The following is a 57,671-nucleotide window of genomic DNA, read 5'->3' as shown; positions in this document are numbered from 1 at the left end:
GGATAAACCCCAGGGTGCGCGTGTGCCGACTGCGCAGGCCGGCCGCTTGCGGATTAGGCGTGAAGCCGTGCAGATCGACCACCGCGCGCACGCGCTCGACGGTCGCGCTGCTGATGCGTTGCTGTTCGGCCTTGCCGTTGATGACGTAGCTGGCGGTGGTGACGGAGACGCCGGCCAACCGCGCGATATCACTGAGTTTCAACCCGGTATTTCCTTGTTTTTCGAGCATGCCGCGACATTTTCGCCAATCCTACCCGATAAGGGCAGCCGACTTATTGCCTAGGCAGATCCGACCAGTTGGACTTCAAGGATGAGACATTATCGAGTAACGTGCCGATCAATCTAGATTAAACGTTTCAGCAAGCGTATTTTCTACGTTTTGGACGCCTTTGGCCGGTTCTGCCGTGAAACCGCCAAAACTGCCGCTGAAAAGCGCGGCAGAGCGCCTAAGCTGTGAACCATTCAAAACAATACCTGGCGTTGTACTGCGCCAAAAAGGAGATCGCATGCTCGAGCTCACTATAGAGCAGATATCCATGGGCCAGTCGGCCGTGGATAAACCCGCTGCCCTGCAATTGCTGGCCAGTCATCTGGTCGCCGACGGTCTGGTGGCCGACGGTTACCTCGCCGGCCTGCAGGCCCGGGAAGCCCAGGGCTCGACCTTTCTCGGTCAAGGCATTGCCATTCCCCACGGCACCCCGCAAACCCGCGATCAGGTATTCGCCACCGGCGTGCGCCTGATGCAGTTTCCCGACGGCGTCGACTGGGGCGATGGCCAGATCGTTTATCTGGCCATCGGCATTGCGGCAAAATCCGACGAACACCTGCGCCTGCTACAGCTGCTGACCCGCGCCCTCGGCGAGACCGATCTGGGCCAAGCCCTGCGTCGCGCCAGCTCCCCCGAGGCGCTGCTGAAACTGCTGCAAGGCGCGCCGCAGGAATTGGCGCTGGACGCGCAGATGATCGGTCTCGGCGTCTCGGCCGACGATTTCGAAGAATTGGTCTGGCGCGGCGCGCGTCTGCTGCGTCAGGCCGATTGTGTGAGCAACGGCTTTGCCGGTGTGTTGCAGCAAGTCGAAGCGCTGCCGCTGGGCGATGGCCTGTGGTGGCTGCACAGCGAGCAGACCGTGAAACGTCCGGGCCTGGCGTTCGTCACCCCGGACAAACCGATGCGTTACCTCGGCCAGCCGCTCAGCGGTCTGTTTTGTCTGGCCAGCCTGGGCGAAGCGCATCAGGCGTTGCTCGAGCGTTTGTGTGCGCTGCTGATCGAAGGTCGCGGTCATGAATTGGGTCGCGCCACCAGCAGCCGCAAAGTCCTTGAAGTGCTCGGCGGTGAACTGCCGGCCGACTGGCCAAGTGCGCGCATTGCCTTGGCCAACGCCCACGGTTTGCATGCGCGTCCGGCGAAGATTCTCGCGCAACTGGCGAAGAGTTTTGACGGCGAAATTCGTGTGCGCATCGTCGACAGCCAGGACAGCGCGGTGTCGGTCAAAAGTTTGAGCAAACTGCTCAGCCTCGGCGCCCGGCGTGGTCAGGTGCTGGAGTTGATCGCCGAGCCAGGCATCGCCGCCGATGCCTTGCCAGCACTGCTCGCCGCCATCGAAGAAGGCCTCGGCGAAGAAGTCGAGCCGCTGCCCGCGGTCAGTCAGCAGCGTGAAGTGATTGCCGATATTGCTGAGGTGCTGGTCGCCCCGGCATCAGGCAGCCTGCTGCAAGCGATTCCGGCAGCGCCGGGCATTGCCATCGGCCCGGCCCACGTTCAGGTTCAGCAACACATTGATTACCCGTTGCGCGGCGAGTCTGCCGCCATCGAGCGTGAGCGTCTCACGCAAGCGCTGAGCGACGTGCGCACAGACATTCAGGGCCTGATCGAACGCAGCAAGGCCAAGGCCATTCGCGAGATTTTCATTACTCATCAGGAAATGCTCGACGACCCGGATCTCACCGATGAAGTCGCTACTCGTCTCAAGCAAGGCGAGAGCGCCGAAGCGGCATGGATGGCGGTGATCGAAGCCGCCGCTAAACAACAGGAAGCGCTGCAGGACGCTTTGCTTGCCGAGCGTGCGGCGGATCTACGCGATATCGGGCGTCGGGTGCTGGCGCAATTGTGTGGCGTGCAAACCGCGAACGAGCCGGAGCAGCCGTACATTCTGGTGATGGACGAAGTTGGCCCGTCCGATGTCGCGCGTCTGGATCCGGTGCGCGTCGCGGGAATTCTCACCGCGCGCGGCGGTGCCACCGCACACAGCGCAATCGTTGCTCGTGCCCTCGGCATTCCGGCGCTGGTTGGCGCAGGAGCAGCGGTGTTGCTACTGGAACCGGGCACGCCGTTGCTGCTCGACGGTCAGCGCGGGCGCCTGCATGTCGACGCCGATGCCGCGACCCTCAAACGTGCCGCCGAAGAACGCGACACCCGCGAGCAACGCCTGAAAATTGCCGCCGAACAACGCCATCAACCGGCGCACACCACTGACGGCCATGCCGTTGAAGTATTCGCCAACATCGGCGAAAGCGCAGGCGTGACCAGCGCGGTGGAGCAGGGCGCCGAAGGCATCGGCCTGCTGCGCACCGAACTGATTTTCATGGCTCATCCGCAGGCGCCGGACGAGGCGACACAGGAAGCCGAATACCGTCGCGTGCTCGATGGTCTGGCCGGGCGCCCCCTGGTGGTGCGCACGCTGGACGTCGGCGGCGACAAACCGCTGCCGTATTGGCCGATCGCCAAGGAAGAAAACCCGTTCCTCGGCGTGCGCGGCATTCGCCTGACCTTGCAGCGTCCGCAGATCATGGAAGCGCAACTGCGCGCCTTGCTGCGCTCGGCTGACAACCGTCCGCTGCGGATCATGTTCCCCATGGTCGGCAGCGTCGAAGAATGGCGCCAGGCCCGCGACATGACCGAGCGTCTGCGCCTGGAGATTCCGGTCGCCGACCTGCAACTGGGGATCATGATCGAGGTGCCGTCCGCGGCACTGCTTGCGCCAGTGCTGGCCAAGGAAGTCGATTTCTTCAGCGTCGGCACCAACGACCTCACGCAATACACCCTGGCCATCGACCGTGGTCACCCGACGCTGTCTGCACAAGCGGACGGCTTGCACCCGGCGGTTCTGCAACTGATCGACATCACCGTGCGCGCCGCCCATGCGCATGGCAAATGGGTCGGTGTCTGCGGCGAACTGGCGGCTGATCCGCTGGCGGTGCCGGTGCTGGTCGGCCTCGGTGTTGACGAGCTCAGCGTGTCCGGTCGCAGCATTGCCGAAGTCAAGGCGCGCATCCGTGAACTCAGCCTGACCCAGGCGCAAACCCTTGCTCAACAGGCCTTGGCCGTGGGCAGCGCCAACGAAGTGCGCGCATTAGTGGAGGCCCTGTAATGGCCAAAATTCTCACCCTGACCCTCAACCCGGCGCTCGACCTCACCGTCGAGTTGCCGCAGCTGGAAGCCGGTCAGGTCAATCGCAGCGATGAGATGCATACCCACGCTGCGGGCAAAGGCGTCAACGTCGCTCAGGTGCTGGCGGATCTTGGCCATCAGGTCACCGTCAGCGGCTTTCTCGGCGAAGACAATCTGCAAGCGTTCGAAACCCTGTTCGCCAAGCGCGGCTTCGTCGACGCGTTCATCCGCGTGCCGGGCGAGACGCGCAGCAATATCAAGGTCGCCGAACAGGACGGGCGCATCACCGATATCAACGGCCCCGGCCCGGTGGTCGATGCAACGGCGCAGCAAGCGTTGCTCGACCGTCTGCTGCAAATCGCACCGGGGCACGATGCGGTGGTGGTCGCTGGCAGTCTGCCGCGCGGCGTCACTGCGCAGTGGCTGCGTGAGCTGATCGAAAAACTCAATGCGCTCGGCCTGAAAGTCGCCCTCGACTCCAGCGGCGAAGCGTTGCGTGCGGCATTGCAGGCCGGGCCTTGGCTGATCAAACCGAACACCGAAGAACTGGCCCATGCGCTCGGCTGCGAAGTGGTTTCGTCGATTGCCGAGGCGCAAGCGGCTGCACGCCTGCACGGGAAAGGCATCGAGCATGTGGTGATTTCCCACGGTGCCGACGGCGTGAACTGGTTCAGTGTCGGCTCGGCCCTGCACGCCACGCCGCCTAAGGTCAGCGTCGCCAGTACGGTCGGTGCCGGTGACTCGTTGCTGGCCGGCATGCTCCACGGTCTGCTCAGCGCCGATACGCCCGAGCAAACCCTGCGCACCGCCACCGCGATTGCGGCGATGGCGGTGACCCAGATCGGTTTCGGCATCAACGACGCCGCGCAACTGGCGCAGCTCGAACAGGGCGTGCGCGTGCGCCCCCTGACAGAACAATAAGAGGGTTTGTCATGAAGTTAGCCATTGTTACGGCTTGCCCGAACGGCATGGTCACCAGCGTCTTGTGCGCGCGTCTGCTTGATGCCGCGGCGCAGCGTCAGGGCTGGAGCACCAGCGTGGAGGTGGTCGATCCGGCGCACCCGGAACGCGAGTTGTCGGCGGCAACCATTGAAGCGGCGGAGTGGATTCTGCTGGTGACTACCGGCCCGGTCGACATGCATCGTTTTGTCGGTAAGCGGGTTTTTCAGATCGCCCCGGCGCAGGCATTGCAGGATGTCGAAACGGTGCTGCGTCGCGGCGCTGAAGAGGCCGAAGTCTACGTGGCCAGCGCAGTCGAGCCGGCTGCTGACACGCCACGTGCGCCGCGCATCGTCGCCATCACTGCCTGCCCGACCGGCGTCGCCCACACCTTCATGGCCGCCGAAGCGTTGCAGCAGACTGCCAAGCGCCTGGGCTATGAATTGCAGGTCGAAACCCAAGGCTCGGTCGGCGCGAAAACCCCGCTCAGCGCCACGGCCATCGCCGAGGCAGACGTGGTGCTGCTGGCGGCGGATATCGACGTCGCCACCGAGCGTTTCGCCGGCAAGAAGATCTATCGCTGCGGCACTGGCGTTGCGCTTAAGCAATCCGAAGCGACTCTGAAAAAAGCCCTGGCCGAAGGCGCTGTGGAAAGCGCGGCAAGCGACGCCAAGGCCCCCGCCAAGTCGGAGAAAACCGGCGTCTACAAACACTTGCTGACTGGCGTTTCGTACATGCTGCCGATGGTGGTGGCGGGTGGTTTGCTGATTGCGCTGTCCTTCGTTTTCGGCATCACCGCGTACAAGGAAGAAGGTACGCTGGCGGCGGCGCTGATGCAGATCGGCGGCGAAACCGCGTTCAAGCTGATGGTGCCGCTGCTCGCCGGTTACATTGCCTACTCGATTGCCGACCGCCCGGGCCTTGCGCCGGGGATGATCGGCGGCTTGCTCGCAGGCACCTTGGGCGCTGGATTCATCGGTGGGATCATTGCCGGTTTCATCGCCGGTTACGCCGCCAAAGCCATCGCCCGCTATGTGAAATTGCCGCAGAGCCTGGAAGCGCTGAAGCCGATTCTGATCATCCCGTTGCTGGCCAGTCTGGTCACCGGTCTGGTGATGATTTACGTGGTCGGCAAACCGGTCGCCGGCATGCTCGCCGCGCTTACGCAGTTCCTCGACAGCATGGGCACCACCAACGCGATTCTGCTCGGCGTGTTGCTCGGCGGCATGATGTGCGTCGACCTCGGTGGGCCGATCAACAAGGCTGCCTATGCGTTTTCGGTGGGGCTGCTGGCCTCGCAGAGTTACGCACCGATGGCCGCGACCATGGCCGCCGGCATGGTGCCGCCGATTGGCCTGGGCATTGCGACGTTCATTGCGCGGCGCAAGTTTGCCCAGACTGAACGCGAAGCCGGCAAAGCGGCTTTCGTGCTGGGCCTGTGCTTTATCTCTGAAGGGGCCATTCCGTTTGCCGCCAAAGACCCGCTGCGGGTGATCCCGGCGGCCATCGCCGGCGGCGCGCTGACCGGCGCGCTGTCGATGTACTTCGGCTGCAAGCTGATGGCGCCGCACGGTGGCTTGTTTGTGCTGGCGATCCCGAATGCAATCAACCATGCGATGCTTTATCTGCTGGCGATTGTGGCGGGGAGTCTGGTGACGGCAGTGGTGTATGCGCTGCTGAAACGGCCTGAGGCTGTCGAATTGGCGCTGGAGCCCGCCAAGGCCTGACCGACGACACCCAATCCCTGTGGGAGCGGGCTTGCTCGCGAAAAGCGGAGTGTCAGATAAAAAAGTATCGCCTGACACGACGCCTTCGCGAGCAAGCCCGCGCCCACATTCAATCGCATTTCCTCAGACGGACCGCGATCAGTGGTGGGAGCAAGCGAGCCCGCTGCCACATTGGAACTACGGGGTGTCGGGTGTCATGGCGAGTTCATATAGGCGTGCTTAAGTTTTCCCTTTTGCAGGGGGAACACCATGAGCGATTTCAACCTCGGCCGGCGTCGCGTCATGCAAGCGGTCGGTGCCGGACTCTTGTTGCCAGGGCTGGCGCCGGCGGTGATTGCTTCGGTCAAGGATCGTCCGCAGCTCACCGACGGCGTGCAGTCCGGCGACCTGCTCGGCGACCGCGCGATGATCTGGAGCCGCAGCGATCGCCCGGCGCGCATGGTGGTCGAGTGGGACACTGGCAGCCTGTTCGGCAACCCGCGCAAATTCGTCTCGCCACTGGCCGATGCGCGCAGCGATTTCACCGCTCGCGTCGAACTCACCGGCCTGCCGGCGAACCAGGCGATTTTCTATCGTGTGCACTTCGAAGATGCCCAGAGCGGCGTCGCCAGCGAGCCGTGGTTCGGTCACCTGCGCAGCGTGCCGACGGCCAGGCGGGACATCCGTTTTGTCTGGAGCGGTGACACCGTCGGCCAGGGCTTCGGCATCAACCCGGATATCGGCGGCATGCGCATCTACGAAGCCATGCGCCTGCGCCTGCCCGACTTCTTTATCCACAGCGGCGACACCATCTACGCCGACGGCCCGGTGCCCGCGCAACTGACCACCGAAAGCGGGCGCATCTGGCGCAACCTCACCACGCAAGCCAAGAGCAAAGTCGCGCAGACCCTCGACGATTATCGCGGCAACTACCGCTACAACCTGATGGACGAAAACATCCGGCGCTTCAACGCCGAAGTGCCGCAAATCTGGCAGTGGGACGATCACGAAGTGGTCAACAACTGGTCGCCGGGCAAGCAGCTGGATGAGCGCTATCAGGAGAAAGATATCCACAAGCTGGTCGGTCGCGCGCGGCAGGCGTGGCTGGAATATGCGCCGATGCGTTTGCAAGCGGCGGACGGCGGCGGGCGCATTTATCGCAAGCTCAGTTACGGGCCGATGCTCGATGTATTTGTGCTGGATATGCGCAGTTATCGCGAGGCCAATGACGACAACCTTGGCGCGGCAAAACCGTTTCTCGGGCGCGAGCAACTGGACTGGCTCAAGGCTGAGTTGAAGGCGTCGAAGGCACAGTGGAAAGTCATCGCCGCCGACATGCCCATCGGCCTTGGCGTTCCGGATGGCGAAGTCAGTCCGGGCGTAGCGCGTTGGGAAGCGGTGGCTAACGGCGACCCCGGACCGGCGCAGGGACGCGAACTGGAAATCGCCGAATTGCTCGGCTTTCTGCGCGCTCAGCAGGTGCGTAATTTCGTGTTTCTGACGGCGGACGTGCATTACTGCGCGGCGCATCACTACCACCCGGATCGCGCGGCGTTTCAGGATTTCGAACCGTTCTGGGAATTCGTCGCCGGGCCGTTGAACGCCGGCAGTTTCGGGCCGAATCCGCTGGACAAGACGTTTGGGCCAGAAGTGGTTTTCGAGAAGGCACCGCCGGCGCAGAACACCTCGCCGTTTGCCGGTTTTCAGTTTTTTGGAGAGGTGAATATCGAAGGGCAGAGCGGCGAGATGAGCGTGGTGTTGCGGGATCTGGATGGCATAGCGGTTTTCGAACAGAAACTACAACCGGTCTGACTTCACCGGCAGTGCAACCCCTTGTGGGAGCGGGCTTGCTCGCGAAGGCGGTGGGTCAGACAAGTAAATATGTGCTGACACCACGCCTTCGCGAGCGAGCCCGCTCCCACAGGAGGCATGAGGTGGGTCAGTAAACGTCCCGGCGATAGCGGCCCTGTTCGATCAGACGTTCGACTTCGTCGCTGCCGACGATATCGTTGAGGGCCTGATCCACGCCTGAGGCCATGCCTTGAAGGCTGCCGCAGATATAGATGACGGCGCCATCAGCCAGCCATCGCTTCAGCTCATCGGCCGAATCCCGCAGGCGATCCTGCACATAAATCTTCTCGGCCTGATCCCGCGAGAAGGCCAGATCCAATCGCGCCAGATCACCGTTGACCAGCCATTCCTCCAGCTCGGCGCGGCAGAGGAAGTCGTGCTCGCGATTGCGCTCGCCGAACAGCAGCCACTGCCGTTGCTGACCATCGGCAATGCGTGCCTTGAGCAAACTGCGCAGGCCGGCGAGGCCGGTGCCGTTGCCCAGCAGGATCATCGGCACCGGCTCGTTTGGCAGATGGAAAGCGCTGTTGCGCCGTACCCGCAGGCCGATGCTGCCACCCACTGGCGCATGCTCGGTGAGCCAGCCGGAGCCGATGCCGAGGCTGCCGTCGTTGTGCTGTTCCTGGCGCACGATCAGTTCCAGCACGCCGTCAGCGGCAATCGAGGCGATCGAGTATTCGCGCATCGCCAGTGGCACCATGGCGTCGACCAGCGATTGCGCATGCAGGCCGACCAGATGCGCGCGGTGTTCGGGCAGCTGGCGTGAGGCGAGGGCGACTTCCAGCGGCTCGTCGATGCCGTTGACCTTTACTTGAGTTTCGCCACGAATGCCGAGGCCGTCGAGGAAATGTTCGATGGCCCACGGGCAGTTGCGCGGCAGCACTTCGACCAGATCACCGGCCAGCCAGCTGCGGGTGTCCGGGGCTTTGAGGCCGAGCAGGTAAACCGGCGCGCCGCTGCTGTCGGGGTTCATCAGTTCGCGACGGATCAGCGTCCAGTTGTCGTAGCTGGGTGCTTGCCAGGTTTCGCTCGGCGCCTGTCCGGTGAGCTGGCCGAGTTGGGTTTGCCAGTGACGCAGCGCGTAGGGATCACCGCTGTCGACTTCCACCGGGGCGAACAGCGTTTTGCCGCCGTGTTCGCCGAGCCATTGATGCAGGCGCTTGGCGAAGCCGCAGAAGTGCGCGTACTGCCGATCGCCGAGGCCGAGCACGGCGTAGTTGAGGCTGTCGAGTGTCGAGGCCTTGGCCAGCACTTTGCGTTCGAAACCTCGGGCGCTGTCGGGCGCTTCGCCGTCGCCGAAGGTGCTGACTACGAACAATGCGTTGTTCGACTCACGCAGATCCTGTTCGCTCAGATTGGCCAGCGGCTGCACGTTGACTGGCAGCCCGGCGGCCTGCAATTGTCCGGCGGTCTGCCACGCCAATTGTTCGGCGAAACCGCTCTGGCTGGCGAAGCCGACCAGCCATGCCGAAGCATCGGCTGACGGTTGCACGAGGCCTTGGCGGGCATCCTTGATCTGCTTTTTCTTGCGCCGCCGATCGAGGTACAGCAGCCAGCCGGTGATAAAAAACAGCGGCATGCACACCGCGGCAATCGTCACGATGATGCGCCCGACGAGGCCGAAGTAGCTGCCGACGTGCAGCGCATAAATGCTGGTCAGCAGTTGTGCCTTGAAGCTTTTGTCGGCATAGCGGTCGACGCGTTTGACCACGCCGGTGGCCGGATCGAGAGTGATCTGGTTTAGCGCACGGTCATGGGGCGAGCTGTCGAGCAGGTAGAACACCGTCGCCGGCTGGCCGGCAACCGCCGGCATGCGAATGTTGTACGCGGCCAGGCCCGGGCCGGCAGCGCTGTAGATGCTGCTCCACATCGCTGCGTAGTCGGCGGTCGGTGGCGGACCTTCCGGCGCCGGGCCGCGACCACCGCGTACGCGTTCGTTTTGCGGCGCGTCGGAAAGCAGCCGGGTCAGGCCCTTGTTGTACCACTCGTACGACCACGACAACCCGGTCAATGCCAACAGCAGATAGACCAACAGGCACCAGGTGCCGGCCACCGAGTGCAAATCCCAATTGAAGGCGCGCCCTTTCTTTTTCCAGTCCAGGGTCAGCCACACGCGCCAGCTGTTCCACTGGCGTGGCCAGCGCAGATAAAGGCCGGAGAGACAGAAGAACAACAGCATCAAAGTGCAGGCGCCGGTGATGTTGCGCCCGGTGTCGCCCATGGCGAGGAAGCGGTGCAGTTGCAGCATCAGGCCGAAGAAGTCCTGGCCGGTGGCGTTGCCCTTGAACTCGGCGGTGTACGGATCGAAGTAGCGCATCTCGCCTCGCCGTTCGCCCTTGGGCGGGGTGAAGAACACCCGTGCGGCGTGACCGCTGTCGGTCTCGACCCAGAGCATCGCGACTTTCTTGCCGGACGCGGCTTCGATGCGCTCCACCAGTTCCACTGGTGGCAACACCCCGGCAACCTGTTTTTCCACCTGCAACACGGACGGATTCAGCGCGCGCAGGATTTCGTCCTGAAACGAATAGGCCGCGCCGGTGATGCCCATCAGAGCCAGCACCAGCCCTGCGGTGATGCCAAAAAACCAGTGCAACTGGAACAGGGTTTTCTTCAACACGTCACTCGCCGTCCGTTCGGAAATTTGTCATCACGGCGCGCATTATGCCGTGGGTTATCAAGAAGCGTTTTGCGTAACACACAAAAGCCCCGTTCAATTGAATGAACGGGGCGGATTGTTCTTTGTAGGAGCTGCCGAAGGCTGCGATCTTTTGATTTTTTTGCAGAATCAAAAGCAAGATCAAAAGATCGCAGCGTGCCGCAGCTCCTACAGGGTCAGAAGTGGAAATTGGTGCTCAACAGCGCCGTCCGGCCCGCCGCCTGATTGGCGAAGTGGGTCGAGAAAGCTTTGTCGTAATAGGTTTCGTCGGTCAGGTTCTGCACGTTGAGTTGCAGATCCACATTCTTGGTCAGCTTGTAGGCCGCCATCGCGTCGTAACGTACATAGGAATCGACCATCGTGGTGTTGGCGACACTGCCGTAGACGTCGTCGACGTAGAACGCGCCACCACCGATCGTCAGCTTCGGCGTGACCTGATACGTGGTCCACAGGCTGGCGCTGTTTTTCGGTGTGTTCGGCAAGTCGTTGCCGTCGTTGGCGCGACCCAGCGGGCCACCGTCAACCTGTTCGCTGTCCATGAAGGCGTAACCGGCGAACACCTGCCACTTGTCGGTGATCTTGCCGCTGGCCGACAGTTCGAAGCCTTGCACGCGGGTCTTGCCGGCGTTCTCGTAGGAGCTGGTGTCGACCTGCACGCGCGCGTTTTCCTTCTCGGTGCGAAAGATGTCGGCGGTCAGCGACAGGCGATCATTGAGCAGATCCCACTTGGTGCCGATTTCGTAGTTCTTGGTGGTTTCCGGCTCCATGTCGCTGCTCAGCAGGTTGCCGCTGCGATCCGGCGTGCCGCCCAGCGGGTTGCCTTCCTGACCTTCGCCCAAGGTGTTGCCCGGCGGTGTCGCCGAGGTTGCATAAGAGGCGTAGATGCTGCCGTTTTCCGCTGGCTTGTAGACCACGCCGAACTGGCCGGTGACGAACTCGCTGGTGTCATCGCCCTTGGAAGTCGTGGTGCCAGCGGCGTTGTAGGTTTTGTAGTCGGTGTCGAAATGGTCGTAACGCAGGCCCATGTTCACCAGCCATTGCTCGGACAACTCCAGCGTGTCGAACACGTACAGCGCGTAGGTGTCGGCCTGGGTGTCAGTGCCGGCGTAGTTGCGCGAGATTGCGCCGTTCCACGGATCGTTCGGATTCGGGTTCGACAGCGAGGTGCAGTTGTAATTGCTCGGAGCCCCGAGCATGGCCGGCGTGCAGTTGCTGCTCGAAGGCACGTTGGTGGTGCGCGGCGTGGTGTCGGTGTTGACGTTGTACGAAGATTTTTCGCTCTGCTCGCGGGTGTATTCGACCCCGGTGGAGAAGCTGTTCTTGAAACCGGCCACGTAGAAGGTGCCGAACAGGTCGGTCTGGTTGGTGGTGGTTTCGGTGTTGCTGACCCGCGTGTTGGCGCGACGCCAGACGGTGCCGTTGTTGACGTTGCCCTTGCTGTCGTCCGGCTGGGTGAGAATGTAATCCTGCATGCTGCTGCCGTGACGCAGGGTGTTCTTGAGGGTCAACGAGTCGTTGAGGTCGTGCTCGATGGCGAAGGTCGCGGTGTCGGTGCGGCCCTTGCGGAAGTCGCGGTCCAGACCGTAGAAGTTGCTGTCATCGCCACCGGCGTACGGCTTGTCCGGATTGGACTTGGTGCGCGGGTTCGACAGGCTGTACGGGATGCCCGAGTCCGGTGTGTCGTTGCTTTCCAGATGGTAGTAGTCGAGGTTGACGCGGGTATCGGTGCCCAAGCCAAACGCCAAGGACGGGGCGATGCCCCAACGGTCGTAATCGACCTTGTCGCGCCCGGCAACGTTGCTCTCGTGGCTCATCAGGTTGAGACGGCCGGCCGCGCTGTCGCTGAACTGGTAGTTACCGTCGAGGGTGTAGCGCTGGGTCTGGTCGGAGCCGTAGGTGAAACCACCGTCAAACGAGTCGCCCAGATGAGCTTTCTTGCTGACCAGATTGATGCTGCCGCCGGCGGCGCCGCGACCGCCAATCGCCGAGTTCGGGCCTTTGCTGACTTCGATGTTTTCAACGGCGAAGATTTCGCGGCTCTGCGAACCGGTGTCGCGCACGCCGTCCAGGTAGGTGTCGCCCTGGGCGTCGAAGCCGCGAATGAACGGTCGATCGCCTTGGGGGTTGCCGCCTTCACCAGCACCGAAAGTGATGCCCGGCACGGTGCGCAAGGCGTCCTGCATGTTCAGCGCGCCGGTATCCTTGAGCACTTGTTGCGGGATGACGGTAACCGAGCGCGGCGTGTCGACCAGCGGCGCGGTGTACTTGGGCGAGGAGGCTTTTTCGACCTGATAGGAGGCCGAGTCCTGGGCTTCGCCCGTGATGGCGGTGGCGTCCAGGGAGATGGCATTGCCGGACGCTTTGCTGTCGGTTTTTTCCGCCGCGAAAACCATCTGCCCAGCGGAGCCGGCGGTGATCGCGACACCGATTGCCGAGGCGAGCAGACGTGGTGAACTGACCGGTAATTGTGCGTATTGACGTGCCATTTTTATTCCCCTCCCCAAGGATTTGAGGCGGCGGAATATAGGGTAAACGGGTATTCGTATCAATTGCGAAACATTGTTATTCGCATTGAATTTACATTCTTTACAATTTGCCCTTATGGTTTTTGCCCATTCATTCGTCTTGCGGGTTTTACACGCTCAATAAGAATCAATACCATTGCCGTCTTCTTGCCATCAGGTGACATCGCCATGCTGCTGCACATCCCCGGGCTGTTCGCAAAAGACGAAGTGCAGCGCATCCGCCAGGCCCTGGAGCAGGCGGATTGGGCCGATGGCAAAATCACCGCCGGCTTCCAGTCGGCCAAGGCCAAGCACAATCTGCAACTGCCCGAGGGTCACCCGCTGGCCAAGGAAATCGGCGCGGCGATGCTCGAGCGGCTGTGGAAAAATCCGCTGTTCATGTCCGCCGCGTTGCCGCACAAAGTCTTCCCACCGTTGCTGAACTGCTACACGGCTGGCGGCAGTTTCGACTTTCACATCGACAACGCCGTGCGCCAGCCCAAGGGCAGCATCGAGCGGGTGCGCACTGATTTGTCGGCAACGCTGTTTTTCAGCGAGCCGGAAGATTACGACGGCGGCGAGCTGGAGATTCAGGACACCTACGGCACCCAGCGAGTGAAGCTGCCCGCCGGCGATATGGTTCTCTACCCAGGCACGAGTTTGCACAAGGTCAACGCCGTCACTCGTGGCGCGCGTTATGCCTCGTTTTTCTGGACGCAAAGTCTGGTGCGAGAGGATAGTCAACGCGCGTTGCTGTTCGAAATGGACGGAGCGATTCAGCAACTAACGCAGGACGTTCCCGATCACCCCTCGCTGATCCGCCTCACTGGCACTTATCACAACCTGCTGCGGCGTTGGGTCGAGGTATGAGCTTGCGTCTGCGCCGCGAGGAAGTGCTCGACGTTGCTGATCTGGCAGCGATGCTCGAAGAAAGCCCGGGCCGTGCCGCACAGGCGATTCTGCTGGCGGCTGGTGAAGGCGAAGTCGAAGCGCAGGCGTTGCTCGGGCAGATTCTGCTCGACGGCCGAGGCATCGCCCAGGATCAACCGCTGGCGCTGCGCTGGTTCGGCATCGCCGCCGGGCGTGGGCATCTGATGGCGCGCAACATGCTCGGGCGTTGCCATGAGCATGGTTGGGGTTGTGCGGCGGATGCCTCGGTGGCGGCGCAGCATTATCGGGTCGCTGCCGAAGCGGGTCTGGATTGGTCGATGTACAACCTCGCCAATCTTCTCGCCACCGGTCGCGGCATCGCGCGAAACCAGGCGCAGGCCCTGGACTTGTATCGTCGCGCTGCTAGGTTGGGCCACGCTAAATCAATGAATCTGTTGGGTCGTTATCTGGAAGAAGGACAGCATTGTCCGCAGGATTTGCGGGCGGCACGTGAATGGTATCGCCGTGCCGCTGAGTCCGGGGATTTTCGCGGACAATTCAGTCACGCCGCCATGCTCGCCGAGGCGGGGCGGATTGACGATGCCCTTGGCTGGCTGGATAAAGCGCTGGTTGCAGGTAACGAAAAATTCCTGCGGGTCGCCGGTGAGTCGCTGATGAAAGCACGGCACCCGCGCCTTCGCGCAATGGGCGAGGCATACCGTCAGCGCTTATCCATATTAACCGGCATGTAACGGCATGTTTTTATTGTCAGTGAGTCTGGATCGTTTGATCATCTAATCTGCCTAAACGGCTGGTTAGTTGTCTCGTAGTGGTTGCTCACATTTAAGCGCTTGTTGATTTTTATCTGGTTGCCCTAAGGTGTCTTTGCGATACCGCTGTTCAATTAATTTAAAAGTTGAATGGTTGGTGTTGAAAATAACTTTCCTCAACTATTCGAAGAGACAAGGAGTTTCTTATGGGAATCACTGTGGCTAACAAGATTGTCGAGGCTGCTGTAAAAGCACCTCAGGTGTTTGTCGGTGCATCACTTGGCGAGGGTGATGAGTACACTCGAGACACCGGTATTCAATTGACCAAAGAGCAGATCATCAGTCTAAGAAAGTATGAAGTACTTGGTTTGTCTCTGCCGATTAGGTTGCAAGACGTTATTGCCTACTTGAATTATGGTGCAGGTGATGACGGCGGTGTGGGCCTGAAGCCGTTGGACTTTCTGCGTACGTTTACCACCACCTATGACCACGCCAAACGCTGGTCGCCATTGCGCGAGCAAATCATGCTCACGGGTACTGATCTGAAGATCTTCGCGGGCAGCATCATCCGCACCGGCTTGGGTATTGTCGAGATCTATGAAGACCTGAAAATCTCCGGTTATCTGGAAAAGTACGATATCAACACTCCGGAAGAGTATCTGAAGCTCAAACAACAGATCCCCAATCTTCCTGGCTTGGACTTGCCGGAAGGTGATATTCCAGAGATCAAGGACTACCTTAACGACTTGCTCGGCAAGGTCAGGTTTTGCCATCGGAAAGCCGAGCGGGTCCGCGAAGAACTGGACACGTTTGGTACCGATATGCGCGAAAAGGTCTTGCCGGAAATCAGGCTGCGATTGGAGTTCGTCTCGAAAAATACTTACCAGGCGGACATTCTGGTGCTGCAAGGCGTAATTGATCAGCGCTCGAAGGAGATTGATCAACTTAACAAGCAATATGATCAACTGGTCCAGGAAGCGATCAAGTCTGCAGCGATGCTGCATATTGGCGGTTTGATTCTCGGCATTTATCAGGGCGTGAAGGCCGAGCAGATTCGCAAGGAGCGAAACAGGCTTAAAGGCGAGCAACAAGCGGATAACCAGAAAATGGCCAGCAAGAATCAGACACTGAGTTCGTTGAACAGGGTGCGCGATGACTTGCAAAACCTGAGCTATGTAGCGATCGAAGCTGAAGTGGCGACGCAAAATCTGATGTTGGTGTGGAACGCGTTGAGTACTTACATCAGTGCATCCGTCAGCGATGTCGATCGCCTCGAAGAAGCAACCTCTTTGAGGAAATTCAAAAATCAGTTGCTCGGGGTAATTGATCCGTGGGAGCAGATCAAAGCCAGTGCCGATCAACTGCTGGGTGTATTCGCAGCGGCTGACAAAGAGTATGGAAGCAGTCTTCAAACATTCAGGAGCAGGACCGTCATGCTATCGCCAAAAAGTCACACAGCTTATCCGGAAGTCAACATGACGGCGTTGCGTAATTACGCTGGCGTGATTCAAGCAGAAAATACTACGGCGCAAATGCTGTTTGAGCAGTTCAATTATCTACCGGCAACAGTCAACAGCATGAATGAGCTATGCCTTACTGTTCAACGAGCAACATTCGATATTCGTAATCAGGCGCAGACGAATATCATTTATCTACAACGTGCGCAAACCAAGCTCAAGGGTTATCAGGCGGAGCTTCCCAGTCCAGACGATGAGCCAGAAATTCACGAAGATATGGAATTCGAACTCAAGGGCATTTTCAACAAGCTTTCGGAGCGATCTGAAGACCTGAAAGCCATCCGCAACGCAATGAGCATTGCTTATGATCGGGCCACTTCGCAGCAATGGGTGGCGACCCTGCAACAGGATCGTGATGCATCGCAAGCACTGAAAATCAACGCCGAAGAGAAACTGATCGACCTGGAAGCAGAGATGAAACTGGTTTCCGATGGAATCGATTTGATCGCCAAAGCCGGCGTGGAGAAGATTGGTGAGGAAGCACAGCTAACCCTGGACCGCCTGAAAGCCTTGGGTCTGGCGCCACCTCAAGTCCAGGTTGCACTATTGGCCATAGATACCTTGAAAAAAATCATCTCTGGTATCGGTGAGGCGATTTCCTTCCTGAACATGCAGGCGTTCTACAACAGGCTCAAGGATAGAGCGGCCGACTTGCGTATACAGGTGAGGAAATACCAAAACGACATCGTTCGGATCGACGGAAAAATTCAATTGGTCACTGTGCTGGATCAACTGGACGATGGACGCTGGAACTATGTGAATGAGTACTCGAATCTGGTGTTCGGTTTTGAGTCGTTCTGCCAAGACTTCAAGCAGAACAAGGCACAACACGTCGAGGATCGGGCGGCTACTGCAATCGCCCGTATTGACGACGTGCTCGCCTATCTGAAACAGATTCGATAATAAGGAGTCGGGGGCGGTGGGCTGCGTGCCCATCGCCTGTGAATAATATGAATTTACTTGCTCATGAGTTTTCTGCAGAGCAGCGGCGCGTTCTGGATCGCTACACAGCGTTGCTCGGCTCTGTTCACACGATGACGGTCAATATCCCCGTTGTATTCGAACGCCGCAGATCCGGCGGTCATGCGCTGGCAGTGTTGGCCAGTGACTCGCGTCTGAACAGTGTCCCTTTCAATGAGCGCTATTTGCAAGGCTTCTGGGAACGCACCGACGAGGTCAGGCAACAATGCAGTGCTTTCGTCCTGGAACTGGCTAAGTTTACAAGCGAGTCATTGCAAATCAGCAAAAACACCTCACGCAATACAGTCCTCAGCCAAGTGGATTTCAACTTGTACAGTTTGTCCCGGTCGCCGACCTGGATCCTGTTTCCGCCAACCGATGTGTCGGATCTGGTTCACGAACTGGTGCTTCGCCTGTACAGGTTAAGGGCGATGGTACGCCAGCTGAAATATACAATCGTCGACGTGCATGATGAGTCGTTCGGGTTCAAATCGGTATTTGCCAAGGCAATGGATCACCGCTCCTGCCAGTGTCATGCCCAACCGACAGTCGTTCAGGAGTTATTTCGCGAGAGGCGCACCCAACCGATATGGGACGAGGCGTACTCTTCATCTGATCCGCTGGTCCGGGCGGTGGAATACAAGGCGGGAGTTGTCGGCTTGTTCAACGCAGTGGCGTCCATCAGCATGCAAGTCGGCGTGTTTCTGGAGGAAACAGACGTGCGCATGGACTTGGCCATTTACGAACTGCTGACGGCAGAGCGTGTGTCGAAACTTAGCCAACTGAATGTCAAACTGGCCGCGACGAAAGAGCAAGCCGAAGAATTCATGGCAATGCTTAACCACCTTGAAAGGTGGCTGCGCCATTAAAAAAGGCCCTGTGAGGGCCTTTTATTCAGAGCATTGATTCACACGTAGTAGGACTTCAACGGCGGAAAGCCGTTGAACTCTACGGCGCTGTAACTGGTGGTATACGCACCGGTCGACAACCAGTAGAGACGATCACCAATCGCCAGGTTCAGCGGCAGACCGTACTTGTAGTTCTCATACATGATGTCGGCGCTGTCGCAGGTCGGGCCGGCGATGACCACTTCTTCCATCTCGCCTTTCTTCTCAGTCCAGATCGGGAACTTGATCGCTTCGTCCATGGTTTCGATCAGGCCGGAGAACTTGCCCACATCGGTATAAACCCAGCGCTCGACGGCAGTGCGCGACTTGCGTGCAACCAGCACGACTTCGCTGACCAGAATGCCGGCGTTGGCAATCAACGAACGGCCCGGCTCGAGGATGATTTCCGGCAGGTCATCACCGAAATCTTCCTTGAGGAAGCGGATGATTTCTTCAGCGTAGGTTTCCAGGCTGTTGGTGCGGGTGATGTAGTTGGCCGGGAAGCCGCCGCCCATGTTGATCAGCTTGAGGTGGATGCCGTCTTCTTCTTTCAGGCGCTCGAAAATCACTTTGACCTTGGCGATCGCCGCGTCCCAGACGCTGATATCGCGCTGCTGCGAACCGACGTGGAACGAGATGCCGTAAGGCACCAGACCGAGGTCGCGGGCGAGGATCAGCAGGTCCATGGCCATGTCGGTCTGGCAGCCGAATTTGCGCGACAACGGCCAGTCAGCGGTGGTCGAGCCTTCGGTCAAAATGCGTACGTAGACTTTCGAGCCCGGTGCAGCCTTGGCGATGTTGCGCAGGTCGGCTTCGGAGTCGGTGGAAAAAAGACGCACGCCCTTATCGTAGAAGTAGCGGATGTCCTTGGATTTCTTGATGGTGTTGCCGTAGCTGATACGGTCGGCGCTGACGCCGCGGTCCATGACCTTGTCCAGCTCGTAGATCGAGGCGATGTCGAAGCTCGAACCCTTATCCTTGAGCAGGTCGATGATCTCGACGGCCGGATTGGCCTTGACCGCGTAGTAGACCTTGGCGAATTCGAAACCGGCGCGCAGGTCATCATAGGCCTGGGCGATCATCGCGGTGTCGATCACCACGAACGGGGTTTCCTGTTTGTCGGCGAACGCCTTCATTTTGTCAAAAGTGGCGCGCGCGAAATAATCTTCGACCTTGATCGACATGCTGGAGAGCTCCTATCGGCAAACTTCATTAAACAATGGGTGCATGAACGCCCTCCGTATCCCCACTTTGGTTCGCCTACTTCCCAAGGCATGTCGCCGAAAGCAAAAAGGCCATGGGAGATGTGCAGCGTTCCCTTGGCCTTGCTGTCTCGTCGTCAGTACTTGAGCCGGATGGATCGTTTCCAGCATGGACGTTCGGCGCGAACTTTAGGGCGTGAGGGGCGCGAGATCAACAAAAAATGTCGCGTTTTTGCACGCTTCTGACGTGCGTAGCGTTCATCACTCCTTCTCCCCGACCGAGATGACGGACAGATGTTCCCGGCGAAATTTCGAGTGTTAAAGATACCTGCACGTTCGGGTCTTTTGTCAGCGAGATCCCTGGTAAGTATGATCTCGACAACATCGGCGACGTTGGCGGCGAGAGCGAGTTGTGAAGGGGATTTTGAGTTGTGAAGAAGGAGTATTGATAACGCATTTGGCAATGAGGCTGTTGAGATTCTTTGCCACCTTGTGAGCATCTACAAAATCACGCAGATCCTGTGGGAGCGGGCTTGCTCGCGAAGGCGTTTTCACAGTCGACATCACTGCTGACTGACCGATCGCCTTCGCGAGCAAGCCCGCTCCCACAGGTTGGGTACTTTTTAGGCGACCACAGTTTCAGCCGGCGAGACGATGTTGGTCTTCATTCCTCGCGAACGGCCCGAACTCAGGTACGCCGCAATCGACTCCTGCGTCACCTCGCCGAGGAACACCCGTTCGGCATCCATCACCGGCAGCCAGGCGCGGTTGAACTCGTACATGCGCGACAACAGGATGCGCAAGTGCTCGTCGTAAGCCGCCGTGGCGTTGAACTCGCGCAGGAACTGCGCGCAGGTGCCGGTCTGGCGATGCAGGTCGCGACGACGCACATAGCCCAGCGCCTTGTTCTCCGCGCAAGTCACCACGACATAACGGCGGTCATGTTCGTCCATCAATTCCAGCGCATCGGCTACGGGCGTTTCCGGGCTCACCGATGGCGCGTTGTCCGCCGCGTCTTCGGCTTTCACCAACAGCAGGCGCTTGAGCGTGCTGTCCTGACCGACGAAGTTGCTGACGAAATCATCCGCAGGGTGCGCGAGCAGGGTGTCCGGATGATCGATCTGCAGCAGTTTGCCGGCGCGGAAGATCGCAATCTTGTCGCCGAGCTTGATCGCCTCATCGATGTCATGGCTGACCATGATCACGGTTTTGTTCAGCGCGCGCTGCATCTCGAAGAATTCGTTCTGGATCATCTCGCGGTTGATCGGGTCGACCGCACCGAACGGTTCGTCCATCAGCAACAGCGGGGCGTCGGCTGCGAGTGCACGGATTACACCGATGCGCTGCTGCTGACCACCGGACAATTCACGCGGGTAGCGATGCAGATACTGCTTGGGCTCGAGCTTGATCATGCTCATCAGTTCGCGGGCGCGGTCGTGGCATTTCTGTTTGTCCCAGCCGAGCAGTTTCGGCACCACGACGATGTTCTCTTCGATCGTCATGTTGGGGAACAGACCGATTTGCTGGATCACATAACCGATGTTGCGGCGCAGGGTCACCTCGTCGAGGTCGGTGGTGTCTTCGCCATTGATCAGGATCTTGCCCGAGGTCGGTTTGATCAGGCGGTTGATCATTTTCAGTGTGGTGCTTTTGCCGCAACCCGATGGGCCGAGAAACACGCAGATCTCGCCTTCATTGACGGTCAGGCTTACCGAGTCCACGGCTTTGACATCTTTGCCGTTGCTTTGGAAGGTCTTGCTGAGGTTTTGAAGTTCGATCATTTCAAGAGTCCTTTTGGAGTCAGCGAGCGTTGCAGCCACTGCAGGAAGAGGTCGGCGAAGATCGCCAGAAGACTGACCAGCAGCGCGCCGACGATGAGCATCGACATGTCGCTGCGGCTGATGGAGGCGAGGATCAGCACACCGAGACCGCCAGCGCCGATGGTGGCGGCGATGGTCATCACGCCGATGTTCATCACCACGGCGGTGCGCACGCCAGCGAGGATCACTGGCACCGCGATGGGCAGTTCAACCATGCGCAGGCGCTGGCCGAAGGTCATGCCGATGCCGCGCGCGGCTTCGCGAATGCCCGGCTCGACGCCGGTGAGGGCGAGGTAGGTGTTGCGCATGATCGGCAGCAGTGAATACAAAAACACCGCAGTGATCGCCGGCAGCGGGCCAAGGCCCTGGCCGAACTTGGAATAGAACGGCAGCAGCAGGCCGAACAGGGCGATCGACGGCACAGTCAGCAGCACCGTGGCGCTGGCCTGCAACGGGCCGGCGAGGGCTGGAAAGCGCGTCATCAGAATGCCCAGCGGCACACCGATAACGATCGCCAGAGTCACGGCGATGCCGACCAAAGTGATGTGCTGCCAGGTCAGGTGCATCACCTGCTGCCAGTCGAGATGGGAAAAGGCGTTCAGAAATTCCATGACTTCTCCTCTCTTAATTCAGTGGGTGCTGGCGCAGGAAATCGGCGGCAACGGACGATGGGCTTTCATGATTGACGTCGACCCGCGCGTTGAGCTGGCGCATGGTTTCATCGTCGAACAGTTCGGCCAGCGGCTTGAGTTGCTCGGCCAGTTTCGGGTTGGCATCCAGCGTGGCCTGACGCACCACGGGCGCGGCGGTGTAGTCGGGGAAGTAATGCTTGTCGTCGGCCAGCAACTTCAGGCCGAAAGCGTTGAGGCGGCCGTCGGTGGTGTAGACCAGACCGGCAAATACCTGACCGTTGCGCAGCGCGGTGTAGACCAGGCCGGCGTCCATCTGGCGGATGTTCTTGCGGGTCAGGTTCATGTCGTAGAGCTTGACCATGCCGTCGAGACCGTCGGAACGGTTGGCGAATTCGGTGTCCAGCGCTACCAGATGGTTGCTCTTGGCTTCGGCGCGCAGCACGTCGTTGAGCTGACTGATGTTGCTGATCTGCGGGTACTCCTCGGCGATTTTTTTCGGCAGGGCGAGGGCGTAGGTGTTGCTGAACTTCGACGGCGTCAGCCAGATCAGGCCTTTCTTCGCATCGAGTTCTTTGACCCGGGCGTAGGACTGCGCGCTGTCGAGTTTTTCGGTGACATGGTTGTAGGCCACCAGCGATACGCCGGTGTACTCCCAGAGCATGTCCAGTTGTCCGCTTTCGTGGGCGCTGCGGGCGAGGTTGCTGCCCAGACCGCCGGTGATCTGCGCGTCGTAGCCTTTGCTGCGCAGGTATTGCGCGGTGATTTCGGCGAGCAGGGTCTGCTCGGTGAAGACCCGGGCGCCGAGGCGAATCACCGGTTTTTCAGCGGCTTGTGCGATTCCTGCGAACAGCAGGAAGCAGCCTAGGATCAAGCTGAGTCGTTTCATAAATATTCCTTCAAACGCCTTAAGACGGGCGCAAACCGCGTTCCAGCCAGAGACGGCTGGCAAGGGTGACCACGCCATCGAGCAACAACGCCAGCAGCGCGGTGCACGCGGCGCCGAGCAGCAGTTGCGGCTGATTGTTCAGGGCGATGCCGGGGAAGATCAGGCTGCCAAGGCTGTTGGCGCCGATCAGAAAGGCCAGTGGCGCGGTGCCGACGTTGATGGCCAGTGCGACACGCACGCCGCCGACAATGATCGGCACGGCGTTGGGCAATTCGACTTTCCACAGCACCTGGCGCGGCGTCATGCCGATGCCGACGGCGGCTTCTTTCAGCGAGCCCTGGACATTTTTCAGGCCTTCGTAGGTGTTGCGCACAATCGGCAACAGGGAGGCGAGGAACAGGGCGAAGATCGCCGGGCCGCTGCCGATGCCGAGGATGCCCAGCGCGATCGCGAGCACGGCCAACGGTGGCACGGTGTTGCCGATATTGAAGATCTGCATGAAGCGTTCGGCGCGGCCGACCATGTTCGGGCGGCTGAGGAAGATACCGGCGGGGATGCCCACGACGAGGGCGGCCAGCATGGAAGCGAGGACGAGAACCAGATGAGCTTGCAGGTAAAACAACAAATCGTCGCGGTAGTGTTCGATCGTGTTGATGCCGATCCAGTGGACCAGCAGGGCCAGGAGCGCGATCACCACCGCACCTCCCATCAGCCCTTTGCCATAGCGGATAGCCACAGGCGGACTCCTTTTTTTGTAGTCGGCGAGCGCTGCTCCGCGTGGCAAAACCATTCCTGGTTGCCGGAGTCAGCGTTCGCGAAAAGTAGCCGTTTTCCAGCACCGGCCAAGCGGTGTGAAAGCGAGCCATGAGCGCAGCCTCGTCAGGCTAACTTGCTGATTTTTCAGCCCCTGACGACAATTCGTAACAGGGGATGGACGTCTCCGTGCCTTAAAAGGTTCCCACATTGGATGCCATCTGGCCACCCGTTGGAGCTGCCGCAGGCTGCGATCTTTTGATCTGGCTTCTAAAAAACAGGTCAAAAGATCGCAGCCTTCGGTAGCTCCGGCGGGGTTTTGCGCGGCCGAGGGACGGTGGTTCGGCGATCACTTTTTAAGCTATACTCGCCGCCCTTTTTTGAATCACCGCCAGGCGATTTCCCATGACCCAACAGGCCGCCGAAGTCGCGAAACGCCGCACTTTCGCCATTATTTCCCACCCCGATGCCGGTAAAACCACGATCACCGAAAAGCTCCTGTTGATGGGCAAGGCGATTGCGGTGGCCGGTACGGTGAAATCCCGTAAATCCGATCGCCATGCGACATCCGACTGGATGGAGATGGAGAAGCAGCGGGGTATTTCCATTACCACGTCGGTCATGCAGTTCCCCTATCGCGAACACATGATCAACCTGCTCGACACCCCGGGCCACGAAGACTTCTCCGAAGATACCTATCGCACCCTGACTGCGGTGGACTCGGCCTTGATGGTCCTCGACGGCGGTAAAGGTGTCGAGCCACGGACCATCGCGCTGATGGACGTCTGCCGTCTGCGTGATACGCCGATCGTCAGCTTCATCAACAAACTCGACCGCGACATCCGCGACCCGATCGAACTGCTCGACGAGATCGAAGCCGTTCTGAAAATCAAGGCGGCGCCGATCACCTGGCCGATCGGTTGCTACCGCGACTTCAAGGGCGTGTACCACCTGGCCGATGACTACATCATCGTTTACACCCCGGGCCACGGTCACGAACGCACCGAAACCAAGATCATCCAGAAACTCGACTCCGACGAAGCCCGCGAACATTTGGGCGACGAGTACGAGCGCTTCATCGAACAACTGGAACTGGTGCAGGGCGCCTGCCACGAATTCAACCAGCAGGAATTCCTCGACGGTCAACTGACCCCGGTGTTCTTCGGTACCGCGCTGGGCAACTTCGGTGTCGACCATGTGCTTGATGCTGTCGTTGACTGGGCGCCGCGTCCGCTGGCCCGTGTCGCCAACGAGCGTACTGTCGAGCCGGTCGAAGAGAAGTTCTCGGGCTTCATCTTCAAGATCCAGGCAAACATGGACCCGAAACACCGTGACCGCATTGCCTTCATGCGTATCTGCTCCGGCAAGTACGAGAAAGGCATGAAGATGCGCCACGTACGCACCGGCAAGGACGTGCGCATCGGCGACGCCCTGACGTTCTTCTCCTCAGAGCGTGAACAGCTGGAAGAGGCCTACGCCGGCGACATCATCGGCCTGCACAACCACGGCACGATCCAGATCGGCGACACCTTCAGCGAAGGCGAAGTGCTGGGTTTCACCGGTATCCCGCACTTTGCCCCGGAACTGTTCCGTCGCGTGCGTCTGCGTGATCCGCTGAAATCCAAGCAACTGCGTCAGGGCTTGCAGCAGTTGGCGGAAGAGGGCGCGACGCAGGTGTTCTTCCCGGAACGCAGCAACGACATCATTCTTGGCGCCGTCGGTGTGCTGCAGTTCGATGTGGTCGCGAGCCGGTTGAAAGAAGAATACAAAGTTGAGTGCTCGTATGAGCCCATCACTGTGTACTCGGCGCGCTGGATCGAGTGCGACGACAAGAAGAAGCTTGAGGAGTTTTCCAACAAGGCGGTGGAGAACCTGGCGCTCGATGGCGGTGGGCATTTGACCTATCTGGCGCCTACGCGGGTGAATCTGGCGTTGATGGAAGAGCGCTGGCCGGATGTGAAATTCCGCGCGACGCGGGAGCATCATTAAGGTTTGAGTTGTTGTTCGGAAGCCCCTGAGGTGTAGGCCTTGGGGGCTTTTTTATGGGCTGCCGGTTTTGGTCTTGGCGGCCTTTGGGCCGACCAGGCTCTTGGGGTTCTGGGTGAATATCCGTTGCTTCCGGTGCTGCTTCTGGCGGTTTCGCCCTTACGGCGAGTCCCTTTTTCAAACGCCGGAGTGCCGGCCCAGCAAAAAGGAACCAAAAGGCTTTGCTCCTGCGTTCGGCCTCCCACGCCCGGATCGATCCCTCCACTCAGCCTTCCAATGTCGCTGGTTAGGCAAGGTCAAGAGCACCCGAGCTTACGCTCATCGTGTGTAGGAGCTGCCGAAGGCTGCGATCTTTTGCTTTTGCTGCTCTGTGGAGCGAGCTGGCTCGCGAAGGCGATCTGCGGGCCGACGATTTTCTGTTTGATGCACTCAATCCAATTCGGTTGTAGAAGACTGCGATCCTGAAAAGTAAGGTCAATAGTTCTCAGCCTGCGGCATCTCCTACAGTGGTTTGTAGGGCGAATCCTTTTTTCGTGGTTTGAGTGTCTTGCGGTGCGAAAACCGCCGTGCGGCCGTTAGTGTTTCATTCCTGCCAGTCGTTCGAAGAGACCAATGGAGTGACAAGTCGATTGAATCATCTCCTGCGCCCCAACGGCTATTTCACCCCCATGGCCTGGGTCCTCGCCGCGCTTTTGTTCATCAATCGCCTCAGCGCCATGGTCAAGTTGTTCATGGCGTTGTACCTGCGTCAGGAATTGGGCCTGGCGATTGAAACCGTCGGCTGGCTGCTCTCGGCTTATGGCGCGGGGTTGCTGGTCGGTTCGATGCTGGGTGGCTGGCTCAGTGATCACGTGCGCACGGCGCGGCTGACGGCGGCGCTGTTTTTCGTTTCGGTGTGGGTGCTGATGCTGTTGGGGCTGGTGACGCAGGTGCCGTGGCTGGCCGGGCTGTTGTTGCTCAGCGGTGTCATCGACGGCGCGATTCGTACGCTGCATCAGCGCCTGATCATGGAGTATTGCGAAGTCGCGCAACGTTCCCGTGCGCAGGCTCTGAGTCGGGTGGCGCGCAATCTGGGCATGGCCGCCGCCGGGGTGGCGGGTGGGGTGTTGGCGCAGGCGGATTTTCGTTGGGTGTTTTTTGCCAGCGCGGCGATGACGATGCTGGCGTTGCTGTGGTTCGTGCGGACAACGTGGCGGCGGCCGGTGCTGGTGGTTGGAGACGAATCCACCGATGGCTCGAGCGTGCCGCTTCGCGACAAGCCATTCCTCTGGCTGCTGGCCGCGACGGCCGCGCTCGGTATTGCGTTCGACACCGTTTACAGCACGCTGGGCAATTATCTGCGCGATCACTACCACCTGAGCACCGAAGCGATCGGTTGGCAGTTCGGGCTCAATGCGCTGTTGGTGATCGCGTTGCAGATTCCGCTGTCGCATTCGGTCGAGCGTTGGGGCTCGCGCTGGCAAATGCTCGTCGGCAGCGTGCTGTTGGCCTGTGGGCTGGGCATGTTGCCGTTCGGGTCCGGGTTGGCTTTTGTGTGTTTGTCGACGGTTATCTGGACGCTGGGCGAGGCGTTGTTCATGCCGCCGCTCAATGTACTGGCGATGCAGTTTGCCCAGAGTGGCAGAAGCGGTCAGTACTTCGGGCTGTTCTTCATGAGCTGGAGCGCCAGCGCGTTGTTGTCGCCGGTGCTCAGCGGTCAGCTTTATGGCGAGTTTGGCGGGCACAGCGTCTGGCTGATGAGTGCGCTGCTGGTGCTGATCTCCATCCCGCTGACGTGGCAGGCAACACGCGCCGCTTAGCTGTTTCAGTTATGGCAGTTATTCGAAAGCAATCTGGCGGTCGATGGCATTTATGCCTGCATGGCCGCGTCCTAACTGGTGAGCCGGGCCGATCGCAACTAGATTTCACTAGGAGCCAGTCCGGCAAGCATGTCTTAGCGCAACAGGATGGAGTCGGCCATGAAAAGCAGATTGTTACGGATTCTGATGTTATTGAAAGTGGCGGTGATGCTGTCCCTCGGTACCGCAACGGCTTGGGCCGAGTGCGAGGATCACGAATCTCAGGCGTTCAACGGCCAGGTCGGGCATAGCGGGCTGATGCTCGCCAAGTCCGAGTCGGAGCCGGGGGATATGAATCAGGGTGGCAGCGCCGATGATGACGATACGACCACTGACGAGCCGGATACCGATGACCCGGATGACGAAGGCGATAGCCAGACGTAAATCACCGGGCAAAGAAAACCCCTTCTGCCTCGACTGATGCGCAATCGAGGTGGAAGGGGTTTGGTTACCTCTGGTTCACCGCAAATCCCCGGTAGGAGCTGCGGAACGCTGCGATCTTTTGATCTTGCTTCTGAAAATCAAAAGATCGCAGCCTCGTTGCACTCGTCAGCTCCTACAGGTTTTATGCAGGTCTCAGCATTGGCCTTATGCCGCGCCGTCGAGGAACTGCTCGGCGTAGTGGCAAGCCACCTGCCGATTATCCAGCTCACGCAGCAGCGGCTCTTCCGTGCTGCAACGTTCGGTCGCGTACGGGCAGCGCTTGTGGAAGGCGCAGCCTGAAGGCGGGTTCAGCGGGTTGGGCAGTTCGCCGACGATCTTGATTTTCGGCTTGTTCGGGTCCGGGTGAATGGTCGGGGTCGCCGACAGCAGCGCCTGGGTGTAAGGGTGCAGCGGACGTTCGTAGATGTCGTTTTTCGGGCCCAGTTCCACCGGGCGGCCGAGATACATCACCATCACGTCATCGGCCACGTGCTGCACCACCGCGAGGTTGTGCGAGATGAACACATACGCGGTGTTGAACTCCTGCTGCAAATCCATGAACAGGTTGAGCACCTGGGCCTGAATCGACACGTCCAGCGCCGAGGTCGGTTCATCCGCCACCAGCACTTTCGGTTGCAGCATCATCGCCCGGGCCAGCGCGATTCGCTGGCGCTGACCGCCGGAGAACATGTGCGGATAGCGCTGGTAGTGCTCGGGCCGCAAGCCGACCTGCTTCATCATCGCCTGGACTTTCTCGCGACGTTCGCTGGCCGACAGCTTGGTGTTGATCAGCAGCGGCTCGGCCAGTTGATCACCGATTTTCTGCCGTGGGTTCAACGATGCGTACGGGCTCTGAAAGACCATCTGCACGTCTTTGCGCAGTTGCTTGCGCTCGGCCTTGTCAGCGCCGGCGACCTCCTGGCCGGCGATCTGCAGCGAACCCGAAGACGGTTCTTCAATCAGTGTCAGGGCGCGGGCGAGGGTGGATTTGCCGCAGCCCGACTCACCCACTACGGCGAGGGTCTTGCCGGCTTCCAGTTCGAACGACACGCCGTTGAGCGCGCGCACGGTGGCGTGGCCCTTGAACAGGCCACGGGAGACTTCGTAGTGACGGGTCAGGTCGCGGGCGGTAAGTACGACGGCCATTACGCCACCTCCTGGTTCAGCGGGTAGAAGCAGCGGGCGAGGCTGTGGCTTTTCGGGTCAAGGCCGGGACGCTGGGCGCGGCAGTTGTCCTGCACGTACGGGCAGCGCGGCGACAGCAGGCAACCCTGCGGACGGTCATAGCGGCCCGGAACAATGCCCGGCAGAGTCGACAGGCGTGAGGCGCCGAGGCTGTGCTCGGGAATCGCCTTGAGCAGCGCTTCGCTGTACGGGTGTGCGGGGATGTCGAACAGTTGTGGCACCTGGCCGACTTCAACGGCCTGGCCCGCGTACATCACGCAGACGCGCTGAGCGGTTTCCGCGACGACGGCGAGGTCGTGGGTGATCAGCACCAGGCCCATGTTCTGCTCTTTCTGCAACGCCAGCAGCAGATCCATGATCTGCGCCTGAATCGTCACGTCGAGGGCCGTGGTCGGTTCGTCAGCGATCAGCAGTTTCGGCTCGCCGGCAATCGCCATGGCGATCGCGACACGCTGGCTCATACCGCCAGACAGTTGATGCGGGTAGGCGTCCATGCGGCTGGCGGCGCCCGGGATCTCGACTTTTTCCAGCAGTTCGATGGCACGCTTGCGCGCTTGCTTGCCGGACATTTTCAGGTGCAGGCGCAGCACTTCTTCGATCTGGAAACCGACGGTGTAGCTCGGGTTCAGCGCGGTCATCGGATCCTGGAACACCATCGACAGGTCTTTGCCGACGATCTGCCGACGCTGACGGTTGCTCAGCTTGAGCATGTCCTTGCCGTCGAAGCTGAGCGAGTCAGCGGTGACGATGCCGGGATGTTCGATCAGGCCCATCAGCGCCATCATGGTCACGGATTTACCCGAGCCCGACTCGCCAACGATGGCCAGTACTTCGCCTTTGTCGACTTTCAGGTCGAGGCCGTCGACCACCGGCGTGGCGTTCTTGTCGCCGAAGCGGACGTTGAGATTCTTGATTTCTAGCAGTGACATGGGAATCTCCTCAGGCGGCGTTCTTGAGTTTCGGGTCCAGCGCATCGCGCAGGCCGTCGCCCATCAAGTTGATTGCCAGCACGCTGAGCAAAATGGTCAAACCAGGCAAGCTGACTACCCACCAGGCGCGTTCGATGTAGTCGCGGGCCGAGGCCAGCATGGTGCCCCACTCAGGGGTTGGTGGTTGCACGCCGAGGCCGAGGAAGCCCAGTGCCGCAGCATCGAGGATCGCCGACGAAAAGCTCAGCGTCGCCTGCACGATCAGCGGCGCCATGCAGTTGGGCAACACGGTGATGAACATCAGACGCGGCAGACCGGCACCGGCCAGGCGCGCGGCGGTGACGTAGTCGCGGTTCAGTTCGCCCATCACGGCGGCACGGGTCAGACGCACGTAGGACGGCAGCGAAACCACGGCAATCGCGATCACGGTATTGATCAGGCCAGGGCCGAGGATGGCGACGATCGCCACGGCCAGCAGCAGCGACGGCAGGGCGAGCATGATGTCCATCAGACGCATGATGGTCGGGCCGATCATCTTCGGGAAGAAACCGGCGAACAGACCCAAAAGGATCCCCGGAATCAGCGACATCACCACCGACGACAAACCGATCAGCAGCGACAGGCGCGAGCCCTGGATCAGGCGCGACAGCAGGTCACGGCCAAGCTCGTCGGTGCCGAGCAGGAACTGCAACTGCCCGCCTTCGAGCCATGCCGGTGGCGTCAGCAGGAAGTCACGGTATTGCTCGCTCGGGTTATGCGGCGCCACCCACGGCGCGAAGATCGCGCAGAAGATGATCAGCAGCATGAACAGCAGGCCGGCAACGGCGCCCTTGTTCTTGGAGAACGCTTGCCAGAATTCTTTGTACGGCGACGGGTACAGCAGGCTTTGATCCACGGCGGACGTGGCGGTGGCTACTGAGGATGTTGGAGTGCTCATGGGTATTGACCTCAGCGCTGATGACGGATGCGTGGGTTGGCAAAGCCGTAGAGGATGTCCACCACGAAGTTGACCAGAATCACCAGGCAGGCGATTAACAGGATGCCGTTTTGCACCACCGGATAGTCCCGGGCGCCGATGGCTTCGATCAGCCATTTGCCGATGCCGGGCCAGGAGAAGATGGTTTCGGTCAGGACTGCACCGGCCAGCAGCGTGCCGACCTGCAGGCCGACCACGGTCAGCACCGGAATCAGTGCGTTGCGCAGACCGTGCACGAACACCACGCGCGACGGCGACAGGCCTTTGGCCTTGGCGGTGCGGATGTAGTCTTCACGCAGCACTTCGAGCATCGACGAACGGGTCATCCGCGCGATCACCGCCAGCGGAATGGTGCCGAGCACGATGGCCGGCAGGATCAAGTGATGCAGCGCATCGAAGAACGCGCCGACGTCATCGGCCAGCAGCGTGTCGATCAGCATGAAGCCGGTTTTCGGCTCGATGTCATACAGCAGGTCGATGCGCCCGGAGACCGGGGTCCACCCCAGGCTCACCGAGAAGAACATGATCAGGATCAGGCCCCACCAGAAGATCGGCATCGAATAGCCCGCGAGGGAGATGCCCATCACCCCGTGGTCGAACAGCGATCCTCGCTTGAGCGCCGCGATTACGCCGGCCAGCAGGCCGAGAATGCCGGCGAACAGCAGGGCGGCCATGGACAGTTCCAGGGTCGCCGGGAAAAGAGAGGTGAACTCGGTCCACACGCTTTCACGGGTACGCAACGACTCACCGAGATCGCCTTGGGCCAGTTTGCCGATGTAGTCCAGATACTGGGCATACAGCGGCTTGTTCAGCCCCAGGCGTTCCATTGCTTGAGCGTGCATTTCGGGGTCGACCCGACGTTCGCCCATCATCACTTCCACGGGGTCGCCCGGAATCATGCGAATCAACGCGAAAGTCAGCAAGGTGATGCCGAAAAACGTGGGGATCAACAGCCCCAGTCGGCGGGCAATAAAACTAAACATCTTGTGTGGTACCTCATCAGCCGGTTAGGCGTGCCCGGCGAGCCTGGGGTCAGGTCTGCCGGGCGTTTCTTATCTACTTCACCTGGGTGGTGGCGAAGTTATTGGTGGTGAGAGGGCTGATGTGGTAGCCCTCTACATTTTTGCGCATTGCAGTGAACATCCGAGTATGGGCCATGCTGATCCATGGCTGGTCCTGATTAAACAGCACTTGCGCCTGTTCGTAGAGCGCGGCGCGTTCGGCCGGATCTACTTTAGCCCGCGCTTCATCCAGCAGTGCCTGGAATTTCTCGTTGCACCAGCGTGCGTAGTTTTCGCCGTTCCTGGCGGCCTCGCAACTGAGCATAGGCGTCAGGAAGTTATCCGGGTCGCCGTTGTCGCCCGCCCATCCGGCCGACACCATATCGTGCTCGCCGGCCTTGGCGCGCTTGAGCATTTCGCCCCATTCCATCACGCGGATGTCGATCTTGATCCCGACTTTCGCCAGGTCAGCCTGCATCATTTGCGCGCCGAGCATCGGGTTGGGGTTGGTCGGGCCGCCGCCGTTGCGGGTGAACAGGGTGAAGGTAGTGCCTTCCGGAACCCCGGCTTCCTTGAGCAGGGCGCGCGCCTTGTCCAGGTCGCGTGGCGGGTTTTTCAGGTCGTGGTTGTAGCCGAGCAGAGTCGGCGGGTATGGGTTGACCGCTACCGACGCGTTGCCTTTGCCGAACAGCGCGTTGACATAGGCTTCCTTGTCGAAAGCGATATCGATAGCTTTACGCACACGCACGTCGCTCATGTATTTGTGCTGGGTGTTCATGGCGATGTACGAAACGGTCATCGCGTCCAGCTCGTCGACTTTCAGGTTGCTGTCTTTCTTGATGCTCGGAATGTCGTCGGGCTTCGGATACAAGGCGATCTGGCACTCGTTGGCTTTGAGCTTCTGCAGGCGCACATTGTTGTCGGTGGCAATGGCCAGGATCAGCGCATCGGCCGGTGGCTTGCCACGGAAATAATCCGGGTTGGCCTTGAATCGCACCTGCGCGTCCTTGGCGTAACGCTGGAAAACGAACGGGCCGGTGCCGATCGGCTTGTTGTTGAGGTCGCCGGCCTTGTTGGTCTTGAGCAATTGATCGGCGTACTCGGCGGAGTAGACGGCGGTGAACGGCATCGCAACGTCGGCCAGGAACGGCGCTTCGCGGCGGGTCAGAGTGAACCTGACCGTGTGCTCGTCAACTTTTTCGACGCTTTTGAGCAGTTCCTTGAAGCCCATGCTTTCGAAGTACGGGAAACCCACGCTCGACAATTTGTGCCACGGGTGGTTCGGGTCCAGCTGGCGCTGGAAGCTCCAGACCACGTCGTCGGCATTCATGTCGCGGGTCGGCTTGAAATATTCGGTGGTGTGAAACTTGACGCCTTGGCGCAGGTGGAACGTGTACGTCAGTCCGTCTTCGCTGATGTCCCAGGTGTCCGCCAGGGCCGGAACGATTTCCGTGGTGCCCGGCTTGAAGTCCACCAGGCGGTTGAAGATGGTTTCGGCCACAGCATCCGCCGTGACTGCAGTTGTGTACTGGACCATATCGAAGCCTTCCGGGCTGGCTTCGGTGCAGACCACCAAGGGTTTGGCCGAGGCGCCAATGGCAACGCTCAGCAACGCAGCCGCCATGGCCGCACGTAGGGGAAGCATTTTCATCGATAACCCTCTGCAATCGGTTGAAGACAGAAAACCGAACGGCCGACTCATCATGAGTCAGCCGTCGGTTGGCGTTTTTACAGAATGTTGAACGGGATGGTGGTCACGAGACGGAACTCGTTGATGTTGCCGTCAGCCTGATGCTCGCTGGCGCGGTGAGTGGTGTACGTCGCGCGAATTGCAGTGGCTTTGAGCGGGCCACTTTGCACAGCGTAGGAAGCCCCGACACCGTATTCGTAGTGGGACTCGCCATCCATCAGGCTCAGGTCGCCGCGCTTGGCGCCCGGGTCGGTGTAGGCGGTGCCACGGTAGTGAGTACCGTCGATGCCCCAGCCGCGTGCCTGGTAGATGTTGAACTTCAGGCCTGGCACACCGTACTCGGCCATGTTGATGCCGTAGGCAATCTGGAAGGACTTCTCGTTCGGGCCGTTGAAGTCCGACAGCAGGGAGTTGGCCAGGTAGATGCCGTTGGTTTCGTGCAGGTAATCGAAGTACTCGTTACCGTTAACTTCCTGATACGAGAACGTCAGGCTGTGAGCCTGGTGAGTCAGACCCAGCGACAGCGAGTAGGTATCGTTGTCGATGTTGCCCATCAGTTTTTTGCCTTCATCGACGGTCTTGTAGTAGTTCAGACCGGTGGTCAGGCTCAGCACCTGGCTGTCACCCAGTTCGTGGGTGCCGCCGAAGTAGTACTGGTTCCAGAAATCTTCGACATTGGCGACATAGAGGCTGGTTTTCAGGCTCTTCAGCGGCTGGTAGTTCACGCCTGCGGTGTAGACCTTGTCGGTCTCCACGCCCGTTTGCGAATATTCGGTGCGGAATTTCGACAGGCTCTGCTCAGTACGCGGCGAGACGCGGTCAAACCCGCCCAGGTCGAACGACAGGTTGTTGAATTCCTCGCTGTGCAGGCTGATACCTTCAAAGCTCGAAGGCAGCGGACGGTTGCCGATGACATCCACGATCGGCGTGCTGAAGTTCTGGCGGCCGGCAGTCAGGGTGGTGTTGGACACGCGGAACTTGACGTTGGCCAGGCCCAGTTTGCTCCACTGGTCAACGGCGTCGCCGTCGGAATCGGCCAGAGTACGGTTGGAGCCGCCGGCGATGTTCTTGCGGTCACCGTCAAGCACAATGGCGTTGTAAGCGGCGACTTCGGTGCTCACGCCAACGGTGCCTTGGGTGAAGCCCGAGGTGTAGTTGACGATGGTGCCCTGTACCCAGTTGATGCGACGCGCAGTCGGCGTCTTGACCAATGGCGACGTGTTCTTGTCGCTGTTTTTCACGTAGCTGAAACGGTCATCACGACGCTTCAGTTCGTTGGCATACCAGTTGCGGGTTGTGCCGCCCAGGCTTTGTCCATCGATAAAGCCTTTGGCCTCGCTTTGGGCGCTGCTGCCGGCCAGTGTGGTAGGGACGAATTCCTGACTTGCAGGTTCGGCATACGCCGTCGCGGTGATGCTGCTGATGGCCAGGGCCAGTATCGCGGTGCTGCTCAGTTTCATGGGTGAAGCTCCTTTACTTTCTTTTTATCCCGGCTTTTTTTGGTAGTCCGGTTATTGGTTTAGAACTCGTTCACACATCGCAAACGTTTGCAAAAAGCCGGATTGGTGAATTTCGGCAAAGCGCTTGCGTGAGGGGAGTAGACGGCTCCCCTCAGCATTGCGGCTAATCGGTGGGTTTAATCGATACTGACGCCCGAAAATACGTTGCGGCCGAACGGGCTGACTTTGAACCCTTCGACCCGGGTGCTTAACGGTTGGTTGACCGTCGAGTGGGCGACTGGCGTGATCGGCACTTGCTGTTTAAGCAATTGCTGGGCCTGTTTATAAAGCACGGTGCGCTGTTCGCGGTCGGTAACGACCTTGGCCTGCTTGATCAGCTTGTCGTACGCCGGGTCGCACCACATGGAGTAGTTGTTGCCGCCGATGGCGTCGCAGCTGTACAGCGTACCCAGCCAGTTGTCCGGATCCCCATTGTCACCGGTCCAACCGATCAGGCTGACATCATGCTCGCCGTTCTTGGTGCGCTTGATGTACTCGCCCCATTCGTAGCTGACGATCTTCACTTTCAGACCGATCTTGGCCCAGTCGGACTGGAGCATTTCGGCCATCAGTTTGGCGTTCGGGTTGTAGGGACGCTACACCGGCATCGCCCACAGGGTGATCTCGGTGCCTTCTTTCACACCGGCAGCCTTGAGCAGCTCTTTGGCTTTTTCCGGGTTGTAGGCGGCGTCTTTGATGGTGTCATCGTAGGACCACTGGGTCGGTGGCATGGCGTTGACGGCCAGTTGGCCGGCGCCCTGATAAACAGCGTTGAGAATTCCCTGTTTATTCACCGCCATGTCCAGCGCCTGGCGCACTTCGAGCTGGTCGAAAGGCTTGTGGCGGACGTTGTAGGCGATGTAGCCGAGGTTGAAGCCCGGCTTGGAAATCAGTTGCAGCTTCGGATCGGTTTTCAACGCTTCAACGTCGGCAGGGCGTGGGTGCAGGGTGATCTGGCACTCGTTGGCCTTGAGCTTCTGCACGCGTACCGAGGCATCGGTGTTGATAGCGAATATCAGATTGTCGAGCTTGACCCGGCTCGGGTCCCAATACTGTTTATTAGCCGTGTAACGGATGTTCGAATCTTTCTGATAACTCTTGAACACGAACGGCCCGGTGCCGATCGGTTTCTGGTTGATATCGCTCGGCTTGCCTTCGGCCAACAGCTTGTCGGCGTACTCGGCAGACAGGATCGCGGCGAAGCTCATGGCGATGTTCTGAATGAACGCGGCGTCGACGCTGTTGAGCGTGAACTCCACGGTCAGCGGCCCGGTCTTCTCGACCTTGGCGATGTTCTTGTTCAGGCTCATCCCGTTGAAATACGGGAATTCGGTCGGGTAAGCCTTACGAAACGGCTGTTGCGCATCAAGCATGCGATTGAACGTGAACAGCACGTCGTCGGCGTTGAAGTCGCGGGTTGGCTTGAAATAAGGAGTCGTATGAAATTTCACACCTTCACGCAGGTGAAAGGTGTATTTCAGACCATCCTCGGAAATATCCCATGTGGTTGCCAGGCCAGGTACGACATTGGTCGCGCCTTTTTCGAACTCGACCAGTCGGTTGTACAGCGGTTCGGCGGCGTCGTTATCGGTGGCCGTCGTGTATTGCGCGGTATCGAAACCCGCCGGGCTGCCTTCCGAGCAGAACACCAGGCTTTTCGGTGCGGCGAAACTGGCGGACGACGCGGCCAACAGGCCAGCCCCCAGCAATGCGGAAAACTTCAAGGTATGGCGCATGACGCTCCCTCTTTTTAGTGTTGTGCAATGCGCCGTCGTCTCATCCACAGACGTTCAGGCAGCATTGAGCTCAAACCATGACGTACGGCAAACCGGTGGCCCACGCAGAAACTGGTCAGTACGCGACGGTAGGCACCGTGCTTCTGGCAGTAAATACGTAATTGCCTTAATGCTCGTAGGAAAAGTCGACGCGCCAATACCGAAGCAATCATCTACTACGGATTTTGGTGTAGGCCTTTTCCTGTTTACCCGGTAGATAAAACAACGGCGACGTCAGAAACGCCGCCGTTGCAATGCCTTACTTGCTGACGCTGACGCCGTAGAAAGAATTCAAGCCGAATGGGCTGATCTTGAAATCCTGCACGTTGGCGCGCATGGGTTGGTACACCGTCGAGTGAGCGATAGGTGTCATCGGGACTGCATCTTTGAGGACGTGTTGCGCCTGTTTGTACAGTTCGGTGCGCTTGCCCTGATCGGTCGTGCGTTTGGCTTCTTTCACCAGACCGTCGAACTTCTTGTCGCACCACTTGGAGAAGTTGTTGCCGCTGAGGGAGTCGCAGCCGAACAGCACGTTCAGCCAGTTGTCCGGATCACCATTGTCACCGCTCCAGCCAATGATCATGGCCTGGTTCTCGCCACCTTTGGAGCGCTTGATGTACTCGCCCCACTCGTAGCTGGTGATCTTCACTTTCAAGCCGATCTTGGCCCAGTCGGACTGGAGCATTTCAGCCATCAGTTTGGCGTTCGGGTTGTATGGACGCTGTACAGGCATCGCCCACAGGACGATCTCGGTACCTTCCTTGACGCCGGCTTCCTTGAGCAGCTGTTTGGCTTTCTCAGGATCGTACTTGGCGTCTTTGATCGTGGTGTCGTAAGACCACTGGGTCGGCGGCATGGCGTTGACGGCCAGCTGGCCCGCGCCCTGGTAAACCGAATCGATGATCTGCGGCTTGTTCACGGCCATGTCCAGCGCCTGACGCACACGCAGGTCAGCCAGCGGGTTGGCCTCGTTGCTGCCCTTGACCTTGTCCATCACGTTGTAGGCGATGTAGCCAAGGTTGAAGCCGGCCTGATCCGGCATCTTCAGCGACTTGTCTTCTTTGAGCGCTTTCAGATCCGCCGGACGCGGGAACAGGGTGACCTGGCACTCGTTCTTTTTCAGTTTCTGGATACGCACCGACGGGTCAGTGGTGATGGCAAAGATCAGGTTGTCGATCTTCACATCTTTAGGCTTCCAGTAATCCTTGTTGCCGGTGTAACGGATGTTCGAGTCTTTCTGGTAGCTCTTGAACACGAACGGGCCAGTGCCGATCGGCTTCTGGTTGATATCGGCGGCTTTGCCATCCTTGAGCAGTTGGGCCGCGTACTCGGCGGACTGCACGGAGGCGAAGCTCATCGCCATGTTCTGGATGAACGCGGCGTCGACTTCTTTCAGGGTGAACTTGACGGTGTGGTCGTCGACTTTATCGATCTTGGTGATGTTGGTGTCCATCCCCATGTCGGTGAAGTACGGGAATTCGGTCGGGTACGCCTTACGGAACGGGTCGTCCTTGTTGATCATGCGGTTGAACGTAAACAGCACGTCGTCGGCGTTGAATTCACGAGTCGGCTTGAAATACGGGGTGGTGTGGAACTTGACGCCTTCGCGCAGGTGGAAGGTGTAAGTCAGGCCATCGTCGGAAATGTCCCACTTGGTCGCCAGGCCAGGAATCACGGCGGTGCCGCCGCGCTCGAACTGGGTCAGGCGATTGAACATGGTTTCGGCTGAGGCGTCGAAGTCGGTTCCGGTGGTGTACTGGCCTGGGTCGAAACCGGCCGGGCTCCCTTCGGAGCAGAACACCAGGTTAGTCGCAGCGGATGCGAACGGTGCGGAGGCTAACAAGCCTGCGCCGACTAAAAACGGAATGACCGCGTGTTTAAGCATGTTGGCCTCATGATTTGTTGTCATTTTTTAGTAGTGAGGTACGACCTCGTGAGTCGTGCCTGCGGATACTTATGCAGGGGCCATACCCAATGCAAGATCCAGAGCGGTCGGCGGCGTTAAACCGTGGCACGAACGTACCTTAATGTCGCATCCGTGTAACTTTTGACGCATTTGACCGTTTGCGAGTGGTTTTTGCGGTGCATTCGGGGCACTGAAATGGTGCGTTGGAGGTGTCGGGTGCGCTTGGGTGGGGCTTGGTGTTACTTATTTATACCCTTGGGGATGGGCGAGGTTGAGAGGTTTTTGGGGTGGGCTTGGGTGGGGTGGATTGGGGCAGGGATCGGGGGAGTTTTACTTGGTGCAACTGGGTGTTTCCGTTGGTGGCACCTTGGCGGCCTTTGGGCCGACCAGGCTCTTGGGGGGTTGGGTGTATATCCGTTTCTGCGGGTGTTGCTGATTACGGTTTCGCCCTTACGGCGAGTCACCTTTTTCAAACGCCGGAGTGCCGGCCCAGCAAAAAGGTAACCCAAAACGCTTGCTCCTGCGTTCGGCCCTCGCAGGCTCGGGTTCCTTCGCTCCGGGACTGATCCGGGCGCAGCGGCTCCGGTTTGCTTCGCTGCACCTCCTTGCGCTGTGTCTGGCTGCGCCAGACGGTCGCTGCGCTCCCACGCCCTGATCAATCCCTCCACTCAGCCTTCCGACGTCGCCGGTGGATCAAGATCAAGAGCACTCGAGCTTGCGCTCATTGTGTAGGAGCTGCCGAAGGCTGCGATCTTTTGCTTTTGCTTTTCTGTGGAAGTGAGCCTGCTCGCGAAAGCGGTGGAACATTCACCACAAATCCCCGGCACAAAAAAACCGCCGATCATTCACCGATCGGCGGCTTTCATTCGGCTCACATCAAATCACTGCATCAACACTTCAATCGAGCCATCAGCGGTCATGCCGACCTGACTGGTGCCGGCTTCGACTTCCGGGGTTACCGGCGCCGAATCCATGGCCGCGGCTTTCATCATCATCGGCGCGCGCAGGTACGGTTGTGGGTAACCGTTGCTGTTGAGGTTCAGGTTGACGATTTTGTAGCCCTTGCCGCCCAGGGCGTCGGTGGCCAGTTGGGCGCGGGTCTTGAAGGCGGTGACGGCTTCTTTGAGCAGTTGGTCTTCGCTGGCCTTGCGGGTCGGGTCGGCGATGGCGAAGTCCATGCCGCCCATTTTCAGGTCGGTCAGCAACTCGCCGGTGAGTTTGGACAGGGCGGCGAAGTCGGTGCTTTCCAGGCGCAGTTCGGCGCGTTCACGCCAGCCGGTGATCTTCTGGCCTTTGGTGTCGTAGATCGGATAGCTGTTGCGGCTGCCGGTGCGCAGGGTGATGTCTTTGACTTGTTTGGCCTGGGCGGTGGCCTTGTTCATGGTGGTGCTGATGGCGGCGGCGAGTTTGGCCGGGTCGGTGTTCTGCTCTTCGGTGTAGAGGGTCACGATCATCTGGTCGCGGGCCACTTCCTGGCTGACTTCGGCGCGCAGGGAAATCTGGTTGTAATGCAGCTCATCGGCGGCCAGCGCCGGAAGGCTGGCGACGCTGCCGACGGTCAGAGCGAGGAGGGCGGCGCTGCGGCGAAATGTGTGCATGAAGGCTCCTTGAATGAGGCGCAGGTGATGGGTCGCGGCCTGCGTGAACCATCAGATTCTAACTTCTACGATCCGGTTCGCCCAGTTACAACTTCTATACAGTTGCCGGGGCAGCTGCGCAGCCCTTCGCGAGCAGGCTCGCTCCCACGATGCGTTGTATCAGCCGCCGGAGAAGAATTTGCCATGTGGTCGTTTGCCGCACTTTCGCCTCTCACGCCCGCGCCTTGGTTATACTCCGTGCGATCCGCCTGGAGCGCTCATCAGGAGAGCTCATGCTCGCCCCCGTACAACTGACTTCCGCCACTCGCCAGAACCTCTGGCGGCTGACTTTTATCCGCACCCTGGTGCTCGCCGCGCAGGCCGGGTCGGTGGGCCTGGCGTATTGGCTGCAATTGTTGCCGTTGCCGTGGGTGCAACTGGCGATGACCCTGGGCTGCTCGATTCTGCTCTGCGTGTTCACCGCTGTGCGCCTGCGCACGTCGTGGCCGGTGACCGAGCTTGAATATGCGCTGCAACTGGCCTGCGATCTGGTGATCCACAGTGCGCTGCTGTACTTCTCCGGCGGTTCGACCAACCCGTTCGTTTCCTATTATCTGGTGCCGCTGACCATCGCGGCGGTGACGCTGCCGTGGCGCTATTCGGTGATCCTCTCGGGCATTGCGCTGGCGCTGTACACCGTGATGCTGACGCGTTTCTATCCGCTGGAAACCTTGCCGGTAGCCCGCGAGAATCTGCAGATCTACGGCATGTGGCTGAGCTTTGCGCTGGCTGCTGCGGTGATTACCTTCTTCGCCGCGCGCATGGCTGAAGAGCTGCGCCGGCAAGAAGAATTGCGCGCAATTCGCCGTGAAGAGGGTCTGCGCGATCAGCAGTTACTCGCCGTTGCAACCCAGGCCGCCGGTGCCGCGCATGAGTTGGGCACGCCGCTGGCGACCATGAGCGTGCTGCTCAAGGAAATGCAGCAGGACCATCCCGACCCGATGTTGCAGGACGATCTCAAGGTGCTGCAGGATCAGGTCAAGTTGTGCAAGGAAACCTTGCAGCAACTGGTGCGTGCCGCCGAGGCCAACCGGCGTCTGGCAGTCGAAATGCAGGACGTCACCGACTGGCTCGATGAAGCGCTGAACCGCTGGCACTTGATGCGCCCGGAGGCCAGTTATCGCTTCCAGCGTCTCGGCCAGGGCAGCGTGCCGCGCATGGCGCCGCCGCCGGATCTGACCCAGGCGCTGCTCAATCTGCTGAACAATGCCGCCGACGCCTGCCCGGAAAACCTTCAGGTCACCCTGGATTGGGATGCGGAAACGCTGACCATCAGCATTCGCGACCACGGCGCCGGTGTGCCGCTGGCCATTGCCGAGCAGATCGGCAAACCGTTTTTTACCACCAAGGGCAAAGGTTTCGGCCTGGGCCTGTTTTTGAGCAAGGCCAGCGTGACACGCGCCGGCGGCTCAGTGAAACTCTATAGTCATGAGGAAGGCGGCACGCTCACCGAGCTGCGCCTGCCCCACGGCGCCCGAGGAGACCTAACATGAGTGACGAAATCCAAGTCGAAGGCGAAGAACTGCCGCATCTGCTGCTGGTCGACGACGACGCGACCTTCACCCGCGTGATGGCGCGCGCCATGGCCCGCCGTGGCTTTCGCGTCAGCACCGCCGGTTCCGCCGAAGAAGGCCTGACCATCGCCCAGGCCGATCTGCCGGATTACGCCGCGCTGGACCTGAAAATGGACGGTGACTCCGGACTTGTCCTGCTGCCCAAGCTGCTCGAACTTGATCCGGAAATGCGCGTGGTGATCCTCACCGGTTATTCGAGCATTGCCACTGCGGTCGAGGCGATCAAGCGCGGTGCCTGCAACTACCTGTGCAAGCCGGCCGACGCTGACGACGTGCTGGCTGCGTTGCTCTCCGAGCACGCCGACCTCGACAGTCTGGTGCCGGAAAACCCGATGTCGGTCGACCGCCTGCAGTGGGAGCACATCCAGCGCGTGCTCACCGAGCACGAAGGCAATATCTCTGCCACTGCCCGCGCCTTGGGCATGCACCGCCGCACCCTGCAGCGCAAACTGCAGAAGCGTCCGGTTCGTCGCTGAACCTGCGCTGAACGACTATCGCCAGCCCTCGCGATGAAACGCACCGATCATCTATGATCGGTGCGTGTCTGTTCTTATCTTTATCGAGCCTTATCCATGAATCAGAACGCTGAATACTCCGCGGTCAACGATGCTGTGCGCGGGCAGTTTTTTCGCAAAGTATGGGCGATGACCACGCCTTACTGGCGCAGTGAAGAGAAGGGCAAGGCCTGGACGTTGCTGATTGCCGTGATTGCGCTGACGTTGTTCAGCGTGGCCATCTCGGTGTGGATCAACAGTTGGTACAAGGATTTCTACAACGCCCTGCAAAAAAAGGATGAGGCGGCGTTCTGGCAGTTGATCCTGTATTTCTGCGGTATCGCTGCGGTAGCGATTCTTGGCGCGGTGTATCGCCTGTACCTGACGCAGATGCTGACCATCCGCTGGCGGGCGTGGCTGACCGAAAAGCACTTCAAGCGCTGGCTCGACCACAAGAACTATTACCAGCTGGAGCAGGGCGGTTACACCGATAACCCCGACCAGCGGATTTCCGAAGACCTCAATACCTACACCGCCAACACCCTGAGCCTGGGCCTCGGGCTGCTGCGCACGATTGTCAGTCTGGTGTCGTTCTCGATCATTTTGTGGGGCGTGTCCGGCAGCATCGAAGTGTTTGGCATCGAGATTCCAGGCTACATGTTCTGGTGTGCGCTGCTCTATGCAGCCGTCGGCAGTTGGCTGACGCACCTCATCGGCCGCCGCTTGATCGGCCTGAACAATCAGCAGCAACGCTTCGAGGCCGACCTGCGTTTCTCCATGGTGCGGGTGCGCGAGAATGCCGAGAGTATTGCGCTGTACAACGGCGAGCCGAATGAAAACCGCCGCTTGAGCAGCCGTTTCGGGCTGGTCTGGCACAACTTCTGGGACATCATGCGCGTGTCCAAGCGCCTGACGTTCTTCACGTCCGGTTATGGTCAGATCGCGATTATTTTCCCGTTCATTGTCGCGGCGCCGCGCTACCTGTCCGGCAAGATCGAGCTGGGCGAGCTGATGCAAATCAACTCGGCGTTCGGCAACGTGCAGGAGAACTTCAGCTGGTTCATCACCGCCTACTCGGATCTGGCTGCATGGCGCGCCACCTGTGATCGTCTGCTGAGTTTCCGTCAGGCGATGTCCGACAACGAACAGCGCACTCCGGCCATTGATGTGCAGAATCAGGGCAGCGAATTGCAAGTGAAGGGCCTCGGCCTTGACCTGGCTGACGGTCGTCACCTGCTGACCGACGCCGACATGACCGTTGAACCGGGTGAGCGGGTGATGCTCAGCGGGCGGTCCGGCAGTGGCAAATCCACATTGCTGCGGGCGATGGGGCATTTGTGGCCGGCGGGGCACGGCAATATTCGTTTGCCGGCAGCGCGCTATCTGTTCCTGCCGCAGAAACCTTATCTGCCGATCGGCACGTTGCGTGAAGCGCTGAGTTATCCACAGCCTGGCGACACCTACGCCCCGGAACGTTATGCACAAGTGCTGGAAACCTGTCGTTTGCCACACCTGGTCGGGCGGCTGGATGAAGCCAATCACTGGCAGCGCATGCTCTCGCCGGGTGAGCAGCAACGCCTGGCATTCGCCCGTGCACTTCTCTATGCACCGCAATGGCTGTACATGGACGAGGCGACTTCGGCGATGGATGAAGAAGATGAGGCGACGTTGTATCAGGCGCTGATTGATGAGATTCCCGGGTTGAGTATTGTCAGCGTCGGTCATCGAAGCAGTTTGAAACGATTCCATCCTCGGCATGTGCGGATCGACAGCGGGCATTTGGTGGAGCAACCCGTGACTGCCTGAACCCACGGATCCCTTGTAGGAGCTGCCGAAGGCTGCGATCTTTTGATTTTGAAAAGCCAAGATCAAAAGATCGCAGCCTTCGGCAGCTCCTACATGGAAGTCGTGTTGACGGTGATCGTACAACTCGCTTGAGCTATGATGGCGCCAAGCCGAACTTTCGAGACAAGACACAAACCATGGAAAAGCTGATCGACACCCCGCGCCTCCCTCGCAAGCGCCGCAGCCTCGCCCAGGAACTGGTGACGGTGTTGAGCGAGCAGATCCGCGATGGCCTGCTCAAGCGTGGCGACAAGTTGCCCACCGAATCGGCGATCATGGAAGCCCATGGCGTCAGCCGCACTGTGGTTCGCGAGGCAATTTCCCGTCTGCAGGCCGCCGGCCAGGTGGAAACCCGCCACGGCATTGGCACCTTTGTTCTCGATACGCCGAGCCCGAGCGGTTTCCGCATCGATCCGGCCACCGTCGTCACCCTGCGTGACGTCCTGGCAATCCTCGAATTGCGCATCAGCCTCGAAGTCGAATCCGCCGGCCTCGCCGCGCAACGTCGCAGCCCCGAACAATTGGCAACCATGCGCGCCGCCCTCGACGCGTTGAACGAAAGCGCCTCGCATGCCAGTGACGCGGTGTCGTCGGACTTCGCTTTCCACCTCGAAATTGCCCTGTCCACCGGCAACCGCTATTTCACCGACATCATGACCCACCTGGGCACCAGCATCATTCCGCGTACGCGGCTGAACTCGGCGCGCCTGGCCCATGATGATCAGCAGCACTACATGGGCCGGTTGAGCCGCGAGCATGAAGAAATCTACGACGCGATTGCCCGCCAGGATTCCGATGCCGCCCGTGCGGCGATGCGCCTGCATCTGACCAACAGCCGCGAAAGACTGCGCCAGGCCCATGAAGAGGCGCAGGCGCAGCGAGGCTGATTCTTACGCCTCTATGCGCATCCTCAGCGGCAGCGAATACGGCTCCATACTCGACTCGTCCCGAAACTTGTAGCGCAGCTCCACCTCGCGGTTCAGGTACGGTTGCAGCGCTTCTTTCGGCAGATGAACCTCGATGTCGAAAAGTTTTTCCATCTCGTCTTCGGCGTCGTCCCAGGCGCCCGTGTCCACTTCATCTCCTTCCCACTCGGGCTCCTCGGCGTCGCTGCCGAGAATCGCGTAGACGCTCCAGTTCGCCGCGAAATCGCTGGAATCCGGAATTTGTACGGTGAGGATGTCGGGCAATTGCGAGAGCTGAACGGTGACGCAGTCGTCCTGCGCTGTGGCGGTGGTTGTGAGGCTGGGGGCGGCAAAATGCATGAACATATCGGCTTCCTTTGAGTGGTCCGCCACGATCCTTCGTGGCAGCGGGCGTACTTTACGAGCCGCTCGTCCTTTGGCGATTAAACGAATCCAGACCAGATATTTCAGCCGGCAAATGCTGCCGGGACGGGCCTTTCATCGATTTTCCAACGTGCAGAAGTCGACTTTGTCCGACAAAAAAGTACTGCCAACGATGAAATGCAGTTGACGGTTATCTTTTAAGTTGTACGATGACCTACAACTTCGGCGAAGGCTGAACGGTCCACTCACAATAAAACGTTGCTACCAGGGTGTTCGAATAATGAATCCACAAGAACTGAAGTCCATCCTCTCTGCCGGCCTGCTGTCTTTCCCGGTAACCGATTTCAACGCGCAAGGCGATTTCAACCGCGCGGGCTACATCAAGCGCCTGGAATGGCTGGCTCCGTATGGCGCTTCGGCTCTGTTCGCAGCGGGCGGCACCGGTGAGTTCTTCTCCCTCGCTGCCAGCGAATACTCGGAAATCATCAAGACTGCCGTCGACACCTGCGAAACCAGCGTGCCGATTCTGGCCGGTGTCGGTGGTTCGACCCGTCAGGCCATCGAATACGCTCAGGAAGCCGAGCGTCTGGGCGCCAAAGGCCTGTTGTTGCTCCCGCACTACCTGACCGAAGCGAGCCAGGACGGTGTTGCCGCGCACGTTGAAGCCGTGTGCAAATCGGTGAAGATCGGCGTGGTCGTCTACAACCGCAACGTTTGCCGCCTCACTGCGCCGCTGCTGGAACGTCTGGCCGAGCGCTGCCCGAACCTGATCGGCTACAAGGACGGCCTGGGCGATATCGAGTTGATGGTGTCGATCCGTCGCCGCCTCGGTGATCGCTTCAGCTACCTGGGTGGTCTGCCGACCGCCGAAGTTTACGCCGCTGCCTACAAGGCGTTGGGCGTGCCGGTCTACTCCTCGGCGGTATTCAACTTCATCCCGAAAACCGCGATGGACTTCTACCATGCGATCGCTCGCGAAGATCACGCCACCGTTGGCAAGATCATCGACGACTTCTTCCTGCCGTACCTGGACATTCGTAACCGCAAGGCCGGTTACGCGGTGAGCATCGTCAAGGCAGGTGCAAAAATCGCCGGCTATGACGCAGGTCCGGTGCGTGCGCCGCTGACCGACCTGACCGGCGAAGAGTACGAAATGCTCGCTGCGCTGATCGACAAGCAAGGCGCGCAGTAAACGAGAAAAGCGAGGCCGCTGAGCAATCAGCGGCTTTTTGCGTAAAGGCTTTTAGAGTTGAGGGCTGCCCTGTGACAACTGCAAAACGCTACGACAACTACATCAATGGCGAATGGGTCGCCGGTGCCGATTACTCGGCCAACATCAACCCGTCCGAACTCAGCGACACCATCGGCGACTACGCCAAGGCTGACCTCACCCAGGTCAACGCCGCCATCGACGCGGCTCGCGCTGCGTTCCCGGCCTATTCCACTTCGGGCATTCAGGCCCGTCACGATTCGCTGGATAAAGTCGGCACCGAGATCCTCGCCCGTCGCGAAGAGCTCGGCACGCTGCTGGCCCGTGAAGAAGGCAAGACCCTGCCGGAGGCGATCGGTGAAGTGACCCGCGCCGGCAACATTTTCAAGTTCTTCGCCGGCGAATGCCTGCGCCTGTCCGGTGACTACGTGCCGTCGGTACGCCCGGGCGTCAACGTCGAAGTCACCCGCGAAGCGCTCGGCGTGGTCGGTCTGATCACGCCGTGGAACTTCCCGATCGCCATCCCGGCGTGGAAAATCGCTCCGGCCCTGGCCTACGGCAACTGCGTCGTGCTCAAACCTGCCGATCTGGTGCCGGGCTGCGCCTGGGCGCTGGCGGAAATCATCTCCCGCGCGGGCTTCCCGGCCGGTGTGTTCAACCTGGTAATGGGCAGCGGTCGTGTGGTTGGCGATGCGCTGGTGCAGAGCCCGAAAGTCGACGGCATCAGCTTCACCGGTTCGGTGGGCGTTGGGCGCCAGATCGCGGTCAACTGCGTTTCGCGTCAGGCCAAGGTTCAGTTGGAAATGGGCGGCAAGAACCCGCAGATCATTCTCGACGACGCCGACCTCAAGCAAGCGGTCGAGCTGTCGGTGCAGAGCGCGTTCTACTCCACCGGCCAGCGTTGCACCGCGTCGAGCCGTCTGATCGTGACTGCCGGCATTCATGACAAGTTCGTTGAGGCCATGGCCGAACGCATGAAGTCGATCAAGGTCGGCCACGCGCTGAAAGCCGGCACCGACATCGGTCCGGTGGTCTCCCAGGCGCAGCTTGAGCAGGACATGAAGTACATCGACATCGGCCAGTCCGAAGGTGCACGTCTGGTCAGTGGCGGTGGTGTGGTGACGTGCGATACCGAGGGTTACTTCCTCGCGCCAACCCTGTTTGCCGACAGCGAAGCGTCGATGCGCATCAGCCGCGAAGAGATCTTCGGCCCGGTCGCCAACGTCGTGCGCGTGGCGGACTACGACGCAGCATTGGCGATGGCCAACGACACCGAATTCGGTCTGTCGGCCGGCATCGCGACCACTTCGTTGAAGTACGCCAACCACTTCAAGCGCCACTCCCAGGCCGGGATGGTGATGGTCAACCTGCCGACCGCCGGTGTCGATTACCACGTACCGTTCGGTGGGCGTAAAGGCTCGTCCTACGGCTCGCGCGAGCAGGGGCGCTATGCGCAAGAGTTCTACACCGTGGTGAAAACCGCCTACGTAGGCTCCTGATACACGCAATACCCCTGTAGGAGCTGCCGAAGGCTGCGATCTTTTGATCCTGTTTTTAAGATCAAGATCAAAAGATCGCAGCCTTCGGCAGCTCCTACAGGGAATAAATGCAAGACCAAAGAAGCTTCACCCCGCATAAAAATAATCAGTGGGAGTACATCTGCATGCAATCCTCCAAGCCGACTCACGTCCGCTATTTGATCCTGCTCATGCTGTTTCTGGTGACCACGATCAACTACGCCGACCGTGCCACGATCGCCATTGCCGGCTCCAGCCTGCAGAAGGATCTGGGCATTGACGCCGTCACCCTCGGCTATATCTTTTCCGCATTCGGTTGGGCCTACGTGGCCGGGCAAATTCCCGGTGGCTGGCTGCTCGATCGCTTCGGCTCGAAAAAAGTCTATGCCCTGAGCATTTTCACCTGGTCGCTGTTCACCGTGCTGCAAGGCTTTGTCGGTGAGTTCGGCATGTCCACAGCAGTGGTTGCGCTGTTCATGCTGCGCTTCCTGGTGGGCCTGGCAGAAGCGCCATCGTTCCCCGGCAACGCGCGCATCGTTGCGGCGTGGTTCCCGACCGCTGAACGCGGCACCGCTTCGGCGATCTTTAACTCGGCGCAATACTTTGCCACCGTGTTGTTCGCGCCGCTGATGGGCTGGATCGTCTACAGCTTCGGCTGGGAGCACGTGTTCATCGTCATGGGTATCCTCGGTATCGTGTTCTCGCTGGTGTGGCTGAAAGTCATCTACAGCCCGCGCGAACACCCACGCGTCAACGAGGCCGAGTTCAAACACATCGCTGACAACGGCGGCATGGTCGACATGGATCAGAAGGGCAAGAAGTCCGACGGTCCGAAGTGGGATTACATCCGTCAGCTGCTGACCAACCGCATGATGCTTGGCGTGTATCTGGGCCAGTACTGCATCAACGGCATCACCTATTTCTTCCTGACCTGGTTCCCGGTGTATCTGGTGCAAGAGCGTGGCATGACCATTCTCAAGGCTGGTTTCATCGCTTCGTTGCCGGCGATCTGCGGCTTTATCGGCGGCGTGCTCGGTGGGGTGATTTCCGATTACCTGCTGCGCAAGGGCCATTCACTGACCTTCGCCCGCAAGGCGCCGATCATCGCCGGCCTGCTGGTGTCGAGCAGCATCGTGGCGTGCAACTATGTTGACGTGGAATGGATGGTCGTGGGCTTCATGGCGCTGGCATTCTTCGGCAAAGGGGTTGGCGCACTGGGCTGGGCGGTGGTTTCCGACACCTCGCCAAAACAGATCGCCGGTCTGAGCGGTGGTCTGTTCAACACCTTCGGCAACATCGCTTCGATTACCACGCCGATCGTGATCGGCTACATCATCAGCTCCACCGGTTCGTTCAAGTGGGCGCTGGTGTTCGTCGGTGCCAACGCACTGGTCGCGGTGTTCAGCTATCTGGTAATCGTCGGCCCGATCAAGCGTGTGGTCTTGAAAGAGCCGCCAGCGAAGGGTGGCAATGAAGTCACCGGTAATTTGTCTCAAGCGCATTCCTGAGGAGCGGCGTCATGCAGTTGATTGAACATTCCGACTCGCCGCGCTACATCCGCCTGCACGAGCGGGATAACGTTGTAGTGGTGGTCAACGATCAGGGCGTACCGGCCGGTACCGAGTTTGCCGATGGCCTGGTCACCGTGGATTTCGTACCGCAGAGCCACAAGGTCACCTTGGAGGATATTCCCCAAGGCGGCGCGGTGATTCGTTACGGGCAGATCATCGGTTACGCCTTGCAGCCGATCCGTCGCGGCAGTTGGGTCAAGGAAGATCAATTGCGCATGCCGACCGCGCCGCCGCTGGACAGCCTGCCGCTGTCCACCGACGTGCCGGACGCGCAGGCGCCGCTGGAAGGCTTCACCTTCGAGGGTTACCGCAACGCCGACGGCACCGTCGGTACGCGCAACATTCTCGGCATCACCACCACCGTGCAGTGCGTCACCGGCGTGCTCGATCACGCGGTGAAAAGGATCAAGGAAGAGCTGCTGCCCAAGTACCCGAACGTCGATGACGTAGTGGCGCTGACCCACAGTTATGGCTGCGGCGTGGCGATCACCGCCACCGACGCCTACATTCCGATCCGCACCGTGCGCAATCTGGCGCGCAACCCGAACCTGGGCGGCGAGGCGCTGGTGATCAGCCTGGGCTGCGAGAAATTGCAGGCCGGGCAGGTGATGCACGAGGACGATGCCTCGGTGGACCTCACTGATCCGTGGCTGTATCGCTTGCAGGACTCCAGTCACGGCTTCACCGAAATGATTGAGCAGATCATGGAACTGGCCGAAGTCCGTTTGAAGAAACTCGACCAGCGCCGCCGCGAAACGGTGCCCGCGTCCGAGCTGATTCTCGGGATGCAATGCGGCGGCAGCGATGCATTTTCCGGCATCACCGCCAACCCGGCGCTGGGTTATGCCTCGGATTTGCTGTTGCGCGCGGGGGCGACGGTGATGTTTTCCGAAGTCACCGAAGTGCGCGATGCGATCTACCTGCTGACCTCCCGGGCGCAGACGCAAACCGTCGCGCAAGAGCTGGTGCGCGAAATGGACTGGTACGACCGTTACCTGGCCAAGGGCGAGGCCGATCGCAGTGCCAACACCACGCCGGGCAACAAGAAGGGTGGCTTATCGAACATTGTCGAGAAGTCGCTGGGTTCGATCGTCAAGTCGGGCAGCAGCGCGATCAACGGCGTGCTCGGCCCGGGCGAGCGCTTCAAGCAGAAGGGTTTGATTTTCTGTGCGACGCCGGCCAGCGATTTTGTCTGCGGCACCTTGCAACTGGCAGCCGGGATGAACCTGCATGTGTTCACCACCGGGCGTGGCACACCTTACGGGCTGGCGATGGCGCCAGTGGTCAAGGTCTCGACACGAACCGAACTGGCGCAGCGCTGGCCGGATCTGATCGACATCGATGCCGGGCGCATTGCGACCGGGCGCGCGACCATCGAGGAATTGGGCTGGGAGCTGTTTCACTACTATCTGGATGTGGCGAGCGGCAAGCAACAGACCTGGGCGGAGAAGCACAAGCTGCATAACGACATCACCTTGTTCAACCCGGCGCCGATTACCTGAGACCGAGTTGCCTTGAAAAGATCGCAGCCTGCGGCAGCTCCTACCTTGGAATGCGTTTTTTCCTGTAGGAGCTGCCGCAGGCTGCGATCTTTTGATCTTCAATAGAGTTCAGTGGCTTATCATTAGCCCCCTATCGACGCTCACCCAAGGCTCTCCGGCATGCTGGCAATCTTTCTTGAAACCCTGAACATCACCGCGCCGGTGTTTGCCATGCTGTTTCTCGGTGTGCTGCTCAAGCGCATCGACTGGATCAACGACAACTTCATCCACACCGCCTCGTCGCTGGTCTTCAACGTCACCATGCCGGCGCTGCTGTTTCTCGGCATCCTCCATGCGGACCTGCACGCCGCGCTGCAACCGTCGCTACTGATCTACTTTTCCCTCGCTACCCTGGTGAGTTTCGCTGTCGCCTGGGGCTGGGCGATTTTCAGGTGTCCGCGTGAAGATCGCGGCATCTACACCCAAGGCGCGTTTCGTGGCAACAACGGCGTGATCGGTCTGGCGCTCGCCGCCAGCATGTATGGCGATTACGGCATCTCCCTCGGAGCGATTCTCGCGGCGCTGGTGATCCTGTTCTACAACACCCTGTCGACCATCGTCCTGGCGGTGTATAGCCCGGTGATCAAGTCCGATCCGTGGAGCATCTGCAAAAGCGTGTTCAGCAATCCGTTGATCATCAGCGTGATTTCCGCTGCGCCGTTTGCTTACTTCAAGATCGGACTGCCGGGCTGGCTGGAAACCTCCGGCCAGTATCTGGCCCAGACCACGTTGCCGTTGGCGCTGATTTGTATCGGCGGCACGCTGTCACTCGCGGCGTTGCGCAAGAGCGGCAAGATGGCGCTCAGTTCCAGTCTGGTGAAAATGGTCGGTTTACCCGTGCTGGCGACACTGGGGGCATGGTTGTGGGGCTTTCGTGGGGCAGAGCTGGGGATTCTGTTTCTGTACTTTGGCAGCCCGACGGCGGCGGCAAGTTTCGTCATGGCCCGGGCAGCGCAGGGCAATCATGAGCTGGCGGCGGCGATCATCGTGCTGACCACCTTGATGGCGGCGATTACCACCAATGTCGGGATCTTTGTGTTGCAGTGGGGTGGATGGATCTAAAGGCAAGATCAAAAGATCGCAGCCTTCGGCAGCTCCTACATGGAAATGCGGTCTCCTGTAGGCGCTGCCGAAGGCTGCGATCTTTTAGCTTTTCTGGTAAGTGTCGATCACTTCCTGCGCCGCGCGAAACGCATCGATCGCCGCCGGCACCCCGGCATACACCGCGCAATGCAGCAGCGCCTCGCGAATCTCCTCCACGCTGCAGCCATTGTTCAGCGCGCCGCGCACGTGGCCCTTCAACTCCTGGGGGCACTTCAATGCGGTCAGGGCGGCGAGGGTAATCAGGCTGCGGGTTTTCAGCGGCAAACCTTCGCGATTCCAGACTCCGCCCCACGCATGTTCATTGACGAAATCCTGCAACGGCTGGGTGAACTCAGTGGCGTTGCCCAGCGCGCGATCAACAAAGGCATCGCCCATGACCTGACGACGGATTTCAATCCCGGACTGCTTCGATTCGCTCATGGCACATCTCTCTTGTGGTGTTGGCGACGCCAGGCGCGGATCGACGTGAACAGCAGAAACGTCAGCAGCGCCGGCAAGACATAAAACAGCATCAAGCGCTCGAGCTTGCCGGCCAGCGGCATGCCGGTGGTGAACGAGACCACATGCAGCCCGTAGACCAGATACAAACCGAGCAGCAGCAAGCCTTCAGCCCGCGTCACGCGATAGCCGGAATAGAACACCGGCAGACACAGCGCAGCCACGGCGAGCATCACCGGCAGGTCGAAATCCAGCGCATTGGGCGATACGGACAACGGCGCCGGTGCGAGCAACGCGGTCAGCCCGAGCACCCCGAGCAGGTTGAACAGATTGGCGCCGATCACGTTGCCCACGGCAATGTCGCGCTGCCCGCGCAACGCGGCGATCAGCGAGGTCGCCAGTTCCGGCAGCGAGGTGCCGACCGCGACCACGGTCAGACCGATGACCCGTTCCGACAGGCCCAGGTCGGTGGCCACGGCCACAGCGGCGCCGAGCAGCAAACGACCGGCGAACACCAGCATGGCCAGGCCAGCGAGAATCATCAGCACACTGATCAGCCAGGATTGCCGAGTCTCCTGCGGTCGTGTGCCATGCGGGCGGGTCGAATGTCGCGACTGGCGCAGCAGCAAGCCGAGGTACAGCGCCAAGGCGCCGAGCAGCAGGATGCCGTCGAAACGCCCCAGGTCCTTGTTCCAGGCCAGGATGAATACCAGCAGGCTGGCGCCGATCATCAGCGGGATATCCAGGCGCACCAATTGTCGCGACACGCGCAGCGGGATGATCAGCGCCGACAGGCCGAGGGTCACCAGAATGTTGAAGATGCCGCTGCCGACCACGCTGCCGACGGCGATGTCGGGGTTGTCCGTCAGCGCCGCTTGCAGGCTGACGGTCATTTGCGGCGCGCTGCTGCCGAGGGCGACGATCGTCAGACCGATGATCAGCGGGCGCACATGCAGACGCTCGGCCAGACGTACGGCGGCGCGCACCATCAGCTCGGCGCCGATGATCAGAAGACACAGGCCGCTGAGCAGTTCGATGACGTTGATCAGCGGCAGATCGGCTAGTCCGAAAATGGTCGGTGCTCCATCAGTCGAGGGCCTGCACGCGAACCCGTGCGGTGCCGCTGCGCAGCATGCCGATTTCATCGGCGGCCTCGCGCGACAGATCGATCAGCCGGCCACGGGTGTGCGGGCCACGGTCATTGATGCGGACCACGACTGATTCGTCGTTTTTCAGGTTGGTGACTTTCACCCGCGTGCCGAACGGCAACTGGCGGTGGGCGGCAGTCAGAGAATGCTGGTTGAACGCTTCGCCGCTGGCGGTGCGTTTACCGTGGTGTCTGGCTCCGTAATAGGAGGCGACGCCGGTCTGGTCGTAACCGTGCGGGTCGATGGTGTCGGTACTGGCGCAACCGGCCAGCAGGGAGAGCAGGGCGCAGGCGCCGAGCAAACGTTTCATTGAAATACTCCAAAGTGATCGTTCCCACGCTCCGGCGTGGGAATGCATCCCGTGACGCTCTGCGTCATACCGCAATGGACGCGGAGCGTCCGGGGCGGCATTCCCACACAGAGCGTGGGAACGATCCCCGAGCGCGGGGCCGGAATCAGCCTTCGAGCTTGCTTTTCAGCAATTCGTTCACCTGCTGCGGGTTGGCCTTGCCTTTGGAGGCTTTCATGGCCTGGCCGACGAAGAAGCCGAACATTTTGCCGCGTTTGGCTTCGTCTGCCGCGCGGTACTGTTCGACCTGTTCGGCGTTGGCCGCGAGCATTTCGTCGAGCACGGCGGAGATCGCGCCGGTATCGGTCACCTGCTTCAGGCCACGCTTTTCAATGATTTCGTCAGCGTTGCCTTCGCCGTTGGCCATCGCTTCGAACACCACTTTGGCGATCTTGCCGGAGATGGTGTTGTCCTTGATGCGCTGCAGCATGCCGCCCAGCTGTTGCGCGGAAACCGGCGACTCGTCGATGTCCAGGCCCTGCTTGTTGAGCAGGCTGCCCAACTCGACCATCACCCAGTTCGCCGCCAGTTTCGCGTCGCCACCGATGGCCGCGACTTTCTCGAAGTAATCCGCTTGCTCACGGCTGGTGGCCAGCACGTTGGCGTCATAGGCCGACAGACCGAACTGGCTCTGGAAGCGCTCGCGCTTTTGCGGTGGCAGTTCCGGCAGGGTGGCGCGGACTTCGCCGAGGAACGATTCTTCGATGACCACCGGCAGCAGGTCCGGATCGGGGAAGTAACGGTAGTCGTTGGCTTCCTCTTTCGAACGCATCGGACGGGTCTCGTCCTTGTTCGGATCGTACAGACGGGTCTGCTGGATCACTTTGCCGCCGTCTTCGATCAGCTCGATCTGGCGCTGGATCTCGGAGTTGATCGCCTTCTCGATGAAGCGGAACGAGTTGACGTTCTTGATCTCGCAGCGCGTGCCGAATTCAACCTGACCTTTCGGACGGATCGACACGTTGCAGTCGCAACGCAGCGAACCTTCAGCCATGTTGCCGTCACAAATGCCGAGGTAACGTACGAGCGCGTGGATCGCCTTGACGTAAGCCACGGCCTCCTTGGCGCTGCGCATGTCCGGCTCGGAAACGATTTCCAGCAGCGGCGTGCCGGCACGGTTCAGGTCGATGCCGGTGGCGCCGTTGAATTCTTCGTGCAGGCTCTTGCCGGCGTCTTCTTCCAGGTGCGCACGGGTGATGCCGACACGTTTGACCGTGCCATCTTCCAGGGCGATGTCCAGGTGGCCTTTACCGACGATCGGCAATTCCATCTGGCTGATCTGGTAGCCCTTCGGCAAGTCCGGGTAGAAGTAGTTCTTGCGCGCGAACACGTTGTGCTGACCGATCTCGGCGTCAATCGCCAGACCGAACATCACTGCCATGCGCACCGCTTCCTGGTTCAGCACCGGCAACACGCCGGGCATGCCCAGATCGATCAGGCTGGCCTGAGTGTTAGGCTCGGAGCCGAACGTGGTGGAACTACCGGAAAAGATTTTCGACCGGGTGGTGAGCTGAGTGTGAATCTCCAGCCCGATCACGACTTCCCATTGCATGTGTGTCTCCTCAGAAGCCGGTTGGGGTGCGGGTGTGCCAGTCAGTGTTGAGCTGATACTGGTGGGCAACGTTCAACAGGCGGCCTTCCTGGAAATACGGCGCGAGCAACTGCACGCCCACCGGCAGACCGTCGACAAAACCGGCCGGCATCGACAGGCCCGGCAGGCCGGCGAGGTTGGCGGTGATGGTGTAGACGTCTTCCAGATAGGCAGCGACCGGGTCGCTGTTCTTCGCGCCGAGTTTCCAGGCCGGGTTCGGCGTGGTCGGGCCGAGGATGATGTCGACTTCATTGAACGCCGCCATGAAATCGTTCTTCACCAGACGACGGATCTTCTGCGCTTTCAGGTAGTAGGCATCGTAGTAACCGGCGGACAGCGCATAGGCACCGACCATGATCCGGCGCTGCACTTCAGGGCCGAAACCTTCGCCACGGGAGCGCTTGTACAGGTCGATGAGGTTTTCCGGGTTCTCGCAGCGGTGGCCGAAACGCACGCCGTCGAAACGCGACAGGTTCGAAGAAGCCTCTGCCGGGGCGATCACGTAGTACGCCGGAATCGCATGCTGCATGTTCGGCAGGCTGATTTCCTTGATGACCGCACCGAGCTTCTGCAACTGCTGGATGCTGTTCTGGATCAGTTCGGCGATGCGCGGGTCGAGACCGGCGCTGAAGTATTCCTTCGGCACGCCGATGCGCAGGCCTTGCAGGGAATCGCCGAGGCTGGCGGAGTAATCCGGTACTGGCTCATCGATGCTGGTCGAATCGTTCTGATCGAAACCGGCCATGCCTTGCAGCAGGATTGCGCAGTCTTCAGCGGTGCGCGCGAGCGGGCCACCCTGATCGAGGCTGGAAGCGTAGGCGATCATGCCCCAGCGCGAAACGCGACCGTAGGTCGGTTTCAGGCCGGTGAGGTTGGTGAATGCCGCCGGCTGACGGATCGAGCCGCCAGTGTCGGTGGCGGTCGCGGCAGGCAACAGGCGAGCAGCGACAGCGGCGGCCGAACCACCGGACGATCCGCCCGGCACGTGTTCCAGATTCCACGGGTTTTTCACCGCGCCGTACCAGCTCGACTCGTTGGCCGAACCCATGGCGAATTCGTCCATGTTGGTCTTGCCCAGTGTCACTGCACCGGCAGCGGCCAGTTTCGCGACCACGGTGGCGTCATACGGTGCTTTGAAGTTGTCGAGCATCTTCGAGCCGCAGCTGGTGCGGATGCCCTGGGTGCAGAGCAGGTCTTTGTGGGCGATCGGCGCGCCGAGCAGGGCGCCGCTCTCACCATTGGCCCGGCGTGCATCGGCGGCTTTCGCCTGCTCGATGGCCAGATCCTCGGTGAGGCTGATGAAACTGTTGAGCTGCGGGTCGAGCTGGGTGATACGCGCCAGCAGGACTTTGGTCAGCTCTTCGGAGGAAAACTTTTTATCGGCGAGACCGCGGGCGATCTCGGCCAGAGTCATTTGATGCATTGCAGGCTCTTTCCCTTTAGTCGATGACTTTCGGAACCAGATACAGGCCGTTTTCGACCGCTGGTGCGATGGACTGGTAAGCCTCGCGATTATTCGTCTCGGTCACCACGTCGGCGCGCAGGCGCTGACTGGCTTCCAGGGGGTGGGCCAACGGCTCGATACCGTCGGTATCAACGGCCTGCATTTCGTCGACCAGCCCGAGAATGCTGTTGAGGGCGGAAGTAATGTGCGGAAGATCGGCATCGTTGAGGCCAAGGCAGGCCAGGTGCGCGATTTTTTCCACGTCGGAGCGTTCTAGCGCCATCGGGATTCTCCAGTGGAAAACAGAACGGACGGCGTCCGTGTGTTAGATTGTCGGAACACTACCGCACTTCTACGGTCATAAGGCCGC

The 57,671-nt window shown here is 60.0% G+C and carries 43 protein-coding genes and 1 pseudogene (1 of these 44 running past the window's edge); 20 read left to right on the top strand and 24 right to left on the bottom strand.

Annotated elements, in window-relative coordinates:
* Positions 1 to 202: the start of a catabolite repressor/activator gene (cra, locus tag ACIGDJ_RS21160; protein ID WP_101158039.1), read on the bottom strand. Its footprint begins 794 nt before the window's first position; only the first 202 of its 996 coding nucleotides appear in the window; the start codon lies at positions 200 to 202; the stop codon falls past the left edge of the window.
* Between the two features lie 304 nt (positions 203 to 506).
* Here cra and ptsP point away from each other — a divergent pair, with 304 nt between their 5' ends.
* From ptsP to ACIGDJ_RS21140, 4 genes are all read left to right on the top strand, one after another.
* Positions 507 to 3,368, top strand: coding sequence for a phosphoenolpyruvate--protein phosphotransferase (gene ptsP, locus ACIGDJ_RS21155; protein WP_397480002.1), 2,862 nt, complete (start codon positions 507 to 509; stop codon positions 3,366 to 3,368).
* Entirely contained in the window at positions 3,368 to 4,309 is a 942-nt protein-coding gene (gene pfkB / locus ACIGDJ_RS21150) for a 1-phosphofructokinase (RefSeq protein WP_397480003.1), read from the top strand. The genes ptsP and pfkB overlap by 1 nt, the downstream gene beginning before the upstream one ends.
* Before the next feature lie 11 nt (positions 4,310 to 4,320).
* A complete protein-coding gene (locus ACIGDJ_RS21145; protein ID WP_312995114.1) occupies positions 4,321 to 6,054 on the top strand; it encodes a PTS fructose-like transporter subunit IIB in 1,734 nt (577 codons plus the stop codon).
* A gap of 249 nt (positions 6,055 to 6,303) precedes the next feature.
* A complete protein-coding gene (locus tag ACIGDJ_RS21140) occupies positions 6,304 to 7,845 on the top strand; it encodes an alkaline phosphatase (RefSeq protein WP_101158031.1) in 1,542 nt (513 codons plus the stop codon).
* A gap of 127 nt (positions 7,846 to 7,972) precedes the next feature.
* Here ACIGDJ_RS21140 and ACIGDJ_RS21135 read toward each other — a convergent pair whose 3' ends face one another.
* Positions 7,973 to 10,501, bottom strand: a complete 2,529-nt coding sequence (locus tag ACIGDJ_RS21135; protein WP_397480004.1) for a PepSY domain-containing protein — start codon at positions 10,499 to 10,501, stop codon at positions 7,973 to 7,975.
* 215 nt (positions 10,502 to 10,716) lie between these two features.
* Positions 10,717 to 13,026 carry a TonB-dependent receptor gene (locus tag ACIGDJ_RS21130; protein WP_397480005.1) on the bottom strand — a complete coding sequence of 770 codons (2,310 nt, stop codon included), beginning with the start codon at positions 13,024 to 13,026 and terminating at the stop codon, positions 10,717 to 10,719.
* 207 nt (positions 13,027 to 13,233) lie between these two features.
* On the opposite strand from ACIGDJ_RS21130, the gene ACIGDJ_RS21125 reads away from it, so the two are divergent.
* The 4 genes from ACIGDJ_RS21125 to ACIGDJ_RS21110 all read left to right on the top strand — a co-directional run bounded on the left by ACIGDJ_RS21125 (position 13,234) and on the right by ACIGDJ_RS21110 (position 18,030).
* Positions 13,234 to 13,914 (top strand): Fe2+-dependent dioxygenase, encoded by a 681-nt coding sequence (locus ACIGDJ_RS21125; protein ID WP_397480006.1) that lies wholly within the window; start codon positions 13,234 to 13,236, stop codon positions 13,912 to 13,914.
* The gene (locus ACIGDJ_RS21120) at positions 13,911 to 14,666 is read left to right on the top strand and encodes a tetratricopeptide repeat protein (protein WP_397480007.1); all 756 of its coding nucleotides are present in this window, start codon (positions 13,911 to 13,913) and stop codon (positions 14,664 to 14,666) included. The genes ACIGDJ_RS21125 and ACIGDJ_RS21120 overlap by 4 nt, the downstream gene beginning before the upstream one ends.
* Before the next feature lie 224 nt (positions 14,667 to 14,890).
* Positions 14,891 to 17,104: an alpha-xenorhabdolysin family binary toxin subunit A gene (locus ACIGDJ_RS21115; RefSeq protein WP_312995124.1), complete on the top strand. Its 2,214-nt coding sequence runs from the start codon at positions 14,891 to 14,893 to the stop codon at positions 17,102 to 17,104.
* 47 nt (positions 17,105 to 17,151) lie between these two features.
* Positions 17,152 to 18,030, top strand: coding sequence for a hypothetical protein (locus ACIGDJ_RS21110; RefSeq protein ID WP_312995126.1), 879 nt, complete (start codon positions 17,152 to 17,154; stop codon positions 18,028 to 18,030).
* Positions 18,031 to 18,068: 38 nt separating this feature from the next.
* Here ACIGDJ_RS21110 and ACIGDJ_RS21105 read toward each other — a convergent pair whose 3' ends face one another.
* From ACIGDJ_RS21105 to ACIGDJ_RS21085, 5 genes are all read right to left on the bottom strand, one after another.
* Positions 18,069 to 19,232, bottom strand: a complete 1,164-nt coding sequence (locus ACIGDJ_RS21105) for a type III PLP-dependent enzyme (protein WP_101158017.1) — start codon at positions 19,230 to 19,232, stop codon at positions 18,069 to 18,071.
* A 641-nt stretch (positions 19,233 to 19,873) separates the two neighbouring features.
* A complete protein-coding gene (locus ACIGDJ_RS21100; RefSeq protein ID WP_039759487.1) occupies positions 19,874 to 21,031 on the bottom strand; it encodes a betaine/proline/choline family ABC transporter ATP-binding protein in 1,158 nt (385 codons plus the stop codon).
* Entirely contained in the window at positions 21,028 to 21,681 is a 654-nt protein-coding gene (locus ACIGDJ_RS21095) for an ABC transporter permease (RefSeq protein ID WP_090281735.1), read from the bottom strand. Before ACIGDJ_RS21095 ends, ACIGDJ_RS21100 begins: the two co-directional genes overlap by 4 nt.
* Positions 21,682 to 21,694: 13 nt before the next feature.
* Entirely contained in the window at positions 21,695 to 22,588 is an 894-nt protein-coding gene (locus tag ACIGDJ_RS21090; protein ID WP_206415507.1) for a glycine betaine ABC transporter substrate-binding protein, read from the bottom strand.
* 19 nt (positions 22,589 to 22,607) lie between these two features.
* A complete protein-coding gene (locus tag ACIGDJ_RS21085) occupies positions 22,608 to 23,297 on the bottom strand; it encodes an ABC transporter permease (RefSeq protein ID WP_172833351.1) in 690 nt (229 codons plus the stop codon).
* Positions 23,298 to 23,746: 449 nt separating this feature from the next.
* On the opposite strand from ACIGDJ_RS21085, the gene ACIGDJ_RS21080 reads away from it, so the two are divergent.
* The 3 genes from ACIGDJ_RS21080 (at position 23,747) to ACIGDJ_RS21070 (ending at position 27,549) form a co-directional block, all read left to right on the top strand.
* The gene (locus tag ACIGDJ_RS21080) at positions 23,747 to 25,330 is read left to right on the top strand and encodes a peptide chain release factor 3 (protein ID WP_101158012.1); all 1,584 of its coding nucleotides are present in this window, start codon (positions 23,747 to 23,749) and stop codon (positions 25,328 to 25,330) included.
* Between the two features lie 614 nt (positions 25,331 to 25,944).
* On the top strand, positions 25,945 to 27,126 hold the full coding sequence (locus ACIGDJ_RS21075) for an MFS transporter (protein WP_397480008.1): 1,182 nt from the start codon (positions 25,945 to 25,947) through the stop codon (positions 27,124 to 27,126).
* Between the two features lie 159 nt (positions 27,127 to 27,285).
* Entirely contained in the window at positions 27,286 to 27,549 is a 264-nt protein-coding gene (locus ACIGDJ_RS21070; RefSeq protein ID WP_397480009.1) for a hypothetical protein, read from the top strand.
* 204 nt (positions 27,550 to 27,753) lie between these two features.
* Here the strand turns inward: ACIGDJ_RS21070 and ACIGDJ_RS21065 are convergent, their stop codons facing one another.
* From ACIGDJ_RS21065 to ACIGDJ_RS21025, 9 genes and pseudogenes are all read right to left on the bottom strand, one after another.
* Entirely contained in the window at positions 27,754 to 28,734 is a 981-nt protein-coding gene (locus ACIGDJ_RS21065; protein ID WP_397480010.1) for a peptide ABC transporter ATP-binding protein, read from the bottom strand.
* A complete protein-coding gene (locus tag ACIGDJ_RS21060) occupies positions 28,734 to 29,702 on the bottom strand; it encodes an ABC transporter ATP-binding protein (RefSeq protein WP_101158004.1) in 969 nt (322 codons plus the stop codon). The genes ACIGDJ_RS21065 and ACIGDJ_RS21060 overlap by 1 nt, the downstream gene beginning before the upstream one ends.
* 10 nt (positions 29,703 to 29,712) lie before the next feature.
* Positions 29,713 to 30,639: an ABC transporter permease subunit gene (locus ACIGDJ_RS21055; RefSeq protein WP_101158002.1), complete on the bottom strand. Its 927-nt coding sequence runs from the start codon at positions 30,637 to 30,639 to the stop codon at positions 29,713 to 29,715.
* Between the two features lie 11 nt (positions 30,640 to 30,650).
* Positions 30,651 to 31,661 (bottom strand): ABC transporter permease subunit, encoded by a 1,011-nt coding sequence (locus ACIGDJ_RS21050; RefSeq protein ID WP_016771720.1) that lies wholly within the window; start codon positions 31,659 to 31,661, stop codon positions 30,651 to 30,653.
* 73 nt (positions 31,662 to 31,734) lie between these two features.
* Positions 31,735 to 33,330, bottom strand: coding sequence for an ABC transporter substrate-binding protein (locus tag ACIGDJ_RS21045; protein ID WP_101158000.1), 1,596 nt, complete (start codon positions 33,328 to 33,330; stop codon positions 31,735 to 31,737).
* 77 nt (positions 33,331 to 33,407) lie between these two features.
* Complete coding sequence (locus ACIGDJ_RS21040; protein ID WP_101157998.1) at positions 33,408 to 34,829, bottom strand: OprD family porin; 1,422 nt, start codon at positions 34,827 to 34,829, stop codon at positions 33,408 to 33,410.
* A gap of 176 nt (positions 34,830 to 35,005) precedes the next feature.
* Positions 35,006 to 36,604, bottom strand: a pseudogene (locus ACIGDJ_RS21035) (ABC transporter substrate-binding protein).
* 298 nt (positions 36,605 to 36,902) lie between these two features.
* Positions 36,903 to 38,528 (bottom strand): ABC transporter substrate-binding protein, encoded by a 1,626-nt coding sequence (locus tag ACIGDJ_RS21030; protein ID WP_397504607.1) that lies wholly within the window; start codon positions 38,526 to 38,528, stop codon positions 36,903 to 36,905.
* A gap of 902 nt (positions 38,529 to 39,430) precedes the next feature.
* On the bottom strand, positions 39,431 to 40,147 hold the full coding sequence (locus ACIGDJ_RS21025) for an SIMPL domain-containing protein (protein WP_101159219.1): 717 nt from the start codon (positions 40,145 to 40,147) through the stop codon (positions 39,431 to 39,433).
* Positions 40,148 to 40,419: 272 nt separating this feature from the next.
* On the opposite strand from ACIGDJ_RS21025, the gene ACIGDJ_RS21020 reads away from it, so the two are divergent.
* The 4 genes from ACIGDJ_RS21020 to ACIGDJ_RS21005 all read left to right on the top strand — a co-directional run bounded on the left by ACIGDJ_RS21020 (position 40,420) and on the right by ACIGDJ_RS21005 (position 44,986).
* Positions 40,420 to 41,679, top strand: a complete 1,260-nt coding sequence (locus ACIGDJ_RS21020) for an ATP-binding protein (protein ID WP_101159220.1) — start codon at positions 40,420 to 40,422, stop codon at positions 41,677 to 41,679.
* A complete protein-coding gene (locus ACIGDJ_RS21015) occupies positions 41,676 to 42,236 on the top strand; it encodes a response regulator transcription factor (protein ID WP_003221630.1) in 561 nt (186 codons plus the stop codon). Before ACIGDJ_RS21020 ends, ACIGDJ_RS21015 begins: the two co-directional genes overlap by 4 nt.
* Positions 42,237 to 42,332: 96 nt before the next feature.
* Positions 42,333 to 44,060 (top strand): ABC transporter ATP-binding protein/permease, encoded by a 1,728-nt coding sequence (locus ACIGDJ_RS21010; RefSeq protein WP_101159221.1) that lies wholly within the window; start codon positions 42,333 to 42,335, stop codon positions 44,058 to 44,060.
* Between the two features lie 176 nt (positions 44,061 to 44,236).
* Complete coding sequence (locus ACIGDJ_RS21005; protein WP_178081198.1) at positions 44,237 to 44,986, top strand: FadR/GntR family transcriptional regulator; 750 nt, start codon at positions 44,237 to 44,239, stop codon at positions 44,984 to 44,986.
* A gap of 3 nt (positions 44,987 to 44,989) precedes the next feature.
* On the opposite strand, the gene ACIGDJ_RS21000 is transcribed toward ACIGDJ_RS21005, so the two are convergent.
* Entirely contained in the window at positions 44,990 to 45,370 is a 381-nt protein-coding gene (locus tag ACIGDJ_RS21000; protein ID WP_101159222.1) for a hypothetical protein, read from the bottom strand.
* 298 nt (positions 45,371 to 45,668) lie between these two features.
* On the opposite strand from ACIGDJ_RS21000, the gene kdgD reads away from it, so the two are divergent.
* The 5 genes from kdgD to ACIGDJ_RS20975 all read left to right on the top strand — a co-directional run bounded on the left by kdgD (position 45,669) and on the right by ACIGDJ_RS20975 (position 52,289).
* On the top strand, positions 45,669 to 46,580 hold the full coding sequence (gene kdgD, locus ACIGDJ_RS20995) for a 5-dehydro-4-deoxyglucarate dehydratase (RefSeq protein ID WP_042557640.1): 912 nt from the start codon (positions 45,669 to 45,671) through the stop codon (positions 46,578 to 46,580).
* A 71-nt stretch (positions 46,581 to 46,651) separates the two neighbouring features.
* Positions 46,652 to 48,097 carry an aldehyde dehydrogenase family protein gene (locus tag ACIGDJ_RS20990; protein WP_312995149.1) on the top strand — a complete coding sequence of 482 codons (1,446 nt, stop codon included), beginning with the start codon at positions 46,652 to 46,654 and terminating at the stop codon, positions 48,095 to 48,097.
* Between the two features lie 164 nt (positions 48,098 to 48,261).
* Positions 48,262 to 49,623 (top strand): MFS transporter, encoded by a 1,362-nt coding sequence (locus ACIGDJ_RS20985; protein WP_101159224.1) that lies wholly within the window; start codon positions 48,262 to 48,264, stop codon positions 49,621 to 49,623.
* Between the two features lie 11 nt (positions 49,624 to 49,634).
* Complete coding sequence (gene garD / locus ACIGDJ_RS20980; protein WP_397480108.1) at positions 49,635 to 51,188, top strand: galactarate dehydratase; 1,554 nt, start codon at positions 49,635 to 49,637, stop codon at positions 51,186 to 51,188.
* Between the two features lie 159 nt (positions 51,189 to 51,347).
* Complete coding sequence (locus ACIGDJ_RS20975) at positions 51,348 to 52,289, top strand: AEC family transporter (RefSeq protein WP_101159226.1); 942 nt, start codon at positions 51,348 to 51,350, stop codon at positions 52,287 to 52,289.
* Between the two features lie 84 nt (positions 52,290 to 52,373).
* On the opposite strand, the gene ACIGDJ_RS20970 is transcribed toward ACIGDJ_RS20975, so the two are convergent.
* The 6 genes from ACIGDJ_RS20970 to gatC all read right to left on the bottom strand — a co-directional run bounded on the left by ACIGDJ_RS20970 (position 52,374) and on the right by gatC (position 57,584).
* The gene (locus ACIGDJ_RS20970) at positions 52,374 to 52,751 is read right to left on the bottom strand and encodes a carboxymuconolactone decarboxylase family protein (protein ID WP_101159227.1); all 378 of its coding nucleotides are present in this window, start codon (positions 52,749 to 52,751) and stop codon (positions 52,374 to 52,376) included.
* Positions 52,748 to 53,824, bottom strand: a complete 1,077-nt coding sequence (locus ACIGDJ_RS20965; protein ID WP_397480110.1) for a calcium/sodium antiporter — start codon at positions 53,822 to 53,824, stop codon at positions 52,748 to 52,750. The genes ACIGDJ_RS20970 and ACIGDJ_RS20965 overlap by 4 nt, the downstream gene beginning before the upstream one ends.
* A gap of 31 nt (positions 53,825 to 53,855) precedes the next feature.
* Entirely contained in the window at positions 53,856 to 54,227 is a 372-nt protein-coding gene (locus ACIGDJ_RS20960; RefSeq protein ID WP_101159228.1) for a septal ring lytic transglycosylase RlpA family protein, read from the bottom strand.
* Positions 54,228 to 54,372: 145 nt separating this feature from the next.
* A complete protein-coding gene (gatB, locus tag ACIGDJ_RS20955; RefSeq protein WP_101159229.1) occupies positions 54,373 to 55,818 on the bottom strand; it encodes an Asp-tRNA(Asn)/Glu-tRNA(Gln) amidotransferase subunit GatB in 1,446 nt (481 codons plus the stop codon).
* 10 nt (positions 55,819 to 55,828) lie between these two features.
* Complete coding sequence (gene gatA, locus ACIGDJ_RS20950; protein ID WP_397480109.1) at positions 55,829 to 57,280, bottom strand: Asp-tRNA(Asn)/Glu-tRNA(Gln) amidotransferase subunit GatA; 1,452 nt, start codon at positions 57,278 to 57,280, stop codon at positions 55,829 to 55,831.
* Positions 57,281 to 57,296: 16 nt separating this feature from the next.
* Positions 57,297 to 57,584: an Asp-tRNA(Asn)/Glu-tRNA(Gln) amidotransferase subunit GatC gene (gene gatC / locus ACIGDJ_RS20945; RefSeq protein WP_024011606.1), complete on the bottom strand. Its 288-nt coding sequence runs from the start codon at positions 57,582 to 57,584 to the stop codon at positions 57,297 to 57,299.
* Positions 57,585 to 57,671: the final 87 nt, after the last annotated feature.

This window comes from Pseudomonas sp. NPDC079367 (assembly GCF_044542195.1).
Taxonomy (GTDB): Bacteria; Pseudomonadota; Gammaproteobacteria; order Pseudomonadales; family Pseudomonadaceae; genus Aquipseudomonas.
Note: the sequence above shows the minus strand (reverse complement) of the source record. Positions and strands in the feature narration are given on the sequence as shown.

Excerpts from the sequence above, each read along its gene's own strand:
- ptsP (WP_397480002.1), top strand. The coding sequence starts at position 507 with ATGCTCGAGCTCACTATAGAGCAGATATCCATGGGCCAGTCGGCCGTG.
- pfkB (WP_397480003.1), top strand. The coding sequence starts at position 3,368 with ATGGCCAAAATTCTCACCCTGACCCTCAACCCGGCGCTCGACCTCACC.
- ACIGDJ_RS21145 (WP_312995114.1), top strand. The coding sequence starts at position 4,321 with ATGAAGTTAGCCATTGTTACGGCTTGCCCGAACGGCATGGTCACCAGC.
- ACIGDJ_RS21140 (WP_101158031.1), top strand. The coding sequence starts at position 6,304 with ATGAGCGATTTCAACCTCGGCCGGCGTCGCGTCATGCAAGCGGTCGGT.
- ACIGDJ_RS21130 (WP_397480005.1), bottom strand. The coding sequence starts at position 13,026 with ATGGCACGTCAATACGCACAATTACCGGTCAGTTCACCACGTCTGCTC.
- ACIGDJ_RS21125 (WP_397480006.1), top strand. The coding sequence starts at position 13,234 with ATGCTGCTGCACATCCCCGGGCTGTTCGCAAAAGACGAAGTGCAGCGC.
- ACIGDJ_RS21120 (WP_397480007.1), top strand. The coding sequence starts at position 13,911 with ATGAGCTTGCGTCTGCGCCGCGAGGAAGTGCTCGACGTTGCTGATCTG.
- ACIGDJ_RS21115 (WP_312995124.1), top strand. The coding sequence starts at position 14,891 with ATGGGAATCACTGTGGCTAACAAGATTGTCGAGGCTGCTGTAAAAGCA.
- ACIGDJ_RS21110 (WP_312995126.1), top strand. The coding sequence starts at position 17,152 with ATGAATTTACTTGCTCATGAGTTTTCTGCAGAGCAGCGGCGCGTTCTG.
- ACIGDJ_RS21105 (WP_101158017.1), bottom strand. The coding sequence starts at position 19,232 with ATGTCGATCAAGGTCGAAGATTATTTCGCGCGCGCCACTTTTGACAAA.
- ACIGDJ_RS21100 (WP_039759487.1), bottom strand. The coding sequence starts at position 21,031 with ATGATCGAACTTCAAAACCTCAGCAAGACCTTCCAAAGCAACGGCAAA.
- ACIGDJ_RS21095 (WP_090281735.1), bottom strand. The coding sequence starts at position 21,681 with ATGGAATTTCTGAACGCCTTTTCCCATCTCGACTGGCAGCAGGTGATG.
- ACIGDJ_RS21090 (WP_206415507.1), bottom strand. The coding sequence starts at position 22,588 with ATGAAACGACTCAGCTTGATCCTAGGCTGCTTCCTGCTGTTCGCAGGA.
- ACIGDJ_RS21085 (WP_172833351.1), bottom strand. The coding sequence starts at position 23,297 with ATGGGAGGTGCGGTGGTGATCGCGCTCCTGGCCCTGCTGGTCCACTGG.
- ACIGDJ_RS21080 (WP_101158012.1), top strand. The coding sequence starts at position 23,747 with ATGACCCAACAGGCCGCCGAAGTCGCGAAACGCCGCACTTTCGCCATT.
- ACIGDJ_RS21070 (WP_397480009.1), top strand. The coding sequence starts at position 27,286 with ATGAAAAGCAGATTGTTACGGATTCTGATGTTATTGAAAGTGGCGGTG.
- ACIGDJ_RS21065 (WP_397480010.1), bottom strand. The coding sequence starts at position 28,734 with ATGGCCGTCGTACTTACCGCCCGCGACCTGACCCGTCACTACGAAGTC.
- ACIGDJ_RS21060 (WP_101158004.1), bottom strand. The coding sequence starts at position 29,702 with ATGTCACTGCTAGAAATCAAGAATCTCAACGTCCGCTTCGGCGACAAG.
- ACIGDJ_RS21055 (WP_101158002.1), bottom strand. The coding sequence starts at position 30,639 with ATGAGCACTCCAACATCCTCAGTAGCCACCGCCACGTCCGCCGTGGAT.
- ACIGDJ_RS21050 (WP_016771720.1), bottom strand. The coding sequence starts at position 31,661 with ATGTTTAGTTTTATTGCCCGCCGACTGGGGCTGTTGATCCCCACGTTT.
- ACIGDJ_RS21045 (WP_101158000.1), bottom strand. The coding sequence starts at position 33,330 with ATGAAAATGCTTCCCCTACGTGCGGCCATGGCGGCTGCGTTGCTGAGC.
- ACIGDJ_RS21040 (WP_101157998.1), bottom strand. The coding sequence starts at position 34,829 with ATGAAACTGAGCAGCACCGCGATACTGGCCCTGGCCATCAGCAGCATC.
- ACIGDJ_RS21030 (WP_397504607.1), bottom strand. The coding sequence starts at position 38,528 with ATGCTTAAACACGCGGTCATTCCGTTTTTAGTCGGCGCAGGCTTGTTA.
- ACIGDJ_RS21025 (WP_101159219.1), bottom strand. The coding sequence starts at position 40,147 with ATGCACACATTTCGCCGCAGCGCCGCCCTCCTCGCTCTGACCGTCGGC.
- ACIGDJ_RS21020 (WP_101159220.1), top strand. The coding sequence starts at position 40,420 with ATGCTCGCCCCCGTACAACTGACTTCCGCCACTCGCCAGAACCTCTGG.
- ACIGDJ_RS21015 (WP_003221630.1), top strand. The coding sequence starts at position 41,676 with ATGAGTGACGAAATCCAAGTCGAAGGCGAAGAACTGCCGCATCTGCTG.
- ACIGDJ_RS21010 (WP_101159221.1), top strand. The coding sequence starts at position 42,333 with ATGAATCAGAACGCTGAATACTCCGCGGTCAACGATGCTGTGCGCGGG.
- ACIGDJ_RS21005 (WP_178081198.1), top strand. The coding sequence starts at position 44,237 with ATGGAAAAGCTGATCGACACCCCGCGCCTCCCTCGCAAGCGCCGCAGC.
- ACIGDJ_RS21000 (WP_101159222.1), bottom strand. The coding sequence starts at position 45,370 with ATGTTCATGCATTTTGCCGCCCCCAGCCTCACAACCACCGCCACAGCG.
- kdgD (WP_042557640.1), top strand. The coding sequence starts at position 45,669 with ATGAATCCACAAGAACTGAAGTCCATCCTCTCTGCCGGCCTGCTGTCT.
- ACIGDJ_RS20985 (WP_101159224.1), top strand. The coding sequence starts at position 48,262 with ATGCAATCCTCCAAGCCGACTCACGTCCGCTATTTGATCCTGCTCATG.
- garD (WP_397480108.1), top strand. The coding sequence starts at position 49,635 with ATGCAGTTGATTGAACATTCCGACTCGCCGCGCTACATCCGCCTGCAC.
- ACIGDJ_RS20975 (WP_101159226.1), top strand. The coding sequence starts at position 51,348 with ATGCTGGCAATCTTTCTTGAAACCCTGAACATCACCGCGCCGGTGTTT.
- ACIGDJ_RS20970 (WP_101159227.1), bottom strand. The coding sequence starts at position 52,751 with ATGAGCGAATCGAAGCAGTCCGGGATTGAAATCCGTCGTCAGGTCATG.
- ACIGDJ_RS20960 (WP_101159228.1), bottom strand. The coding sequence starts at position 54,227 with ATGAAACGTTTGCTCGGCGCCTGCGCCCTGCTCTCCCTGCTGGCCGGT.
- gatB (WP_101159229.1), bottom strand. The coding sequence starts at position 55,818 with ATGCAATGGGAAGTCGTGATCGGGCTGGAGATTCACACTCAGCTCACC.
- gatA (WP_397480109.1), bottom strand. The coding sequence starts at position 57,280 with ATGCATCAAATGACTCTGGCCGAGATCGCCCGCGGTCTCGCCGATAAA.
- gatC (WP_024011606.1), bottom strand. The coding sequence starts at position 57,584 with ATGGCGCTAGAACGCTCCGACGTGGAAAAAATCGCGCACCTGGCCTGC.